This is a genomic window from Microbacterium limosum (assembly GCF_036324365.1).
Lineage (GTDB): Bacteria > Actinomycetota > Actinomycetes > Actinomycetales > Microbacteriaceae > Microbacterium > Microbacterium limosum.
On sequence record NZ_CP137080.1, the window covers coordinates 618,921 to 675,043 of the forward strand.

Sequence of the window (56,123 nt, forward strand, 5' to 3'; positions counted from 1 at the left end):
CGAGGACGACGGGGGAGCCGAGTCCCCCGGCGCCCACGACCGCGACGTGCGCGGCGGCGAGGCGCCGCTGACCGACATCGCCGAGGGCGAGCAGGCTCGTGTGTCGCGCGGTGCGCGCGCGCTCGGCGTCGCTGAGCGCGGCGACGGGCTCGACCAGCGGAGGCAGAGGCATCCCTCCAGGCTAGTCCGGCGCGCACGACGCGGCGCCGCTCGTGTTTCCGCGGATGCGGACGTAATCGCTCCTGAACCTCGCGGGCGCGGATATCATCGACGAGTGAGCGCGTTCAAGATCGCCGAGGCGGCCCGGCTGCTGGGTGTCAGTGACGACACGGTGCGTCGCTGGGTGGACGCGGGCGTGCTGCCCACGACGGGAAGCTCACCCGCGCAGATCCCGGGCGACGCCCTCGCGGCGCGCGCCGTGGAGCTCGCCCGCGCGGCCGCCGACCCGGCCGACCGGCTCTCGAGCGCCCGCAACCGGTTCGTCGGGCTCGTGACGCGCCTGCAGGTGGACGGCGTGATGGCGCAGGTCGACATCCAGGCGGGGCCGCATCGGGTGGTCTCGCTGATGTCCGCCGAGGCGGTGCGCGAGCTCGGTCTCGAGGTCGGTGCGCTCGCCACCGCCGTGGTCAAGGCCACGACGGTGATCGTGGAGACGCCGAAGTGAGCCCTCCGCGTGCCCTCGGCGTCGTCGCCGCGCTCGCCGGCGTGGGCGTCGCGCTCGCCGCATGCGGGTCGGCCGGGGAGCCCCGGGCGGGGGGAGCGGATGCCGCGGCATCCGGAGCGCAGGTCGAGCTGACGGTCTTCGCCGCCGCGTCGCTGCAGGGCTCGTTCGACGAGATCGCCCGGCTCTTCGAGGCCGAGAACCCGGGTATCGACGTCCGGCCGATCGTCTACGACGGATCGAGCACGCTCGCGGCGCAGATCGTCGAGGGAGCGCCGGCCGACGTGTTCGCGGCGGCCGACGAGGCCACGATGGCCGGCATCGGCGACCTCGCGACGACGACCGACGTCTTCGCGACGAACACCCTCGTCGTCGCCGTTCCGGAGGGGAATCCCGGCGACGTGCAGAGCATCGGCGACCTGGGCGACCCGCAGCGCACCGTCGTGCTCTGCGCGCCGGAGGTGCCCTGCGGCGCCGCGGCCGAACGGCTCCTGGCGGGTGCCGGCGTCCGGGTGGACGCGGCCAGCTACGAGCAGAACGTCGCCGCCGTGCTGACCAAGGTGGCCGCCGATGAGGCGGATGCCGGGCTCGTCTATGCGACGGACGTCTCGGGGCGGCCCGTCGAGAGCTTCGTCCCCGAGGGCGCCGCGGAGGTCGTGAACCGCTATCCCATCGCGCCCCTCGAAGGATCCGCCGACCCCGCTGCCGCAGAGGCGTTCGTCGCGTTCGTCGTGTCCGGGCCGGGGCGTGCCGTGCTCGAGGACCGCGGGTTCGGAGCGCCGTGACCGATCCGTCGCACCGCCCCGCCGGGGGGACCCTCCCCCCGGTCCTCGTCGTCCCCGCGCTCCTCGGCCTCGCGCTGCTCGTCGTGCCGCTGGGAGCGCTCGTCGGCCGCGTGGAGTGGTCGACCCTCTGGGCGGACGTGGCCGCGCCGGCCTCCGTCGACGCCCTCGTCCTGTCCCTCGTGACGGGGCTGATCGCCACCACCGTCTGCACGGTTCTGGGGGTGCCGCTCGCCCTCGTGATCGCCCGCGCCCGTCCGAGACTCGCCGGCGTGCTGCGGGTGCTCGTGACCGTGCCGCTGGTGCTGCCTCCCATGGTCGGCGGCGTGGCCCTGCTGTTCCTGTTCGGTCGCAGCAGCCCCGTGGGCGAGGCGCTGGCGCTGTGGGGCATCTCGCTGCCGTTCACGACGGCGGCCGTCGTCCTCGCCCAGGTCTTCGTCGCGCTGCCGTTCCTCGTCCTGGCGGTCGAGGGGTCGCTGCGGACGGCGGGGGTCGAGCACGAGCACACGGCCGCGACGCTCGGCGCGGGGCGGTGGCGCACCCTCTGGCGGGTCACGCTGCCGCTGGCCGCGCCCGGCCTGCTGGCGGGCGTCATCCTGTGCTTCGCGCGCGCGATCGGCGAGTTCGGTGCCACGGCGCTCTTCGCCGGCAATTCCCCGGGTCAGACCCAGACGATGCCGCTCGCGATCTACACGGCGTTCAACGGCGCGGGGGTCGGGCAGGGCACCGCCGTGGCCCTGTCGCTGCTGCTGCTGGTGACCTCGCTCGTCGTGCTCCTGCTCGTGCGGGGCTGGCGAGAGGGGGCGCCGCGATGACCGGCGCGACGCTCGATGCCGACGTCGTCGTGGCGCGCAGGGGCTTCCGGCTCGAGGTGCGTGTGACCGCGGGCGCGGGCGAGGTGATCGCCGTGATGGGACCGAGCGGCGCGGGCAAGTCGACGCTTCTCGCGGCGGTCGCGGGGCTTGCGCGGCTCACCGAGGGGCGGGTGCGGATCGGCGGGAAGGACGTGGCCCGCGCGCCGCGACCGCGAGGCCGCGGGCGCGGGATGCACATGCGGCCCGCGCAGCGCGGGGCGGTGCTGCTCGGTCAGGAACCGCGGCTGTTCCCCCACATGAGCGCACGCGAGAACGTCGCCTTCGGTCCGCGGGCGCAGGGCATCGGTCGCAGCGTCGCCCTCGGGGAGGCCGACGACTGGCTGTGGCGCGTGGGGATGCCGGGGGTGGGGGACAAGCGCCCGGCACAGCTCTCCGGCGGCCAGCAGCAGCGGGTCGCGATCGCACGGGCGCTCGCGACCGCACCGCAGGTCCTGCTCCTCGACGAGCCCCTCACCTCGCTGGATCCGGAGACGGCGGCCGACATCCGCGCGATGATGCACGAGCAGCTGATGCTCACCCGCTCGACGGCGGTCATCGTCACGCACGACGCCGTGGATGCCGCGGCTCTCGCCTCGAGGCTCCTCCTCGTCGAGGAGGGTCGGGTGACGCAGGAGGGAACCGTGCGCGAGGTCCTGCGCGCCCCGGCGACCCGCTTCGCATCGACGATCGCGGGACTCAACCGCGTCGTAGGCGTCGCCGACGGGCGCATGTGGCGAGCGGGTCGGGAGCCCGAGGTGCTGATCGAGGGGCCGGCGCCGTCCCCCGCCGTAGCCGACGGCGATGCCCTGGCCGCGGTGTTCCGCCCCGGCGCCGTGCGCCTCGAGCGGAGCCGGGAGGCGACGTGGACGGCGGCCGTGCGCGTGGCAGCCCGGGACTCGCCGAGACCCGGCGAATGGACGTCTCGGATCGTGCGGATCGAGCAGACGCCGGCCGGCGCGCGCGTGCACACCGCCGAGCCGCCCGTCGCCGTGGACGTGCCGGCCGATGTCGTCGCAGAGGAGGGGCTCGCCGCCGGGGTGCCCGTGCGTCTGCGCGTCGAGCCGGCCGACGTCCGTCTGCAGCCCGTGCCCACCGGGCGATCCGCTGCCGGTGCAGCGTCCTGATGGCCGGATCCGTCGGCTCAGGCCCCTCGGACGATGCGGCCGCCCTCGAGCCGGACGACGCGGTCGACGGAGCCCGCCGGCGGGGCGACGTGCGAGATGAGCACGACCGACCGATCGGGGCCGACCGCGCCGAGCAGGTCGGTGAGCAACCGGTCGGACGCCTGCGGATCGACGCCGGCCGTCGGCTCGTCCAGGACGAGGACGGGGAATCCCCGTAGGAGCGCCCTCGCCAGCGAGATGCGCTGCGCCTGCCCGCCGGAGACGAGGGCACCGCGCTCGCCGACGCGCGCATCGAGACCGCCCCGCTCAGCGAGCCAGGGGCCGAGGCCCACCCGCTCGAGGGCGGCGATCAGCTCGGCATCCGTGGCGCTCTCACGGGCGAACAGCAGGTTCTGGCGGATGTCCTCGTCGAAGAGCATCGGGTCCTGCTCGCAGAGCCCCACGGTGAGCCGCACGTCGTCGGAGGAGAGCTCCTGCACAGGGATGCCGCCGATCCGGTATTCCCCGCGCACGGCGAGGAAGCGCACGAGGACGTGCGCGAGGGTGGACTTGCCCGCGCCGCTGGAGCCGACCACGAGCAGGCGCTCGCCGGGTGCGACGTGGAGATCGACGTCGGACAGGGCGTCGTCCTCGGCACCCGGCCAGCGCGCCGACGCGCCGCGCAGGCGCAATCCCGCCTCGGTCCCCGTGCCCAGGGACGGCGCCGTGCCGGTGGCGGGGACCACGTCGCGGACGATCTCCTCCGGGATCCGAGTGGGCAGTGCCTCGGAGATCCGCGTCGCGCTCGCGTGCACCTGGCGCCACGCCGACGCCGCGAGCGGAACGGCGGCGAAGACCTCGAACACCGCGAGGGGGACGAGCACGACGACGGCCAGGGACGGCCCCGCGAGATCCTGGCCCTGCGTCGCGACGATCGCGAGGACGGATGCCGCTCCCGCCAGCAGCGACACGAGGGCCGCCGAGCCCGCCTGGGCGGCGGCGCGGCGCACGACGGCGCGCCGCAGGAGCGCATCGGTCTCGCGGATGCGGGCGCGGCTCTGCTCCTCGGCGCCGTAGGCGACGAGGACGTCGAGGCTGCCGAGGTGGTCGAGCACCTGGTCGGCGAGGCGGGCCCGGAGGGGCGACAGGGAGCGCTCGGAGCGTGCACCGACCGCCCACCCCCACAGCAGGGCCGCAGCGGCCGCCGCGACGAGGCACGCGAGAAGGGTCAGCGCCGCCGGCCACGAGACCATCCCGACGAAGACCACGGCGCCGAGGGCCACGAAGGCGGATGCCGCGAGGGGCTGCACGACGCGCAACGGGAGGTTCTGCAGGTCGTCGACGTCGTCGACGAGCGCGCCGAGCACGGAGCCCCGCCCGTGGCGCCCGAGGGCGTCGGGTGCCAGCGGGATGAGGCGGCGAACGAGGTCGGCACGCGTCCGGGCGAGCTGCCGCAGGGCGGCGTCGTGACCTGCGAGCCGCTCCGTGTAGCGGAACACCGCTCGCGTGAGTGCGAACAGCCGGACGCCCACGACGGCCACCGAGATCGCGAGCAGGATCGGCTGTTCGCTCGCTCGGACGATGAGCCACGCGCTGACCGCCAGCAGCGCGACGGCCGAGGCCTCGGACAGGAAGCCCGATGCCGCGGCCGGCCAGAACCGGCGGGGAGGGGGCATCGCCGCGCGCAACACCGATCCGGCGGTGACCGGCCCGGGCGCGGCGGCGGCTCCCGGGTGCACGGCGGGGTCGGCGCTCATGCGGCGACCTCCGCGTGGCGGAGCGAGACCACCCGGTCGGCGATGCGTCGGGCCGATGTGCGGTGCGAGACGAGCAGGACGATCGCCCCGGCATCCGCCACCGTCCGCAGATGCCGCCAGAGGCGGGCCTCCGTGTCGGCATCCAGCGCGGCGCTGGGCTCGTCGAGTGCGACGACGCGGGCGCGTCCGCTCAGGTGACGGTAGAGCGCGCGTGCGACCGCGACGCGCTGCGCCTGGCCGCCCGAGAGCCCGCTTCCCTGGGCGCCGAGCGCGAGGTCGGCCGGGATGCCGTCGGCGGCGGCGAGGCAGAGCGCGCGCGTGACGAGGGCGCGGTCGGGACGCGGGTCGCCGAGGGCCACGTTCTCCTCGACGGTTCCCGCGATCAGTCCCGGGCGCTGTCCGGCCCAGGCGAGCCAGTCGGCGGCCGCGAGGCCGCGCACGTCGTGGCCGGCCCACATCGCACGTCCCTCGAAGGCGGCGGCGCCGCGCAGTGCGGCGAGCGCGCTCGTCTTGCCGGCCCCGCTCGCGCCGTCGATCACCACGACCTCGCCGGTGCTCGCGGACAGGGCGACGGGCGGCAGGATCCGGTCGCCGCGGCGCACCCGCACGCCCTCGAGCACGAGGTTCGCCTCGGGACCTACGACCTCGACACGATCCGCCGTCGGCGCCGCCCCCCGCGAGTCGACCGCGTCGCGCGCGGCCGCCGCCTCGTCCAGGACGGCGAACACGTCGTCGGTCGCGGCGACGCCCTCGGCCGCCGCGTGGAACTGCACGCCGACCTGGCGCAGCGGCAGGTACGCCTCGGGCGCCAGGAGCAGCACGAAGAGGCCGACGCCGAGCACCAGCACCCCGTCGAGCAGCCGGAATCCGATCGACACGGCCACGATCGCGACCGCGATGCTCGCGAGGAACTCGAGCGCGAAGCCCGAGAGGAACGACACCCGCAGCACCTTCATCGTCTCGCCGCGGTAGCGCTCGGTCACGCGGTCGATGGATGCCGCGGCGCGGTGCTGCCGGCCGAAGACCTTGAGCGTGGACAGGCCGTGCACGGTGTCGGCGAAGCGGGAGGCGAGCTGGCGCAGCGTGTCCCACTGGCGCTTCTGCACGGCGCGCGTGGCGAGACCGATGAGGATCATGAAGATCGGGATGAGGGGCAGGGTGAGCAGCACCGTCAGCCCGCTGATCCAGTCGGCCCACCACATGACGGCGAGGATGACGGGGGTCGCGATCACGGTCTGCACCAGTTGGGGCAGGTAGCGGCCGAAGTATGCATCGAGCGCCTCCAGCCCGCGCCCCGCCGTCACGGCCAGCGCCGCCGAGCTGCGCCGCTCGAGCCAGGCGGGCCCGAGGCGGCCGACCGCGGCGACGAGTCCCTCCCGCAGCTGCGCCTGCGCCCTCGCGGCCGCGCGAGCGGCCGCCTGCTCCCGCAGCCAGATCAAAAGGGCCCGCACGAGCACAACGGCGGTGAGCGCGAGGAGCGTCGCCGCGAGGTCGGACCACGGGATGCCGTCGATCACCCCGGTGATCGCCCGGGTCAGCAGCGCCGCGAACGCGATGATGACGGCGGTCTGCGCGAGCGAGATGACCGCGAGGAGGGCGAAGAAGCCCCGCGCTGCCCGGGCGTAGCGCAGCAGGCGCGGGTCGACGGGGGGCGTGCGCCGCGGCCGCCGGGCCTCGCGCGGGGCGGGTGCGGGGGCATCCTTCGAATCAGTCACAGCACGTCGAGGCTATCGGCGCCCCGCATCAGTGCGCCTGCGCGGCGGCCTTCTCGATGTGCGACCGGGACACGCGCCGGCGGAACACCCAGTAGGTCCAGCCCTGGTAGGCCAGCACGAGGGGCAGGAAGATCAGCGCCGCCCACGACATGATCGTCAGCGTGTAGTCGGTGCTGGAGGCGTTCTCGATCGTCAGACTGAAGGCGGGATCGGTCGACGACGGCATGACGAACGGATACAGCGCGAACCACAGCGTGCCCACGGCCGCGACGACCGTGACGGCGGCGAAGCCGAAGGCCCAGCCCTCGCGGTTCCGCAGGTTCGCGCCGACGGAGAGGATGAGGGCGAGCGCCGCGACGATCGCGAGGACCATGACGGGCAGCCCCGGGTGTGCGAGGACGGTCCAGAGCAGGAACACGGCGGCGACGGCGATGGTGAGGAACCCGGAGCGCGCGGCCAGGCGGCGGGCGTCGTCGTGCACCTGTCCGTCGGTCTTGAGGGCGACGAAGCTCACCCCGTACGTGAAGAAGAGCAGCAGCGTCGTCAGGCCGCCCAGGAGAGCGTAGGGGTTCAGAAGCGTCAGGAGCGTTCCCGTGAACTCGAAGTCCTGATCGATCGGCACACCCTGCACGATGTTCGCGAACGCGACGCCCCACAGCAGGGCGGGCACCGCGGAGCCGACGACGATCATCGTGTCGAAGCCCTTCTTCCACTGCAGGCTGTCGCGCTGGTGCCGGTACTCGAACGACACGCCACGGGCGATGAGCGCGAGCAGGATGAGGAGGAGGGGGAGGTAGAAGCCGCTGAACAGCGTCGCGTACCACTCCGGGAACGCGGCGAAGAGGGACGCGCCGGCGACGATCAGCCACGTCTCGTTCAGGTCCCACACGGGGCCGATCGTGTTGATGATCTGGCGGCGTCCGACGTCGTCCTTGCCGAGGAAGGGCAGCGACATCCCGACGCCGAAGTCGAATCCGTCGAGCACGAAGTACCCGATGAAGAGGAATCCGATGATCCAGAACCAGAGGTAGGCGAGATCCATGGCTGCTTCCTAGTAGACCGTCGAGGTGAGTCGGGTGCTGTCGTCGGCGTCGCCCCCGGGCGCGTTCGGATCGGGCAGCGGGTCGGGACCCTTCTGCGCCGCCTTGAGGATCAGGCCGAACTCCACGACGGCGAGGGCCGCGTAGATGAGCGTGAACGCCACGAGGGAGATGAGCACCGTCCATCCCGGAACGCCCGGCGAGACGCCGTCCTCGGTCAGCATCAGGCTGAAGACGATCCAGGGCTGGCGGCCCATCTCGGTGAACACCCACCCCACGAGGCTGCCGAGCAGGGGCAGCGGCGCCGCCCAGATTGCGACCTTCCACATCCATCCGGCGACGGGACGGGTCGCCCTCTTGCGGGTCACCCACAGACCCGCGACGGCCACGAGAGCGGCGGCGCCGCCGAGGCCGATCATCCAGCGGAAGGACCAGTAGGTGACCCAGATGATCGGCATGTAGCTCACGCCCTCGCCGAACTGCTGCTCGTAGAGCGCCTGGAGGTCGTTGAGCCCCTCGACGCAGCCGTCGAACGAGTGGGTGGAGAGCAGGGACAGCAGATACGGCACGCGCAGCGACCAGATCTCCTCCGTCCCGTCGGGGGTGCCGAGGGAGAAGATCGAGAAGGATGCATCGGCGCCGCATGCGCTGTCCCACATCGCCTCTGCCGCCGCCATCTTCATCGGCTGCGTCGCCACCATCACGAGGCTCAGCTGGTCGCCCGAGACGGCGACCCCGGCGAAGGAGACGATCATGAACCACAGGCCGAACCGCAGCGACGAGCGCATGGTCTCGAGGTGCTGGCCGCGGGAGAGGTGCCACGCGGAGACCGCGATCACGACGGCGGCCGCGAACATCCAGGCGGCGAAGATGGTGTGGGGGAACGCCGCCAGCACGACGGGGTTGGTGAGCACCGCCCAGAAGTCGATCAGCTCGGCACGGCCGTCGTCCGCCGCCATCTGATAGCCCACGGGGTTCTGCATGAAGGCGTTGGCGGCCAGGATGAAGTACGCCGACAGAGTCGACCCCAGCACGACCATCCAGATCGAGGCCAGGTGCAGGATGCGGGGGAGCCGGTCCCATCCGAAGATCCACAGCCCGATGAAGGTCGCCTCGAAGAAGAACGCCATCAGTCCCTCGAAGGCCAGCGGCGCTCCGAAGACGTCGCCCACGAACCGCGAGTAGGCCGACCAGTTCATGCCGAACTGGAACTCCTGCACGATGCCCGTCACGACACCCATCGCGAAGTTGATGAGGAAGATCTTGCCGAACAGGCGGGTAAGGTGCAGCCACTTCACGTCGCCCGTGCGGTGCCACACCGTCTGGAAGATCGCGACGACGAGCGCGAGACCGAGCGTCAACGGCACGAAGAGGTAGTGGTACAGGGTGGTCAGCCCGAACTGCCAGCGGGCCAGCAACAGCGGGTCGAGGAGGTCCACGGGCGTTCTCCGATTCGCTCAGGCGGGGCGGTTGAGAGCATCGTAACCTGTGGTCAGACCACATCGGAGCCGGGTCTCTCGATGACGAGATTCCTCCCTCTGCGCCGCTCTCGCGCGCGCACCGGCCGTGAAAAAGCGCGCGACCGGCCCGGTCGCGGCGGGCCCGCGGCTAGGCTCGATGCCATGCCCGCCGGAGTGAACGAAGGATCCGCATGAGTGCGGTTCCGGTCACGATCGGGGTGCGGGTGCCCGCTCACGGTCCGGTGGATGCCGCGGCATCCGGTCCTCTCGTCGACACGCACGGGCGCGTGCACCGGGATCTGCGTATCTCGCTCACCGACCGTTGCTCGCTGCGGTGCACGTACTGCATGCCGGAGCAGGGCAACGAGTGGCTCGCCCGCACGAGCATCCTCACGCTCGACGAGATCGAGCGCGCGGCGCGCGTCGCGGCCGCCGCGGGCGTCTCGACCTTCCGCCTCACGGGTGGCGAACCCCTGCTCCGGCGGGACATCGTCGACGTGGTGCAGCGTCTCGCCGCGATCGAGGGACCGGACGGCCCCGTTCAGATCGCGATGACGACGAACGGCATCCGGCTGGGCGAGGTGCTGCCCGATCTCATCGCGGCAGGTCTTCACCGCCTCAACATCAGCATCGACACGCTGCGGGCCGACCGGTTCCACGAGCTCACCCGCCGAGACCGCCTGGGGGATGTGCTCGAGGGCATCGCGGCGGCCGCGGCATCCGGCCTGCGCCCCCTCAAGCTCAACGCGGTGGCGATGCGCGGGGTCAACGACGACGAGCTGGTGGACCTCGTGGCGTTCGCCGTCTCGCACGGGGCTCAGATGAGGTTCATCGAGCAGATGCCGCTGGATGCCGGCCACACGTGGGACCGCACGCAGATGGTCACGAGGGAGGAGATCCTCGATGCGCTCGCTGCGCGGTGGACGCTCGTGCCGATCCCGGGCAGGGCGGGTGCGCCGGCCGAGCGCTGGGCGCTCGACGGCGGACCGCACTCGGTCGGCGTCATCGCGTCGGTGACGGCTCCCTTCTGCGGCGACTGCGACCGGCTGCGGCTGACGGCGGACGGCCAGCTGCGCAACTGCCTGTTCTCGACGACCGAATACGACCTCGTGCCCGCCCTCCGCTCCGGCGGCGACGACGCCGAGATCGAGACGATCCTGCGCGCGTGCGTGCGGGGGAAGCTGCCGGGCCACGCGATCAACGACCCCTCGTTTCTCCAGCCCGCTCGGGGCATGAACGCGATCGGAGGCTGAATCATGGGACGCATCACCGCCCGGCGACCCGTCACGCGGATATCCCTCGACGGGGCGAGCGTGCGCCGCTCGGACACCCTCGCCGTCGAGGAGCCTCTCGAGATCCGCGTCGCGGGCACCTCGCTCGCCATCACGATGCGCACGCCGGGGCACGATGTCGAACTCGCCGCCGGGTTCCTCGTCTCGGAGGGCGTGATCGCCCGCGGATCCGATTTCCGTTCCGCGATCCACTGCGGCGGCCCCGGCACGGGTGGGCCCCTCGCGGGCAACACCGAGAACACCTACAACGTGCTGGATGTCTCGCTCGCGCCGGGAGTTGCGCCGCCCGACCCCGATCTCGCGCGCAACTTCTACACGACCTCCTCGTGCGGGCTGTGCGGCAAGGCGTCGATCGAGGCCGTCGAGACGGTCTCGAGCTACGACGTGTCGGTCGACGAGGCGGCGGTCGAGGCGGAGGCGCTCGCGGGGTACCCCGATCTGCTCCGAGCCCAGCAGGCCGTGTTCGACAAGACGGGCGGACTGCACGCGGCCGCCCTCTTCGACGCCGCGACGGGTGAGCTCCTCGTGCTGCGCGAGGACGTCGGACGCCATAACGCCGTCGACAAGGTCGTCGGATGGGCGATCCTGCACGACCGGCTGCCGCTGACCGGGACGGTTCTCATGGTGTCGGGCCGGGCGAGTTTCGAGCTCGTCCAGAAAGCGATCATGGCGGGCATCCCGATCCTCTCCGCCGTCTCGGCGCCCTCCTCGCTGGCCGTGGAGCTCGCCGCGGCGTCCGGGATGACACTCGTCGGATTCCTTCGCGGTCGCACGATGAACGTCTACTCCCGGCCCGACCGCGTGCTCGTGCCCGAGGCGGCCGTGGGCTGAGCGGGCGGTTATGCGACCCGCACCTGCGTGTCAACCCCGGGCGCCGGCGCTCGCTGCCTGCCTAGCCTGGCGGGGACCGCGAGAGAAAGGCAGCCCACCATGGCACGCATCATCGAAACCATCGACGTCGACGTTCCCGTATCGTCCGCGTACAACCAGTGGACGCAGTTCGAGGACTTCCCTCGCTTCCTGAGCTTCGTCGAGTCGATCACCCAGACCGACGACACGCACACCCGGTGGGTCGTGACGGTCGGCGGCGCGCAGCGCGAGTTCGACGCGGAGATCACCGAGCAGCACCCCGACGAGCGGGTCGCCTGGAACAGCATCGGCGGCGATGAGAATCACGCGGGCGTCGTGACGTTCCACAAGCTGTCGGATGCGGAGACCCGCGTCACCGTGCAGATCGACTGGGAGCCCTCGGGCCTGCTCGAGAAGGCGGGCGCGGCATTCGGTGTCGACGACCATGCCGTGAAGAAGGACCTGGCGAACTTCAAGGAGTTCATCGAGTCGCACCCGCGCGAGACGGGCGCCTGGCGCGGCGACGTCCAGAGCTGAGCGGAGGGTCAGCGGGTCGTGAGCTGGACGACGCAGTCCTCCGGATTGCACGATGGGCGCATGCCGTCCACCAGCAGCGGCCCGCCGGCCTCCGTCAGGACCCCCTGCATGATCCCCAGGTGCACCGAGCACAGCGTGTCGCGATGATCCGCCTGCGCCGTCGCGTGCGGGCACGGAGAGAGATCGATCGTGAGGACCGACTCGTCGATGAGGGGATCGAACCCCGATTCGCCCAAGTGGTCGATGATCGCGTCGAGCTGATGGGTCGCGTCGGTTCCGAGATCTTCGGCACTGACCCCTGTCCACGGCATCACGCGTCGCATCAGGTCGCCGCGAGCGGCGGCCTCGCGAGCCTTCCGCCGGGCGATCGGGCTCGACGATTCCCCCTGTCCCGTGGCTGCGCTGTACAGAACACGCGGCCGGCCCCGGGTCGTCCGGTGCTCCGTCTCCCGCACGATGTGCCCGGCATCCAGCAATCGCGCGAGATGCTCGCGGACAGTGTTCGGGTGCAGCCCCGTCGCTTCGGCGAGTTCGGCGACCGTTCGTCGGGGATGCGACTGGATGAGGTGCAGCACCTCGACCCTGCTGAAGCTGGAGATGGCGCTGTATCCGCCGCGTGTGCCGGCCATGCGCTCATTATCCACCCGGGCGCCCCGCATTCACCCGGCCGACAGCCGGGTCGAGCACGCTCAGCGCCGCTGCGGGAAGTGGACGGGGATCGCCAAGGCGAGCGAGACGAGGATGATTCCGCCGGCGAAGACGAGGGCCTCGAGACCCGCGACGTTGAAGGCCAGCCCGGTGAGCAGCATGCCTGCGACGAAGAGGATGAGGGCAATGACGAACATCGGGGCTCCTTACGGTGGGACGTACCAAGCCTACCGATTTCGCGCGGACCCTCCGATAAGCAAAGGTAGTAAGGCAAGCTAACTAGTCGCACGTGATGACGATGGAGGATCGAGGGCGAGCGATGGCGACGGATGCAGCAGTTCTGGACGCGGCCCGATCGGTCGAGCGCCTGCGGTTGGCGGAATCGCAGCTTGCGCGTCGCCGCCAGAGGGCGTGCGGTCCGAGCGAGAATGCGCGCGCGGCGATGCGTCTGATCCTCGAGCGATCGGACGCCGGCCTCGACCTCACCCCGGGCGAGATCGCCGACCACCTATCGATCTCACCGGCATCCGTGAGCGGCATCCTCGATCGCCTGCACGCGGGCGGATTGATCACCTTCTCGCCGAACGAAAAAGATCGCCGAAGCAAACTCGTCATCCCGGTCGACCGGAGCGTCGACATCGAGCACATCGATCCCCTGACCGCGCGCATCCGCGACATGTCGGCAGGGCTCTCCAGCGACGACGTGCGGCTGATCGCGGAGTTCATCGAGGGCATCGCCGATGCCGTCGACGGCGAGTGCCGCTGACGGGATCAGGCCTCGTCGGGCTCCGGTCCGAGCGCGAGCCCGTTGGGGCTGCTCGCGTCGTCCATCAGGGTGTCGATCCATGCGCGGTTGATCGCGGGGGCGCGACTGCCGAAGAAGTGCAGGGTCAGCGGAACCGCCGGGTGGATCCACACGCTGCGCGGGCCGGTTCCGTCGCCACCGCCGATGTGGAGGAAGAAGGGTTCCGAGCGGCGGAGCTTGTTGGAGAAGACGATGCGCAGGTGCGCGAGCGCCCTGTCCTCGACCTCGAACGATTGAGACTGAGCTCCATAAACTAAACGACCCACGGAAAAGAGCCTATCCCGCTCCGCGGCTAACTAGTGACGCAGCCGCGCCTCACTACTTCGCCTACGCTGCAGGAACGGCCTTCAGGGGGGCGGACGCCGCGGCATCCTCCTCGTGCCAGGTCATGCTGATTCCGGCCGAAGAATTCGCGGAATGAGCGAGGCGCTTCAGATATTCGGGATCGAGGGCCTCGGGCTCCGGATTGTCGAAGACGAAGCGAAGCGGGATGGACGGCTGCATCCACAGCGTGCTGCGGCCGGCGGGTTCGTCTTCGCCATGACGCCACGACAGCGTGAAGCTCTCCCCCCGGCGCAACTTGGTGGCGGTGACCACCTTCACGTGCGCGAGGACGCGGTCAGGGATGTCGATCGCCTGATCGAACGTTCCGTAATACAACTGGCCCATGAGATCTCTCCTGCCCGATTGGTTGAGATCGAAATGCGCGATCGCGCCGACCAGCATCCAGATTACTAGTTTGACTAGATATCGCAACTTCTAGATTATTACCCGCGTGGTGTGGGGGGCCCGCGGCGGCGCTGCGTACCGCTACCGGCGACAATCCGCAACCCGCGGGACACGGCGTGGCGCGGCGAATATTTTCTTAGCCATGGTGTTCATGCTCGATGGAGGTCCGCGCGACGGACAGCTCGTCGACGACCTGCCCGTCGGGTACGAGCGTGCATCCCAGGGGAGGCGATCTCAGGTGGAGGTCGTGGAGGGCCTCGTGGCCGAACGCGCGGGGTGGATCCCCCGGGACATGAGGGCGGTGTTCGGTCCCGACCTCTACGCGCTGCGTGACCGCACGTATCCTTTCCTGAAGGGCTCGGGGGCCTCCGACAGCCGATGAAGACGCCTACCATGGGCTGATGTCGGAGAGAGAGGCGTCATGCCGCAGGTGAGGGTCGCGGGCGTCGCGCTCGACCAGACCGGTCAGCACGTACTGCTCATCAAGCCGGTGGACGAGCTGCCGGGCGCCGGTTCGGTGCTGCCGATCTGGATCGGCGAGCTGGAGGCGACCTCGATCCTCGTGGCGGTGCAGGGCGCGGTCGCTCCCCGCCCCCTCGCCCACGATCTGATGCGCTCGATCGTCGACGCGACGGCATCCCGCATCGAACGGGTGGAGATCACCCGGCTCGAAGAAGGCACCTACTACGCCGAGATCACCCTCGAGACGACGGCGGGTCTTCGCGTCGTCGATGCGCGCCCGTCGGACGCCGTCGCGCTCGCCTCCCGCGTCGGGTGCCCGCTCTGGGTCTCGGACGCGGTGATGGAGGAGGCGGGGGTGCCCGACCTCACGGCGGACGAGGGCAGCACCGAGGAGAGCATCGACGAGTTCAAGCGCTTCCTCAACGACGTCGATCCCGAGGATTTCCGCGGCTGACGCCCGGTCGGGCGGCACGCGCCGCCGGGGCGGGTCAGACCCGCGCGCCGCGCCACCCCAGCGCCGGCGCGACGTGCGTGGCGAACGACTCCACGATGCGGAGGTTGAACTCCACCCCGAGCTGGCTCGGGATCGTGAGCATGAGGGTGTCGGCGCTTCGGACCGCGGCGTCATCCAGCAGCTGCTCGACGAGGACGTCGGGTTCGGCGGCGTAGGTCTTGCCGAACGTCGAGCGCATGCCGTCGATGACGCCGATCTGGTCGCCGCCCTGGGTGCCGCCGAAGTACATCGCATCCTCGGCCGTCGTGATCGGGAAGATGCTGCGACTGACCGACACGCGGGGGGTGCCGGGGTGGCCGGCCTCGCGCCACGCGGCCCGGAAGGCGTCGATCTGCTGCGCCTGCAGCTCGTCGAAGGGCGTGCCGTCGGCCTCGGTGAGGAGGGTGGAGGACATCAGGTTCACTCCGATCCGTCCGGCCCACTCCGCGGTGTCGCGATTGCCGGCGCCCCACCACACGCGCGAGCGCAGGCCGGGGGAATGGGGCTCGATCATCTGCTGACCGGTGCCGCCACCGAAGGGGCTGTGGGGGTCGCGCTCGGCGAGGCCTTCGCCCTCGATGGCGCGGAGGAAGAGGTCGAAATGGGCGCGGGCGATGTCGGCTCCCCGCGGGTCCTGGCCGCCGGTGTAGCCGAACGCCTCGTATCCGCGCACGACGCTCTCGGGCGAGCCCCGGCTGACGCCGAGCGCGAGCCTGCCCCCGCTGATGAGGTCGACGGCGGCGGCCTCTTCCGCGAGGTAGAGTGGGTTCTCGTAGCGCATGTCGATGACGCCCGTACCCATCTCGATGCGCCGGGTGCGGGCGGCTATGGCTGCCAGGAGCGGCATCGGCGAGGACTGCTGCCGGGCGAAGTGATGCACGCGGAAGTAGATGCCGTCCGCGCCCAGGTCATCCATCCCCTGCGCGAGGTCGATCGCCTGCAGCATCGAGTCGCCCGCGGTCAGGATGCGGCCGCCGCCGAGCGGGCCGTAGTGGCCGAACGAGAGGGTTCCGAAGCGTTCCATGTCGGCGACAACGCTACGCCGTCCCGTTCCATTCCGGTGAATGAACTCGGGATGCCGGGGGCGGCGTGGGGGATTGGCGGAGGATAGGGGATTCGAACCCCTGAGGGCTTGCACCCAACACGCTTTCCAAGCGTGCGCCATAGGCCACTAGGCGAATCCTCCAGGGCCCACGAGGGCCGCGGACCATCCTACCCTGCCGAGCGGCCGGCCCCTCGCGCCCTCGGCGACGCGGTGAACAGCGAGGCCGGCGCGAACGTCGCCGCGAAGCGTCCGCGGCTGTCCCCGCTTCCCCGGAGCGCGGCGCGGATCTCCTCCACCGCCGCGGCGAGGTCTTCCGCCTCGGCACGGCCTCCCGCGGCGTAGCTCGCTCGCTCGATCGCAGCGACGATCTTCGACACGGGTGCCTCCGGCGCGCCGGCGTCTCGAAGTCGCACGCCGAAGGCGCGCGGGGTCTCACCCGTGCCCGGGCGTACCCCGAGGTCGGTGGCGGAATCCGACACCTCCGCCCAGGCCGCCGCGGCGTCCCCCTCCGCCGCGGCCCGCAGCCGGCCCCGCCTACGGACCACGCGGAAGAGGGCTGGGGTGATGAGCAGGGCAGCGATGGCGGCCACCAGGCCCACCACCGGCGTCGTGTTGACGCGGGTGGCCGCGGCATCCGGTGCCGCCGTCTCATCGAGGGCCCCGGGGTCCTGCGCGTCCGGCGCCTCGCCCTCCTGTGGTGCGTTCTCGGGCAGGGGGCCCGTGTCGGTGCCTGCGGGGCCCCCGCTCGTGCTGGCCGCCGCGAACCCCGTCGGCACGCCCAGGCTGTTGGTCGGCTCGAACGGCACCCAGCCGATGCCCTCGAAGTGCACCTCGGGCCACGCGTGCAGCTGGGAGCTCACGACCGTGTGCACGGTCTGGTCGTCGACACGCTCGTCCGTGGCGGCGCCGGGGAGGTAGCCGACGACGATCCGGGCAGGCATCTCGAGCGACCTCGCCATGATCGTGAAGGCGGACGCGAAGTGGACGCAGTAGCCGCTGCGCTCCTCGAGGAAGTCGGTGACCGCTTCCAGCCCGGAGCCGTCGAACCCGTCGGCGACGGGGGCGCTGAGAGAGTATTCGAAGCTCGTACCGCGGAACCAGCGCTGCAGTGCGACGAGTGTGTCGTAGTCGTTGCCCGCATCGCCGGCGACCTCGATGGCCAGCTGGCGCACCTGTGCGACGAGGTCGTCGTCCCCGGGAAGCGCGAGCGTGCGCCGCGAGCCCTCGATCGACGCCTCGCTGCCGCGGATCTGCTCGAGCGTGGGGCGGGGCACCTCGTACGTCACCTCGTAGTCCTGGCCCTGCGGCGACGAGGATCGCGAGATCACGGTGCGGTTGTAGTCGTAGACCGACCACTGGCCGTCGAGCCCCTCGACCTCGGTCGCGGCCCCGGGGACCGGCAGCCACGGGCTCACGAAGTTCAGGATGTCGATCGTCGCCGTGTACTCGTCGACCTCCACGTCTGCGCGGGTCGTCACGGGCTGCAGTCCCTGATCGAGCGGGCGGCGCGAGCCGCGATCGGCCTCCCAGTGCGCGCCGTCGAACGTCGAGAGGGTGACCGCGCGCAGATACGGGGGCGCCGGCGCGTCGCTGCGCAGGGTCAGCACGTCGACCTCCTGCGGCCGCCGCAGGTCCTGGCCGAGCTCGAGCGAGGGGTCGATCGAGTTGCCGCGAACGGCGACGACGGTCGACCCGGCGCCCGTCGGTGCGGGCAGCGCCGGCGTCACCACAAGAGCGGCGAGGATCGCGACCGTCGCGATGGCGGATGGCGCAGCGGCCGACCCTCGGGGCCGCTCCGGTGCGTCCGGCACGGCCCGCTCGCGCACCCTTGGTCGCTCGCGCGTCGCCGTCTCCACCGCCAGCAGCGCGAGGGCGCTGCCGGCGAAAGCGGCGAAGCCGAGCGGGTCGATCGCGGAGGGAGCGGCGATCGAGGGGATCAGGTAGACCGCGACGAGTCCGACGATCGCGAGCATCGGCATCCGCGCGGTCACGGCGACGTGATCCATCGCGATGACGAGCAGGCCCGCCGCGCCGACGATCATCATGGCGAGGGGCTGTCCGACGTCGAGAGGCGCCGCGCCGTCCCGGATCTGGCCGAGCGCCGCGTCGACCGACACGGGCACCATGCGCAGCGTCTCCAGGCTCGGGATGACCCCGAGGATGGCGGTGCCCCCGGAGAAGAGCGCCGTCATCGCGACTGTCCACAGGCCGACCTCGACGAGCGCGACCCCGTAGGCCGGGGCGCGCAGGCGGCGTGCGACGTGGCCGCCGGACAGCACGAGGATCGCGATCCCCGCGACCCCGCCGACCCAGCCGCCCGGTTCCACGACGCGGAGCAGGGGCAGGAGCGACGTGCACACCCCGAGGAAGACGGTCACGACGAGCGCCGCCGACGGGGTCGGGCGCGCGGCGGGATCAGGCCACGACATGACGGTTCCCGTGGTCGGCGAGCCCGGTCCACACCTCGGCGAGGTCGGTGTCCGGGCCGATGGCGGCCGTGTGCCACCCCGCGTCGCGTGCGCGATCGAGCGCTCCGGCCTGCGGATGGGCCGAGAGCAGCACCGGGAGGGTCGAATGGTGCGCCGCGGGAGCGAGGGCGACGGCATCCGCGTCGTCGAGGTATCCCGTGATGACGGCGACCGGCCCCGTGGTGTCGCCGGTGAACAAGCTCGCGACACCCGTGAGCGTGTCGTCGCGGCGGGTGGTGAGGGTCGCGAAGCGCACGAGCATCGCCTCGATCTCCGCCGCGGCATCGGCGCCGGGCACAGGCTCGCACAGGGGGCGGCCGTCGCTGTCGCACACGTGCACGACGCAGCCGTCGTGGGCGAGGCGCAGCACGATCGACACGCACGCCGAGAGGGCGGCTTCGAAGGCCTCGGCCTCGCCGGGGGCGGAGCGCGCCGCGGCATCCCAGCGACGCGCGCTGAGATCGATGAGCACGGTGGCGGCGGGGGTGGAGTCCTGCTCCTCCTGTCGCACCATGAGCTGATCGCGGTGCGCGGTGGCACGCCAGTGGATCCTCCGCATGGAGTCGCCCGGTGCGTAGGGGCGGGCGATGAGGTTGTCGGTGCCCTGGCCCAGCCTGTCGGACGCACTCTGCTGCACCCCGCCGGACTCCGACACCGAGAGCGGTATCGCCGGCAGGGGAATCGTGGCGGGCACGGCGATGAGGCGCGTCGGCTCGCCGCCCGTGTGGCTGCGCCGGGTCAGGCCGAACGGGTCGCTGATCTGCACGGCGAAGGGGCCGAGGGAGTGGATGCCGCGACGCTGCGCCGTCGCCTCATAGCGCACGACCGACTCGCGTCCCGCGCCCGTGCGCGCGGCGGCGAGGTCGAGCGCGCCCTTCGACTCCCCGGTCACGGCGGCGGGGAGGCGATCGCTCCACCGCGCGGCCGTCACGGGCATCGCCGCGCGGAGCGTCGTGTCTATGCGCACGTGGGCGCTCTGGCCGACGGGGACGACATTGGGGTGCAGCGAGCGGACGGCTCGATCGAGGCGGGATCCGAGGCGAAGGGCGATCATGCCGATCAAGAGCACCGCGAGGAGGAGGCAGCCGACGTACAACAGCTCGACCGTGCCGAGCTCGCCCGCGAGCGCGAAGCAGGCGATGGCGAGCACGAGCGCGCCCGACCCCCGCGGGGTGAGGGGCCAGCGGCGTCTCATGAGCGCGGGGCGACCGGCACTCTGACGTGCGCGGCGAGGCGGTCGAGGACGGCGGAGACCGTGTCCGTGCCCCCGCGGGAGCGCGCTCCGGACACGGTCCTGGTGGGGATGAGCCGGTGCGCCAGCACGGGGCGAAGGAGGGCGATCACGTCGTCGGGGATCACGAACGCCCGCCCCTCCAGCGCCGCCCATACCTTCGCGGCGCGCACGAGCTGCAGCGTCGCGCGGGGGCTGGCCCCGAGCCGGAGGTCGGGGTGAGAGCGGGTGGCCTGGGCGAGGGCGACGGCGTATTCCTCGACGGCGGGCGACACATGCACGGCGCGGGCGAACGCGATCAGCCGGGCGACCTCGTCCATGCTCACGATGGGGCGGATGTCGGCGAGGGGGTTCACGGCGTCGCGCTGGCGCAGCATGAGGGCTTCGGCGGCCGGATCGGGGTAGCCCATCGAGATCCGCATCATGAAGCGGTCGCGCTGGGCCTCGGGCAGCGCGTACGTGCCCTCCATCTCGAGCGGGTTCTGGGTCGCGACCACGAGGAAGGGCCGGGGGAGCGGATGCGAGTGCCCGTCCACCGTCACCTGCTGCTCCTCCATCGCCTCGAGCAGGGCGGACTGCGTCTTGGGGGAGGAACGATTGATCTCGTCGGCGATCACGATGTGCGCGAAGACCGCGCCCGGCGTGAACTCGAACTCGCGGTGGACGGGGTTGAACACGGAGACGCCGGTGACATCGCTCGGGAGCAGGTCGGGAGTGAACTGGATGCGCCGGACCGTCGCATCGACGCTGGCGGCCAGGGCCTTCGCGAGCATCGTCTTGCCGACGCCCGGAACGTCCTCGATCAGCAGGTGGCCCTCGGCGAGGATCGCGACGAGAGCGATGCGGACGGCATCGGGCTTGCCGTCGATGACGCCCGAGACAGACGAGAGGATGCCGCTGGTCGCCTCAAGGAAGCGGTCCGCGTCCATGGCGGCCTGCGTCGCGTGACCGCCGGGGGCGTCCGACGCGCCCGCCACCGCTTCGTGCGTCGAAGCCTGGATGGTGCGTTCGTGCATGAGGCCCCCTGTCTCGACGGCCGGAGCTCGGGTCACCCTCGACGCCGTTATGCAATCGTAACCGCCGGGCGGCGTCCGGGGGCCGGGCCACTCGACTGGGGCGTGAGAGCCGCTCGGGGTAGAGTAGGAGCAGCTCTCCGCGTGACGGCATCCAGGCCAACTCCCCCAGGACGGAAACGTAGCAAGGGTAACCGGGCTCTGCCGGGTGCGCGGAGAGTCTTACTTTTCCCCGGCGCGGCGGCGGGTGGGCGGGAGATTCGCGGGCGATGGGGCCCGCGGCGCGGCATCCGTCGACCTAGATATCCCGGGGTCGTAGGTTGTCAAGCGGCGAGGGTGTGGCGGTGTGCCCAGGCGATGGTTTCGTCGTAGCGGGTGGGGTGGTGGAGGCAGCCGTCGAGGATCCCGACGAGCCGGTTCGAGAGGGCTCGTAGCGCAGCGTGGTGGGTGTTTCCCGCGGCGCGGTGGGCGTCGTAGAACGTTCGAGCGCCGGGTGACGTGCTGAGTGCGCAGAACGCCTGTTGGTGCATGGTGTCTGCGAGGCGTCTGTTGCGGGCGTAGCGGGCGAGCACGACCCGTCGGGTGCCGGACGCGCGGGTGATGGGGCTGGTGCCGGCGTAGTTCCGGCGCGCTTTCGCGTCGGCGAAGCGGTCGGGGTCGTCTCCGAACTCGGCGAGCACCCTCGCGCCGAGGACCTTCCCCAGGCCGGGTTGGCTGGTGATGATCTCAGCGTCCGGGTGCCGGCCAAAACACGACTCGACCTCGGCTTCCAGCGCAGCGACCTGACCGGTCATCGCGGTCAGCACTGTCGCGATCGCGGTGACCCCGGCGCCGTAGGCGGCCGCGACTGGTCCGGACAGTTCGAGCTGCTCGGACCGGAGAGCGGTGAGGATCTCGATCGCGCGGTGTTCGAGGTTGCGTCGCCGTCCCGCCCGGCGCAGCACTGAGACCAGCCGGGTCCGGGTCAGTGACCGTCCGGCGGCCGGGGTCGGCGCGGCGGCGAGGACGGCGAGGGCGTCTCGTCCGGCGAGGTCGTCGCTGAACGCGGTCAACGCGGCAGGGTAGAACTCTCGCAGCATCGACCGCAGCTGATTGGCCTGCCGCTGCTTCGACCAGATCATCGTCTGATGGGTCCGCGCCAGCACCTTCACGGCCTCGGCGAGGTCGCTGTCGCCGGTCGCGGGCCGGTGATGATCACGGTCGGTGCGGACGATCTCCGCGAGCACGTGCGCATCCCCGGGGTCGCTCTTCGCGCCCGACGTCGAGTGCCGCTGACGGTACCGGGCCGACTGCTGCGGGTTGATCGGATACACCGAGTACCCGGCCGCGATCAGAGCCTGCACCCACCCGCCCCGATCCGTCTCGATCCCCACGAACACCACGCTCGGATCGTCGGCGTCGTCGAGATGATCCGCGATCAGCGCGTGCAACCGCGCCAACCCCGTCACCCCCTCCGGCAGTCGACGCCGAACCAGCACTGCGCCCTGCTCGTCCTGCAGTTCGATGTCGTGGTGGGCTTCCGCCCAGTCATCACCGAGGAACAACATCGTCCCCGCTCCCTTCGCGAACCTGATCATTGCTCGTCCCGGAGAAAGCTCGCAGCGTCCTAATGGTTCAGTGCTCGAAGCACGTCATCCCAGCAGCCATCACGGCCTCCTCACCAACCAGCGAGGGCACGATCTAGGCCTAGACCTCATGACGGCGTCAGGCTGGAGGAGTGCTCACTCGCTGGTGGACTCGGACACCACACTGGCCCCCCGGGCCACGCGATGCACCCCCATTAGGCTGGACGATGTGGCGCAGAGCATCTTCATCACATCCGCGGAGGGCCATTCCGGAAAGTCCTCCATCGCCCTCGGGGTGCTCGACACCCTGAGTCACGCGACCGCCCGGGTAGGCGTGTTCCGCGCGATCGCCCGGTCGACGAACGAGCGCGACTACGTGCTCGAGATGCTGCTCGCCCACGATGGCGTCGACCTCGCCTACGAGGACTGCCTGGGCGTCACCTACGACGATGTGCGGGCCGACCCCGAGGCAGCGCTCGCGACGATCGTGGAGCGCTACAAGGCGGTGGAGGCGCAATGCGACGCCGTCGTCATCCTCGGCAGCGACTACACCGACGTCGGCAGCCCGGCCGAGCTCGCGTACAACGCGCGCATCGCAGCGAACCTCGGCGCGCCCGTCCTGCTCGTCCTGGGCGGACGCGCAGGGCAGGGGCTGTCGGAGCAGCTCGGCTCGTCGACGCCGCGCACGCCGGCCGAGATGGGGCAGATCGCCGACCTCGCGCTCACCGAGCTCGCGCACGGCCGCGCCGAGCTCTTCGCCGTCGTCGCCAACCGCGCCGATCCCCAGGCGCTCGAGGAGACGATCGCCGCCATCCGCTCCTCCGTCGCGGCCCACCGCCGCGGCTCCGTTCCGGTCTGGGCGGTTCCGGAAGACCTCTTCCTCGTCGCCCCGTCGATGCGCGGCATCATGCGCGCCGTCGGAGGCGCCCTGCTCAAGGGCGACCCGGAGTTCCTCACCCGCGAGGCCCTTGGCGTGGTGGTCGCGGCGATGAGCGTGCGCAACGTGCTCCCTCGCCTGACGGAGGGCGCGGTCGTGGTGATCCCGGCCGACCGCACCGAGGTGCTCCTGGCGGTCCTTCTCGCGAATGCGTCGGGAAACTTCCCGTCGGTCTCCGGCATCGTCCTCAACGGCGGGTTCGAGATCCCCGACCCGATCCTCAAGCTCGTCGACGGGCTCGGCTCGACCGTACCGATCATCACCACCGACCTCGGCACGTATGAGACGGCCGTGCGGATCATGAACACGCGGGGGCGTCTCGCCGCCGACTCGCAGCGCCGCTACGACACCGCCCTTGCCCTGTTCGAGACCCACGTCGACACCGGCGAGCTGCAGAACGCGCTGGGCGTCGCGCGGGCCACCGTCGTCACGCCGCTCATGTTCGGCTACCAGCTCATCGAGCGCGCGCGGCGCGAGCGCAAGCACATCGTGCTCCCCGAAGGGGACGACGACCGCGTCCTCCGCGCGGCGGCGACCGTGCTCAAGCGCGGCATCGCCGACGTCACGATCCTCGGCGAGCCCTTCGAGGTGCACAACCGGGCGATCGAGCTCGGACTGGACATCCGCGCGGCTCAGATCGTGAGCCCCTTCGACGCCGTCCTCGTGCACCGGTTCGCCGACGAGTACGCCCGCCTGCGGGCGCACAAGGGGATGACCCCCATGCGCGCCGCCGACACCGTCACGGACGTGTCGTACTTCGGCACGATGATGGTGCACATGGGGCTTGCCGACGGCATGGTCTCGGGTGCCGCGCACACGACCGCGCACACGATCCGGCCGGCCTTCGAGATCATCAAGACCAAGGAGGGCGTCTCGGTCGTCTCGAGCGTCTTCCTCATGGCGCTCGCCGACCGCGTCCTCGTCTACGGGGACTGCGCGGTCGTGCCCGATCCGACCGCCGAGCAGCTCGCCGACATCGCCGTCTCGTCGGCGGCCACCGCGCAGCAGTTCGGCATCGAGCCCCGCGTGGCCATGCTGTCGTACTCCACCGGCGAGTCGGGGGCGGGCGCCGACGTGGAGAAGGTCCGGGAGGCGACGGCGCTCGTGCGCACGCGCGCCCCCGAGCTGCTCGTGGAGGGTCCGATCCAGTACGACGCCGCCGCCGATGCCGCGGTGGCCGCGGCGAAGATGCCGGGATCGGATGTCGCGGGTCGCGCCACGGTCTTCGTCTTCCCCGACCTCAACACCGGCAACAACACCTACAAGGCCGTCCAGCGCTCTGCGGGCGCCGTCGCGATCGGGCCCGTGCTGCAGGGGCTGAACAAGCCCATCAACGACCTCTCCCGGGGGGCGCTCGTCGACGACATCGTCAACACGATCGCGATCACCGCGATCCAGGCGCAGGACGCTCGCTGAGCCTCGCTCCGGGCGCCGGAGGGGCGCCGTTCCGGGGGACGCGCGTGCACATGTGGACGCTCAACCCCGTCGTGTCGAACATGCACCTGCCCGCGATCGGCGTCATGGCCGACGACCTGGGCGCGAGCGTCCTCGGCATCCAGCTCACCTTCACCGCCTTCTTCGCCGGCGTCGCCGTCGGCCAGCTGGTGGTCGGTGCTCTCTCCGACAGCCTCGGGCGGCGACGCGTTCTCCTCATCGCCTTCGGGGTCATGACCGCCGCGAGCGTCTTCGTCGATCGCGCCGAACCTCCATCTCATGGTCTTCGGTCGTGTGCTTCAGGGGTTGGGCACGGCGGCAGGCGTCGTCGTGGTGCGAGCGATCGTCGCCGATGTCGGCGTCGGTCCGCAGATCCCGAGGGCCTACAGCCTGCTCATCGGCACCCTCGCGGTGGGTCCACTGCTCGCGTCGCTGTCGGGCACGGTCCTGCTCCAGGCATCCGGATGGCACGCCATCCTCGTCGGCACCGTCGTGGCGAGCGCCGGGTACCTCGTCCTCTCGCTCCTCGCGATCCCCGAGAGCCTTCCGCCGGAGCGCCGGGCGCCGTTCAGGCTGTTCGCGATGGTCTCCGCCTACGGCCGGCTGCTGCGCGACCCCGTCTACGTCGCATTCGTCCTGACGATGGCGTTCGTCTTCGCGGGCCTGACCATCTCCCCGCGCCCCGTCACCCTCACGGGGTTGACGGTCGGACTTCTCGACAACACCAAGCCCAACTCGACGCTGCTGCTCGATGAGATCGCCGCCGACCTCGCGCGCGACTACGGGATCGGCGAGGTCAAGCACTACGTGAAGGACTACTTCGGAACGCCGGTCAAGGACGAGCTGTTCCGGCAGATCGTCTCCGAGGTCGACATCGTCATCACGGCGGTCGGCGACTGCGGTTCGTGCAGCGCCGCGACCGTCGCCGACGGCATCATGTTCGAGCGCGCCGGCATCCCGGCCGTGAGCATCACCTCCAACTCGTTCGCGATGTCGGGCCAGGCGATGGCGAGCGTGCAGGGCTTCCCCGGCTTCCAGTTCGTCATGGTGCAGCACCCCGTCGCGAGCCTGGATGCCGAGCACATCCGCGGCCGCGCGGACCAGGCGGTCCCCGAGGCGCTGCGCATCCTGGGCGTCACAGAGACGGTCTGATCCGCGGCAGGATCGACCGGCGCGACGCCGGGCGGCGTCGCCTCCGCGCCCGGCGCCCGGCGCCCGCCGAGCGCGTGTGCTTGAGTAGGACCATGGGTGCCGTCCTCGTCGTCAACAGCGGCTCGTCGTCGTTCAAGTACCAGCTCATCGACGCCGAGACCGAGCGGCGCCTCGCATCGGGCCTCGTCGAGCGCATCGGCGAGGAGATGGGACACGCGTCCCACACCGTCACCGGGGGCGGGGCGGACGAGGTCGGAGCGCGCGCCCTCTACGAGGCCACGTACGAGCGCGACCTGCCGATCCCCGATCACACCGCGGGGTTCCGCGTCATGCTCGAGGCGTTCGCGCAGGACGGCCCGTCGCTCGAAGCGCATCCGCCCGTCGCCGTCGGCCACCGCGTCGTGCACGGCGGGGCGCGCTTCTTCGAGCCGACCCTCATCACCGCCCTGGTCGAGATCAACATCGACGAGCTCTCGGTGCTCGCGCCCTTGCACAATCCGGCGAACCTGCAGGGCATCCGAGCCGCCAGGGCGGCGTTCCCCGACATCCCGCACGTCGCGGTGTTCGACACCGCGTTCCATCAGACGCTGTCGCCGGCGGCGTACACGTACGCCATCGACAAAGAGCTCGCGGACGCGCATCGCGTGCGGCGCTACGGGTTCCACGGCACATCGCACAAGTTCGTCAGCGAGCAGGCGGCGGCCTACCTCGGACGTGACCTCGCGGGGCTGCGACAGATCGTCTTCCATCTCGGCAACGGCGCGTCGGTGACGGCGATCAAGGACGGCCGCTCGGTGGAGACTTCGATGGGGCTGACTCCGCTTGAGGGCCTCGTGATGGGCACGCGCTCGGGCGACCTCGATCCGGCGGTGCTCCTTCATCTCGCGCGCCGAGCCGATCTGTCCATCGCCGACCTCGACGCCCTGCTGAACAAGCGCGGCGGACTGCAGGGCCTGGCCGGGGTGAGTGACATGCGCGACATCGTGGCGGGTGTCGAGTCCGGCGAGGATGCCGCGACCCTCGCCTTCGACGTCTACATCCACCGGCTGCGGGCGTACGCGGGTGCCTACATCGCCCAGCTCGGCGGGGTGGACGTGATCTCCTTCACGGCGGGCGTCGGAGAGAACGCGCCACGGGTGCGCGCCGAAGCGCTCGCGACGCTCGGCTTCGCCGGCATCGGCGTCGACCCCCGCCGTAACGCGGAGCGGGTCCGCGGCATCCGCCCCATCTCGCCCGAGGGCGCGCCCGTCACGGTCCTCGTCGTGCCCACGGACGAGGAGCTCGAGATCGCGCGGCAGACGCTTCTCGTGACGGGATGAGTCCCTGCCGCCACGGCGCGCGACACGTCCGCACGGGCGCACTACGCTTGCACCGAGGCGCAACGGGGAACCGCCCCGACTCACCGTGAATCGCCGCTCCCTGGAGACCCTGTGACCGCCGACGCCCTGCCCGACCTCGCGGCCTACGACGCCGTGCTCTTCGATCTCGACGGCGTTCTCACGCCCACCGCCGAGGTGCACATGCACGCGTGGAGGACGATGTTCGAGGACCTCTTCGCGGCATGGCAGATCACACCCCCGTACACCGATCGTGACTACTTCGACCATCTCGACGGGAAGAAGCGCTACGACGGCGTCGCGAGCCTGCTGCGCAGCCGCGACATCGAGGTGCCCTGGGGCGACCCGGCCGACCCTCCGACGGCGGACACCGTCTGCGGCATCGGCAACCGCAAGAACGAGGTGTTCTCGCGCGTCCTGCGCGCCGAGGGCATCGCCCCTTATCCGGGGTCGGTCGCGCTGCTCGACTACCTGGCCGAACGGGGCACCCCCGTCGCCGTCGTCTCCAGCTCCAAGAACGCCGCCGAGGTGCTCGCCGTCGCGGGCCTGGCGTCGCGCTTCGACGTCGTCATGGACGGTGTGATCGCCGAACGCGACGGGCTCGCGTCCAAGCCGGCGCCCGATGTCTTCCTCGAGGCGGCGCGGATGCTGGGGGTCGACCCCGGCCGTTCGGCGGCCGTCGAGGATGCCATCTCCGGAGTGGAGTCCGCTGCCGCGGGCGGGTTGGCCCTCGTCGTCGGCGTCGATCGCGGCACGGGCGCCGACGAGCTGCGTGCCGCCGGCGCGCACGTCGTGGTGCACGACCTCGCCGAGCTCGTGCCGTGACCTCGGCATCCGTCTCTCCCGTCTCTTCTGTCTGACTCCGCCCCCCGAAGGAGACCGCCGACATGATCGATCGCGATCGCTTCCCCATCGACCCGTGGCGTCTGGTCGAGACGTCGTACTCCGAAGAGGACACGGGGGTCACCGAGACGCTCTTCGCCCTCGGCAACGGATACGTGGGCATGCGCGGCAACCACCCCGAGGGACGCCGGGCGTACGAGCACGGAACCTTCATCAACGGCCTCCACGAGACGTGGCCGATCCGTCACGCGGAGCAGGCCTACGGCTTCGCCGAGGTGGGCCAGACGATCGTCAACGCGCCCGATGCGAAAGTCATGCGGGTCTACATCGACGACGAGCCGCTGTCGCTCGACGTCGCCGACGTGAGGGAGTACCGTCGCGAGCTCGACATGAGGGAGGGCGTGCTGCGGCGCCACATCCTCTGGTGCACGCCGTCGGGCAAGCAGGTGGAGATCGACTTCGAGCGCCTCATCTCCTTCGAGGAGAAGCACCTCGCCGTCATGAAGCTCACGGTCACCGTGCTCAACTCCGACGCCCCCGTGGCGATCAACTGCCAGCTCATCAACCGGCAGGACGGCGAGGACGTCTACGGCGGCACTCCGAACGCGCCGCGCAAGGCGGGCTTCGACCCCCGCAAGGCCGAGCGCATCGCCGCCGAGCGCACGCTGCTGCCCCAGGAGTACTGGCAGGACGGCATCCGCTCCACGCTGAGCTACCAGGTCAACGCCTCGGGCATGACGGTCGCCGTCGTCGCCGATCACTTCATCGAGACCGACAACGAGCACGAACTGCGCACGCTCATCGAGCCCGACATCGCCAAGAACGTCTTCCGCGTTCAGGCCAAGGCGGGGGTGCCCACCACCGTGACGAAGATGGTGGCCTACCACTCCTCTCGCGGGGTGCCCGCGCGGGAGCTGGTCGACCGCTGCCGGCGCACGCTCGATCGGGCGGCGACCGAAGGGGTCGCGCACATCTACGAACGCCAGCGGAGCTGGATGGACGCGTTCTGGGAGCGCTCCGACGTGGTCATCGGCGGTCACGACGACCTGCAGCAGGCCACGCGCTGGTGCCTCTTCCAGCTGGCCCAGGCGGCGGCGCGCGCGGACGGGCGGGGCGTCCCGGCGAAGGGGGTCACGGGGTCGGGCTACAGCGGCCACTACTTCTGGGACACCGAGATCTACGTCCTGCCCTTCCTGGCCTATACGAGCCCGTTGTGGGGGCGCAACGCGCTGCGCACGCGGACGCTGATGCTCCCCGCCGCGCGCCGGCGGGCCTTCCAGCTCAACGAGGCCGGAGCCCTCTTCCCCTGGCGCACGATCAACGGCGAGGAGGCGTCCGCCTACTACGCGGCGGGCACCGCGCAGTACCACATCAACGCCGACATCACGTATGCGCTGGCGAAGTACGTGCGCGCCACCGGCGACGTCGACTTCCTCCATCGCGAGGGCGTCGACATCGCGGTGGAGACGGCCCGGCTGTGGGCCACCCTCGGGTTCTGGCGGGAGGGCGACGAGCGTGCGACCTTCCACATCCACGGAGTCACCGGACCGGACGAGTACACGACCGTCGTCAACGACAACTTGTTCACCAACGTGATGGCTCGCTTCAACCTCCGCTTCGCCGCGCGGACGGTGCGGGAGATGCAGGATGACGATCCCGACGCATACCGCCTCATGGTCGACCGGCTGGGTCTCGACCCCGCCGAGGCCGAAGGGTGGGACATGGCCGCGGAGGCGATGCACATTCCCTTCAGCGAGGCGCTCGGCATCCACCCACAGGACTCGCTTTTCCTCGAGCGGGAGGTCTGGGACCTCGAGCACACCCCGGTCGAGCAGCGTCCGCTGCTGCTGCACTTCCACCCGCTCGTGATCTACCGCTTCCAGGTGCTCAAGCAGGCCGACGTCGTGCTCGCGCTGTTCCTCCAGGGCAACCACTTCACGCCCGAGGAGAAGCTCGCCGACTTCCAGTACTACGACCCGCTGACAACGGGCGACTCGACGCTCTCCGCGGTCGTGCAGTCGATCCTCGCGGCCGAGGTGGGGTATCAGGACCTGGCGCTGGACTACTTCGCGCAGTCGATCTTCGTCGACCTCGCCGACCTGCACCACAACGCCTCCGACGGGGTGCATGTGGCCTCGGCGGGCGGTGTCTGGACAGCCCTCGTCTCGGGATTCGGGGGGATGCGCGACCACTTCGGCGAACTGAGCTTCGACCCGCGTCTGCCGGCTTCCTGGCCGTCGCTGTCGTACTCGCTGCGGTGGCACGACGCCAAACTGGGCATCGTCATCACCGCCGACGCGTTCCGCCTGCGCGCCGACGACGCGGGGCCGGTGACGTTCTCGGTGCGCGGGGAGCAGTACACGGTCGAGGCGGGCGGCGAGCTCGTCATCCCACTGAGCGATCAGGGGCCGGTGCTGGCGGGAAAACCCACGCTGAAGCAGTTCGAGGACGTCCGCCGCGACGACGGCACGCTGCTGTCGGCATCCGTTCCGACGGTCACGACGAGCCTGCCGCCTGTCACGGAGGCGATCCCGGTCGTCGGCGGCGCGCCCGGCTCGGCGGACGATGCGGGGTACGGGGTGGACAGCTGAACCCGCCCGAGAGGAAGTCGGAGCCACGCCGTAGGCTGGGGGAGTGACCGCCGCCCTCTACCGCCGTTATCGTCCCGAGACGTTCGGGCAGATGATCGGGCAGTCGCAGGTCACCGAGCCGCTCATGACGGCGCTGCGCAACGACCGGGTCGGCCACGCGTACCTCTTCTCGGGCCCGCGCGGCTGCGGGAAGACCACGTCGGCACGCATCCTCGCGCGGTGCCTGAACTGCGCCCAGGGACCGACCGACACGCCGTGCGGCACCTGCCCCAGCTGCGTCGAGCTCTCCCGCGCGGGCGGGGGCTCGCTCGACGTCGTCGAGATCGACGCGGCCAGCCACAACGGCGTCGACGACGCGCGGGATCTGCGCGAGCGCGCGATCTTCGCCCCCGCGCGGGACCGCTTCAAGATCTTCATCCTCGACGAGGCGCACATGGTCACGCAGCAGGGCTTCAACGCCCTGCTCAAGCTCGTGGAGGAGCCGCCCGACCACGTCAAGTTCATCTTCGCGACCACCGAGCCCGAGAAGGTGCTCGGAACGATCCGCTCGCGCACGCACCACTACCCCTTCCGGCTCGTGCCGCCCGGGCCGATGCTCGAGTACGTGCAGCAGCTGTGCGGCGAGGAGGGCGTGCAGGTCGAGTCCGGGGTGCTTCCGCTCGTCGTCCGCGCCGGCGGCGGTTCGCCACGAGACACGCTGTCGCTGCTCGACCAGCTCATCGCCGGTTCCGACCAGGGTCGCGTCGTGTACGAGCGGGCGGTGGCGCTGCTCGGGTACACCCACACCGAGCTTCTCGACGAGGTCGTCGACGCCCTCTCCGCGGGCGACGCGGCAGCGGCGTTCGGCGCGGTCGACAGGGTCGTGCAGACGGGTCAGGATCCGCGCCGCTTCGTCGACGATCTGCTCGAGCGGCTGCGCGATCTCATCGTCGTCGAGGCCACAGGAGCCGGCGCGTCCGCCGTGCTCCGCGGCATCCCGGCCGACGAGCTCGATCGCATGGGTCGCCAGGCGACCAACTTCGGGGGGACGCGGCTGTCCCGCGTCGCCGACCTCGTCAGTGCCACGCTCGATGACATGTCCGGCGCGACGTCGCCGCGCCTGCACCTCGAGCTCATGATCGCGCGCGTGCTGGCGGCGGATGCCGCGGCCGGCGCCGCACCGGCATCCCCCGCACCGGCCGAGCCGCGCGCGGACACCGTGCGCGGCTCGGCGCCCGCAAAGCCTTCCGCGCGCCCCGTCGCGGAGCCCCCCGTGGTCCGGCCGGTGCCGTCGCACTCCGTGCGTCCAGAGGCGCCCGCCGCGCGCGAGCCCGCGCCTGTCGAGCCAGCGTCCGGCGAGCCCGCATCCACCGAGCCCGCTCCCGCCGATCCTCCCGCGAATGCGGCGCTCCCCGAGAACGTCGGGCCGGCCACCCCGCCCGCACCGGTCACGCACGCGCGCGTCAGGGATTCGTGGCCCGAGATCCTCGGAGTGCTCGAGACCATCAGCCGATCGTCCTGGCTGATCGCGAGCAACGCCCGCGTCGTCGCCTATGACGACGAAGTGCTCACGCTGGCGTTCCAGAGTCAGGGCGACGTCGCGAAGTTCCGTGAGCTGAAGGCGGGATCGGGCGCGAGCGAAGACCTCCGCCAGGCGATCGACCGCGTGCTCGGCGTGCGGGTGAAATTCCTCGCGCGGGGCGAGGGCCCGTCGTCCCCTCCGCCACCCGCAGACGATTCGCCGCCGGACGACGAGCCGCCGTACGACGAGGAGCCCCCGCGCGATCGACCGTCCGGCGAACGGGCTCCCCGCCAGGCGCCGCCCGCCGCGCCGCCGCCGCGCGCGTCGCGTCCGCCCCAGGGGAGCGCGGCACCCGCGGCCCCGGTGACGGAGTGGGCGGTCGCGACCATCCCCGCAGGCGAAGGGCCCGCGCCAGACCCCTCCGCGGGCTACGCGCCGTTCCCCGTCGACGACGACCCGGAGGAGGCGGTCGCGGCGGCCGCCTTCGTCGCGACCATCCCCGCGGTCCGCGAGGGCGAGGTGCTCGCCGACGACGATGCGGCGCCGGTCGACGACGACCCCGTCGACGACGTGGACACCCTCGGCCCCGCCGGCGCGGGCGGAAGCGCACCGGTGGTCGCAGCCCCGACGCAGGCGCCCACCGCGGCGATGCGGGCGGTGGCGCCCGACGCGCGCCCGCATCGGCCGGCGTCCGCGCTGCGCAGCGACGGCATCGACCGCTACGGCGAAGCCGTCGTCCGTCAGATCCTCGGCGCACGATTCGTGCGTGAAGAGCGCTACGAGCCCCCCGCGAGGTTCAGCTGATGTACGACGGCATCGTCCAAGACCTGATCGACGAGTTCGGCAGGCTTCCCGGCATCGGGCCGAAGTCGGCGCAGCGCATCACCTTCCACATCCTCCAGACGCCCGCTTTCGACGTGTCCCGCCTCTCGCAGCTGCTGGCGGAGGTGCGAGAGAAGGTGCGGTTCTGCGAGATCTGCGGCAACGTCTCTGAGCAGGACCGCTGCAGCATCTGCCGCGACCCGCGGCGCAACCCTCAGGTCATCTGTGTCGTCGAAGACGCGAAGGATGTCGCGGCCATCGAGCGCACCCGCGAGTTCCGGGGTCTGTATCACGTGCTGGGCGGGGCGATCAGCCCGATCGACGGCGTCGGGCCCGACGATCTCCGTGTCGCCGAGCTGATGACGCGTCTCGCGGACGGGACGGTGCAGGAGGTCATCATCGCCACCAACCCGAACCTCGAGGGCGAGGCGACCGCGACCTATCTCAGCCGCCTGCTGCTCAGCCTGCAGATCCGCGTCACGCGTCTCGCCTCGGGGCTGCCGGTCGGCGGCGACCTCGAGTACGCCGACGAGGTCACCCTGGGGCGCGCCTTCGAGGGTCGACGGACCCTGTAGCGGGTACCGTGTTCTGGAGGATCGCACGCGCCGCGTGAGCGTCGAACATCATCGCGATCAGGGCCGATGCGAGCACCGCGGCCCCGTAGGCGACCAAGGTGATCTCGGGGAACATGGCCAGGGCGGAAGCGGTGATCGCGAGCACGAGCGTCGCGATCCCGGCGCCCAGGCGCGCGGTCAGGGAACGCGACGCCACGATCTTCGCGATGTTGACGCTCGCCGCCACGATCACGAGGCCGGCCAGAGCTGCGGTCGCTCCGAGTATGCCGAGATTGAACTCGTTCCAGCCGAGATCTCCCACCATCATGCGCCGACGTTCGCGATCGATCGCTGCAGAGTCATGACCGCACCTCCCGACCGCGCCAACTCTCCGCGGGATGCGGACGCGGCGGTGTCCGACGGCGTGGCGGTGTCCGTCGGTGCGGGGCGGGGGCGGGCTCGGAAACCCTCAGGGTGTAATCGGCGATGGTCGCGTTGCCGTACTGGTCCTCGGCCTGGACGCTGAACGCGAGCGACGATGAGCGTGTCCGCGGAGGTGGTGGCGCTCTCGGCCCCGGGCGACACCACCGTGGTGCTCACGGCTCCCGAGCGCAGGCTCGACGGCACGGTGGCGCTGATGAGGGTGTCCGACATGATCGTGAACGTCGTCGCCGCCTCCGAGCCGAACAAGACGTCCGTGACGGCGCCGAAATTCTCTCCCGTGATGGTGACGGTGGGCGCACTGCCCTGCACGACGGTCGCGGGGGCCACGCCCGCCACGATCGGGCGCGGTACGTAGGTGAATGGGACCACGGCCGCCGGTCGTCCGTCGATGTTCACCGTCGCGTCGGCCAGGCCGCTCCCCTCGATCGCGAGCGACGCGCCTCCCGTGGATCCGGTGCCGCCGCCGCCTCCGCGGCCAGCAGACGGACCCTCGACCCCGCCCGCGCCGCCCCCGCCGCGCACGTTCCGGACGCAGTTCTGGCCCTGGCTGCCGACGAGGATGTTGAGGGTCGTGCCGGGCGCGACCGACAGTGTGCCTGTCAGCTGGGCGCCCGCGCCGCGGTTGTCCGCCGCTCCGCCCTCGCCCCTGCCAGGTGCACATAGATCTCGGTGACGCCATCGGGCACAGTCCCGCTCTGCACGGCTCCCGTGTCGGTGAAGGACTCAGACGTGTCCGCCGGCGCTGCGAACGCCGATGCGGGGACGAAGAGTGCGGCCATGGCTACAGCCCGGGCGGGGCGGAACCTATCGGCGCAGCCGAGCGCGGGCGCGCACGACGCCGCCGAGGGAGGCGCGCACGGGCTGACCGAGGTAGATGCCCAGCGACGCCCCGACGGCGAGGCTCACACCGATGACCCCGGCGCCCGCGAGCGTACCGAAGCCCGCGATCATGATCTGCGGGTCTTCGCCCGACTCGACGATTCCGAGCAGGCCGCGGAAGACGGCCGCACCGGGCACCATCGGCAGGATCGCCGCGGTTGTGATGGCGACCGCCGGCACGTGGAGCCGGTACGCGGCGATCACCCCGACGAAGCTTCCCGCGAACGCCCCGATGCCACTGGCGGCGGCGACTTCCAAACCCGCGCCGGACGCCGCGAGGAATCCGATCCAGGCGACCACGCTCAGGACGGTGCTCACGACGACGATGCGCAGCCCCGCGCCGTTGAAGACGGCGACGGCGACCGCGATGAGCGCAGCTCCCGCGAACTGCAGCGGCACGGGCCCGAGCGGCAGGGCCTCGCTCGGCGGCTCCATCGCGAGCCCGACCACGCGCGCCGTCTGGAGACCGGCGAGGATGCCGAGCACGACGCCCAGCGTCTGGGTCGTCAGTTCGAGGATCCGCCCCGTCGCGGTCAGCGCGAAGCCGTCGATAGCGTCCTGCGCGGCACCCACGACGGTGAGTCCCGCGAGCATCAGGACGACGCCGGAGGCGACGATGACGGAGGGTCTGACGCTGTCGCCGCCCGGGATCGAGGTCATCGCGAGCAGTGGCGTCAGCGCCGCGACGAGGGTGAGCACGAGTGCGCCCGCGATCTGGCTGAAGAAGAAGGGCACCTTCGCGCGAGCGAGCAGGGCCTGCGTGACGGCGGCGGCACCCGCCGCGACGAAAGCGACGGCGACGGCGAGGGGGCCGGCGCCGAACATCACGGCGACGCCCACCGCCAGCATCGCCTGGGCGACGATGACGATGCCCGGTCCGTAGCGGAACGGCGAGCGCCGGATCTCCCGCAGGCGCGTGCGTGCCCGTGCGAGATCGAGCCCCTGGCCGACATCCGCGACGAGGGACTGAAGGCGGCGCAGCTTGTCGTGGTCGGGGGCCGTCTGCCGCACGACGCGCAGGAGCGTGATCGGGCGGGGGGCACCGCCGCGGTGGTGCGATGCGGTGATCGAGTTGTAGGTGACGTCGACGTGCACCGGGTCGAGCCCGTAGGCCGCGCTCACCCGGACGATCGTCGCGGTCACGTCGCTGGCGGAGGCGCCCGTCGCGAGCATCGTCTGCCCGATGCGCACGGCGATATCGAGGATGCCGACGGCCATCCCGTCGTCGATCACCGGGATCGCCTCGGTCAGGGTGTCGGCGGGCACCTCTGCTCGGACGAGCCCGCCGAGCGAGGACAAGAGGCGACGACGGCGCTGGTGCATGACCCCTCGATCGTAATCGCGGATGGCCCTTCCGTAAGATGGGACGTCGGGTGCGGCATCCGAGCGCCCTTCACCCCCGGGAGTTTCATCGTGGCTCTGATCGTGCAGAAGTACGGCGGTTCGTCGGTCGCCGACGCCGAGAGCATCAAGCGGGTGGCCAAGCGCATCGTCGACACCCGCCGCGGCGGCAACGACGTCGTCGTAGCCGTGAGCGCGATGGGCGACACGACCGACGAGCTGCTCGACCTCGCCGGGCAGGTCGCCCCCATCCCCGCACCCCGGGAGCTGGACATGCTGCTCTCGAGCGGCGAACGCATCTCGATGGCCCTCCTCGCGATGGCCATCCACTCGATGGGCTTCGAGGCGCGCTCGTTCACGGGCAGCCAGGCGGGGATGATCACCGACTCCACCCACGGCGCCGCCCGCATCGTCGACGTCACCCCCGTGCGCCTGCGCGAGGCGCTCGACGAGGGGGCGATCGTGATCGTCGCGGGCTTCCAGGGCTTCAACCGCGACACCCGCGACATCACGACGCTCGGCCGTGGCGGGTCCGACACGACGGCCGTCGCGCTCGCGGCGGCTTTGAACGCCGACGTCTGCGAGATCTACAGCGACGTCGACGGCATCTTCACCGCCGACCCCCGCATCGTCCCGAAGGCGCACAAGCTCGACACCGTCTCCAGCGAGGAAATGCTCGAGCTTGCCGCCAACGGGGCGAAGGTCCTCTACATCCGCGCCGTCGAGTACGCCCGCCGTCACGACGTGCTGATCCACGCGCGGTCCACGTTCAGCTCGGGCGAGGGCACCCTCGTCCTCGACGAGAAGCGCCGCGCGGCGCTCGCACAGCAGGGAGACGGCATGGAAGAGCCCATCGTCACGGGTGTCGCCACGGATGTGGGACAGGCCAAGATCACCGTCATCGGCGTGCCCGATGTCCCGGGCAAGGCGGCCGAGATCTTCAACATCGTCGCGAAGTCGGGCGCGAATGTCGACATGATCGTCCAGAACGTCTCCGCCGCCGCGACGGGGCGCACCGATATCTCCTTCACGCTTCCCAAGGGGGATGCCGCCACCGCGCTCAAGGCGCTCGCCGGCGAGCAGACCTCGGTGGGCTTCGAGAGTCTCGTACACGACGACCAGATCGGAAAGCTCTCGGTCGTCGGCGCCGGCATGCGCACCCACTCGGGCGTCTCGGCGACGCTCTTCGAGGCGCTCAGCGTGACGGGCGTCAACATCGAGATGATCTCGACCTCCGAGATCCGCATCTCGGTCGTCGTGCGAGCGAGCGACCTTGCCGAAGCGGCGCGGGTCGTCCACACGGCGTACGGCCTCGACGGCGACACCGACGCGACCGTCTACGCCGGGACGGGTCGCTGACACGACCGAGCAGGCCCAGCCCGCCGCAGGAGCTCGGCCGAGAACAGGACGGTCACGGCCGGGCCCTCCTGTCCTCGTCGCATCGCCTGTCTTCGCATGGTCGGTAGAATCGACCGGATCCCCACTCAGAAAGCACCGTCATGACCCGTATCGCAGATTCCGGACTCTCCGTCGCCGTCGTGGGCGCCACCGGCCAGGTGGGCACCGTGATGCGAGAGATCCTGATCGAGCGCTCGTTCCCGATCGGTGAGCTCCGGCTGTTCGCCACCGCGCGCTCGGCCGGCACGAGCGTCGAGTTCGGCGGCCACACGGTCGTGATCGAGGATGTCGCGACGGCGGACCCGGCCGGGATCGACATCGCGCTCTTCTCCGCCGGCGCGACCGGATCGCGCGCCCACGCGCCCCGCTTCGCAGAGGCGGGCGCCGTCGTGATCGACAACTCGAGCGCGTGGCGGATGGATCCCGAGGTGCCGCTCGTCGTGAGCGAGGTCAACCCGCACGCGATCGCTCAGGCCGTCAAGGGAATCATCGCCAACCCCAACTGCACGACCATGGCGGCGATGCCGGTGCTGAAGCCGCTCGACGCCGAAGCGGGCCTGCAGCGCCTCATCGTCAGCACCTACCAGGCGGTCAGCGGATCGGGGCTCGCCGGAGCGAACGAGCTCCTCGGCCAGGTGGAGAGCGTGCTCGCGCAGGGCGACACGCTGCGTCTCGTGCACGACGGGTCGGCGGTCGACTTCCCGGCGCCGGAGAAGTACGTCGCGCCGATCGCCTTCGACGTCATCCCGTTCGCGGGCAATCTCGTCGACGACGGCGACAACGAGACCGACGAGGAGAAGAAGCTCCGCAACGAGAGCCGCAAGATCCTCGAACTACCCGACCTGAGGGTCGCCGGCACCTGCGTGCGCGTTCCGGTGTTCACCGGCCACTCGCTCTCGATCCACGCCGAGTTCGCGGACGACATCTCCCCGCAGCGCGCGCGCGAGATCCTCGCGGACGCGCCGGGTGTCGCGCTGGAGGATGTTCCGACGCCGCTTCGGGCGGCCGGCAGCGACCCGAGCTTCGTCGGGCGGATCCGGGCCGACCAGTCGGCTCCGGAGGGCAAGGGCCTCGTGCTCTTCCTCAGCAACGACAATCTGCGCAAGGGGGCGGCGCTGAACGCCGTGCAGATCGCGGAGCTGGTCGCCGCTTCGCTGGGCGCCTCCGCCGCCGCCTGAACACGCGGACGGGCCCCGCCCGCCACCGAAGGAGAATGAACTGGTGACCGAAACAGTCGATGTCGTGCTGATCGGTGGCGGAATCATGAGCGCCACGCTGGGCACGCTCATCTCCGAGCTGCAGCCCGACTGGAAGATCACCGTCTTCGAGCGTCTCGACGACGTCGCGATGGAGAGCTCAAACGCGTGGAACAACGCCGGGACGGGCCATGCCGCCCTGTGCGAGCTCAACTACATGCCGGAGGCGCCCGATGGAACCGTCGACCCCGCCAAGGCGATCGCGATCAACGAGCAGTTCCAGCAGAGCCGCCAACTGTGGGCGTCGCTGGTGGAGCGAGGGGTGCTCGACGCTCCGTCGACCTTCATCAACGCGACGCCTCACATGACGTTCGTGCGCGGGGAGAAGGATGTCTCCTACCTCCGCAAGAGGTACGAGGCGCTCAAGGACGAGCCCCTGTTCGCCGGCATCGAGTACAGCGAGGACTCCCGCGTCATCCACCAATGGGCGCCCCTGCTGATGAAGAAGCGCCGGAAGAGCGACGAGCCGTTCGCCGCGACGCGGGTCCCCGCCGGCACCGATGTGGACTTCGGCGCCCTCACTCATCAGCTGTTCGACAACCTGCGTGAGCGCGGCGCGAGGGTGTTCACCAACCGCGAGGTCAAGAAGCTGAAGAGGCAGGCCGACGGCTCGTGGCTCGTCACGTTCCGCGATTTGATCGGCCATACGCCCGGCCGCATCAACGCACGGTTCGTCTTCGTCGGGGCCGGCGGGTGGGCGCTCAAGCTCCTCCAGCGCTCGGGCATCCCGGAGATCTCCGGTTACGGGGTCTTCCCGATCGGCGGCCAGTGGCTGAAGACCTCGAACCCGGCCCTCGTCGCTCAGCACCGGGCCAAGGTCTACTCTCAGGCATCCGTCGGTGCGCCGCCGATGTCCGTGCCTCACCTCGACACGCGCGTCGTCAACGGCGAGGCATCGTTGCTGTTCGGCCCGTTCGCGACTTTCAGCCCCAAGTTCCTGAAGAACGGGTCGATGCTCGACATCGTCACGCAGGTGCGGCCGGGCAACATCCTGCCGATGCTGAAGGTCGCGGTCGACAACCCCTCTCTCATCAGGTACCTCGTCGGTGAGCTCCTGAAGTCCCACAAGGACAAGGTCGAGAGCCTGCGCGAGTTCGTGCCCACCGCGCGCGACGAGGACTGGGAGCTCCTCGACGCGGGACAGCGGGCGCAGGTCATGAAGAAGGACCCCGAGAAGGTGGGCGTCCTGCAGTTCGGGACCGAGGTCGTCGCGGCCGAGGACGGCTCGATCGCGGGGCTGCTCGGCGCCTCTCCGGGCGCATCGACCGCGGTGTCCATCATGCTCGGGCTGCTGCAGACCTGCTTCCCCGACCGAATCGAGGAATGGGCACCGCGACTGCGGGAGCTGATCCCGAGCTACGGTCGCACGCTCAATCCGGACGAGGCCGCAGCGCGCACGGCGATCGAGGAGACCGCACGCGCCCTCGCCATCTCCCGGTAGGTCCCCGGCGTCATGGCGAAGCTCTACTTCCGCTACGGCGCGATGAACTCGGGCAAGTCGACGGCGCTGCTGCAGGCCGCGTACAACTACGAGGAGCGCGGGCAGAGCGTGCTGCTGGCCAAGCCCGAGATCGACACGAAGGGCGCGGCCCAGATCGAGTCCCGCCTCGGCGTGACCCGGCCGGTGGACTTCCTCATCGGAGCGCGCGACGATGCCCGGGCTCTCTTCGCGGTCGAGCGCGAGCGTGTGCGCCACGCCGGCGACGGCGCGCTCATCCCGGATGCCCGGCCCAGGGACGTGGCCTGCCTGCTGGTCGATGAGGCGCAGTTCCTCACCCCGGCGCAGGTGGACGACCTGTTCCGCATCGCGGTCGAGGACGGCATTCCGGTGCTGGCATACGGCATCCGCACCGACTTCCTGACCGCGGCGTTTCCGGGATCGCGCCGTCTGCTCGAGATCGCCCATTCGCTCGAGGAGCTGAAGACCATCTGCCGCTGCGGGCGCAAGGCGGTCTTCAACGGTCGGGTCGTGGGCGGTCGGTTCGTCTTCGACGGCGACCAGGTGGCCATCGATGCCGCGGGCGCGGCAGTGCGCGACGACCACTTCGTGACGTATGAGTCGCTCTGTGGCACGTGTTACCTGCAGGAGTCCGGCGGCGTGCTGGGCGAGGGGCGCGAGACCCACGATCAGTAGGCTGGGCGCATGCGAGTACTCCTTGCCGGCGGGGCCGGCTACATCGGCACGCACACCGCGGTCTCCCTGCTGGATGCCGGACACGACGTCGTGCTGCTCGACGACCTGTCCGGGACGCACGCCGTCGCGGCGGAGCGCGTCGAGACCATCACCGGCCGGGCCGCGCCGCTCGTCGTCGGCGATGCCGCCGACGACGCCGTCGTGACCACCGCGTTCGACGAGCACGGTCCCTTCGACGCCATCATCCACTTCGCCGCGTTCAAGGCCGTGGGGGAGTCGACGCAGAAGCCGTTGGAGTACTACGCGAACAACCTGGACTCGACGTTCGCCCTCCTCCGCGTGGGACTCGAGCGCGGCATCCGCTCTTTCGTGTTCTCGAGCAGCGCCACGGTGTATTCCGATCCCGCGGACCTGCCCTTCACCGAGGAGTCGAGCACAAGCGTGGATCTTTCCAACCCCTACGGAAAGACCAAACGAATGAACGAGGTGATCCTGGCTGACATCGCTCGGGTTCACCCAGAACTCAATGTCACGGTGCTGCGGTACTTCAACCCCGTCGGGGCGCACCCGAGCGGCCTGATCGGCGAGGATCCCGCAGGAACCCCGAACAACCTCATGCCGTACGTCTCACGCGTGGCGATCGGGACACTGGACCGAGTCGGAATCTTCGGAAGCGACTATGACACTCCTGACGGCACAGGATTGCGCGACTACATCCACGTCGTCGACCTCGCCGAGGGACATGTCGCGGCGCTCGAGAAAGCCGAGCCGGGGTACGTCGTCTACAACCTCGGAACCGGGCTCCCCGTCAGTGTGCTGGAACTCGTCGCGGCATTCGAGAGGGCTATCGGGCGTGACCTTCCGAAGCAGATGATGAACCGCCGTCCCGGGGATGTCGCCGCGAGCTATTGCGACCCGGCGAAGGCGCGACGAGACCTGGGGTGGGTCACGAAAAGAGGCATCGACGATGCCTGCCGGGACTACTGGCACTGGCAGCAGTCGAACCCGTCAGGATACGCGGGAGCCTGACCGCTCGCTGCGCGGGCTTGCGTGGTCTGACCACACGACCCTATCGTGGTCGGACCACAGAGCAGCGCGGAGGAGCATGCAGGAGAAATCGCCGGGCGCACCCAAGGCCTGGCAGGTCGTGCTCGAGCACATCGAGAGCGGTCTGATCGACGGACGCTTCGCGCCCGGCGATCGCCTCCCCGCCGAGCGCGAGCTCGCCGCGAGCCTCGGGGTGGGCAGATCCAGCGTCCGCGAGGCGATGCGGGTGCTGGAGGTGCTGGGGCTGGTCCGCACGGGCACGGGGTCGGGCCCCGCCGCGGGGGCGATCATCGTCGCCACCCCGCAGGGCGGCATGGCCGCACTCCTGCGGCTGCAGGTGGCCGCTCACGGATTCCCGCTGCACGACGTCGTGAAGACCCGCCTGATGCTGGAGACGGGCATCGTCGAGACCCTCGCGTCGCTCCCCGAGGCGCCCCTGGGCCCCGCGCGCGACGTCCTCGACGCGATGGAGCGGGACGATCTGAGCGCGGGGGAGTTCCTCGCCCTCGACGCCCAGTTCCATCTGTGCCTGGCGGAGGCATCGGGCAACGTCGTCGTCGCTGCCATGATGGCGGGCCTGCGCAGCTCGATCGAGTCGTACGTCCGCGCGGGCGCGGGACGCATCGCCGACTGGGAGGCGACCGCCGCGCAGCTGCGCGCAGAGCACCGAGGCGTCTTGGAGGCGATCGAGCGCGGCGACGAAGACGGCGCGCATCTGCGCATCCGGGAACACATCACCGGGTATTACGCGGGGGCGGGCCTGGCCCGCGTCTGAAACGCACCACACCTCGAGGGGGACACTCATGGTCACGCGGCAGCTGCCCAACCCGTCCGAACTGCGGGAGCTGATGCGCTTCAAGAAGCCCGATTTCAACGGGCGCAGGCGGCGTCTGGACTCTGCCCTGACGATCGCCGACCTGCGGAGGATCGCCCGGCGCCGCACGCCGAAGGCCGCCTTCGACTACACCGACGGCGCGGCAGAGGGGGAGCTCTCCCTGAACCGGGCCCGGCTCGCGTTCGAGGACATCGAATTCCATCCGTCGATCCTGCGGCCCGCGGTCGAGGTCGACACCTCCACGACCATCCTGGGCGAGCCCAGCGCGATGCCGTTCGGGATCGCCCCGACCGGCTTCACGCGCCTCATGCAGACCGAGGGGGAGGTGGCGGGCGCCTCGGCGGCGGGGGCGGCGGGTATCCCGTTCACCCTTTCGACGCTCGGAACCACATCGATCGAGGACGTCCGTGCGGCGAACCCCGCCGGACGCAACTGGTTCCAGCTCTACGTTATGCGTGACCGCGACATCTCCTACGGCCTGGCGAAGCGCGCCGCGGCAGCGGGCTTCGACACGCTCATGTTCACCGTCGACACCCCCGTGGCGGGCGCGCGGCTGCGCGACAAGCGCAACGGATTCTCGATCCCGCCGCGGTTGACGGTCGGGACCGTCGTCGACGCCATCCCGCGCCCCTGGTGGTGGTTCGATTTCCTCACGACGCCCAAGCTCGAGTTCGCGTCGCTGTCGTCCACGGGCGGCACGGTGGGGGAGCTGCTGGATGCCGCGATGGACCCCACGATCAGCTACGACGACCTCGAGGTGGTCCGCGGGCTATGGCCCGGGAGGATCGTCGTCAAGGGCGTGCAGAACATCGAGGACGCCGCGCGGCTGGTCGACCTGGGCGTCGACGGAATCGTCCTGTCCAACCACGGCGGGCGTCAGCTCGACCGCGCACCGATCCCGTTCCATCTGCTGCCCCATGTCGTGCGCGAGGTCGGGCGCGATGCCACCGTCATGATCGACACCGGGATCATGAATGGCGCCGACATCGTCGCCTCGGTCGCCCTCGGGGCGAAGTTCACCCTGGTCGGTCGCGCATACCTCTACGGCCTGATGGCCGGTGGTCGCGAGGGGGTCGACCGCACGATCGCCATCCTGCGGGGCGAGATCGAGCGGACGATGCGGCTTCTGGGGGTCTCGGCCCTCGAGGAGCTCGAGCCGCGCCACGTGACGCAGCTGACGAGGCTCGTGCCGGTCTCCCCGGAGGTGGCGGGTGTGACCGCCGACTGATCAGCGGGCGGGGAGCGAGGGGATGAGCTCGTCGAGGTACCGAGCGGTCTCCTGCCAGCCCTCCACGGCCTGGCACGGCACACCCAGAGCGAGCACCGGATAGTCGTTGCCGCCCTCGTCGAGACGGTCGCCGATGAAGAGCATGTCGGAGAGCGGGATGCCGGTGTGCTCGGCAAGCCGCGTCATCCCGTACGCCTTGTCGATACCGCGGTGCGTGATGTCGACCGATGTCGACCCTCCTGAGCGCACTTCGAGATCGGGGATGCGCGCGGCCACGGCATCGCGCAGCGACGCCTTCTTCGTACCCGCCGGATCCCAGGCCATCTTGGCGTCGAGCGGTGCATGCTGGCCGAGGGCCGAGAACGTGATCTGCGACCCCCGGTCCTCGAGGATGTCGCCCCAGGTCTCGCTCTCCCAGAACCCGAGCCGGCGCGCCTCCTCCTCGACGGCGGTCAGAGCACGGTCCTTCTCGTCCTGCGTGAGCGAGTGCGCATACACCGTGTCGAGCTCGCCGGACTCGGCGAAGCGGTAGTACTGGGTGCCGCATGTGGGCATGAGGTGTACTCGCGCGAGGGTGGATGCCGAGGCATCCGGCAGCCGCTCGACGACCTGCGAGCGGAACTGCTGGATCTGGCCGCCGGAGATGATGGCGACGTCGACGCGCTCGGCGAGGGCGAGCAGCAGGCGGCCGATGCGCTCCGGAATGGGGCTCTTCGAGGGAGCCAAGGTGTCGTCCAGGTCGAAGGCGACGAGTCGGGGCGCGATGGTCACGGTCTTCTTTCTCCATCGATGAGGGGATTCCGGTGGATATGGAAATGGGCCGACCTGCCGGTCGACCCAATTCCCGCTGTCGGGGTGACAGGATTTGAACCTGCGGCCTCGTCGTCCCGAACGACGCGCGCTACCAAGCTGCGCCACACCCCGTGGCAACCCTCCGAGTCTACCCGAACTCTTCCCTCGTGCCGAACCGGCCCGGCTCCGGCGCGCGGGGTGTCAGACGACGTCGGTGCGCGGGAGCAGGGTCAGGAGGGTGGTCTCGGGCGGGCAGGCGAATCGTACGGGCGCGTAGATCGAATGCCCCAGCCCCGCGCTGACATGAAGCGGCACGCGCCGGCCGCCGCGCTGCCATGTCGACAGACCGCGCACCTGGTCGAGCGGCAGATCGCAGTTCGCGACGAGCGCTCCGAGGCCGGGTACGCGCACCTGACCGCCGTGTGTGTGCCCCGCGAAGATCGCGTCGGCTCCGGCGTCGGTGAAGGCGTCCAGCACACGGCGATACGGCGCGTGCGTCACGCCGATCGTCAGGGCGGCGGGGGCGGACGGCTCCCGGCCGGGCGCCGCGAGCCCCGATGCCAGCTGGGGCACCAGGTCGAGCCTGTCGAGATCGTGGTGGGCGTCGTCCACCCCGAACGCGTCGATGCGTACGCCGGCGACCTCGAGGCGGGCCGAGGCGTTGTTCAGCCCGCTCCAGCCGAGGGTCTCGGTGAAGAACCGGTCCATCGTGTCGGTGTCGAGCTCGTCGACCTCGATACGGCGCCTGGAGGGGCCGAGGAAGTAGCGCATCGGGTTGCGCGGCTGCGGGGCGAAGAGATCGTTCGACCCGTGCACGTAGACACCCGGGATACCGCGGAAGCCGGCGAATGCGGCTCGGATGCCGCGCAGTGCATCCGGGTGTCCCAGGTTGTCGCCGGTGTTGACGATCAGGTCAGGACGCAGCGAAGCGAGATGCGCGATCCACGCCTGCTTGCGGCTCTGCCACGGCGCCATGTGCACATCGGAGAGGTGCAGCACCCGCAGCGGAGTGGCGCCGGGAGGCAGCACCGCGAGCGTCGCACGCCGGACCGTGTAGAGATGGCGCTCGACGCCGATGCCCCATACGGCGGCGGACGCCGCGAGGGCCCCCAGCGCGACGAGCGCGCGGGGGCCCTTGGGCCTACGTGGCGACATCAGCAATCGCGGCGTTCGACGCTCAGCGTCACCGCGGTGTTGCGATTGGTCGAGGTCCCCTCGTCGGGCGAGACGCCCGTGACGCGGCCGTTCTCCGGTGCGTCCTCGTTCTCGGTGCACTGGGCGCTGACGTTGCCGAACCCTGCCGAGCGGAGGGAGGATGCCGCGGCCTCCTGAGTCTGCCCCACGAGGCCTCCCGGAATGCTCGCGCCCTCGCCGTTGCTCGGGTAGATGGTCACGACCGTGGCGCCCGACACGCGACCCGCGCCCGGGTCCTGACGGACGATCGTGCCGGCGGACTCCGAGGCGTCGACGGCGTCGCCGACGTTCACGCTGAACCCTGCGGCCTGCAGAGTGGCACGGGCCTGATCGACGCTCTGGCCCACGACGCTCGGCAGGTCGATGAACACCTGGCGCGTGAGGTTCTGATCGGGGCGCGGGAAGTCGTCGCCGCCGTACTTGGCGTTCGCGGCGCGCTGCATGACGGGCCAGATCGAGTGGCGGATGGTCCACAGGGCGCGTCCGTTGGCCGAGTTGCGGTCGAGCCGGACCTCGCCCTTCACGTTGCCGACCCACACGACCGTGGCGACCTTCGAGCTCGCGCCATCCATCCACGTGTGGATCTGCTCGTGGATCCCCGTCTTGCCGAAGACGGGGACGCCGTCGTAGGTCCGCGACGACCCGGCCGAGCCGCCGTTGATGACGCCTTCGAGCGTGAAGGCGGCGGTCGCCGCCACCGATTCGTCGAGGACCCGGTTGCAGGTGGTCTCGGGGAGGGGAAGCTCGTTGCCGTCGGCGTCGATCACGCGGTCGATCGCCTTCGGCTCGCAGTAGATGCCCTTGTTCGCGATGGTCGCGTAGGCGGCCGCCATGTCGATCGGCGCGATGGCCTTGGAACCGAGGATGTCGTAGACGAAGTTCGTCTCGGTCACCGACCCGCCGTTGGCGAGCTCGACACCCATCCGCTCGGCGATCTTGTTGGTGTCGCAGACGCTGACCTTCTCGCTCATCGCCAGGAACCCGGTGTTGAGCGAGTCGGCGGTGAAGCGCATCGGGGTGCCGTTGTAGCCTCCGACGCCCTGGAAGTTCTTGATCTGGTTGGAGGTGATGCGCTGGGTTCCGCCGTCGCAGTCGGCCATGACGGTGAAGTTGCGCTGGCGTCCGTTCAGGACCTCGTTGACGGAGTGGCCGTGCTCGAGCCAGTTGAGGAGGGTGAACACCTTGTAGGTCGATCCCGGCAGGAAGCCGTTGGAGCCGCCGTTGATGTACGGGGTGTTGAAGTTCACCGACGTGAAGGCCGGGTCGCTCGCCGCCTTGTCGGCGTCCTGCGTGTAAGGGCGGTTCTGCACCATCGACAGCACTCGGCCGGTGGACACCTCGAGCTGAACTCCGGAGGAGCCGAGGTCGAGGTTCGGGTGCGTGGCCGGGACGATCGAGATCGCGTCCTCGGCAGCCTTCTGCAGGTCGAGATCGATCGTCGTATAGATCTTGAGCCCGCCCCGCCGCAAGGCTGCCTGACGCTCCTCGGGTGTCTCGCCGAAGGCCTCGTCGGTCTCGACGATCGTGCGGACGTAGTCGCAGAAGAACGCAGAACCTCCCGCTGACTCGCAGCCCTGCGTGGAGGGGACGATGTTCGGTGCGATCGGCTCGGCGTACGCCGCGTCGTACTGCTCCTGGCTGATCTTGCCGTCGGCCAGCATCCGTCCGAGCACGTAGTTGCGACGATCGAGTGTCAGCTGGTAGCCGTTGGCGGCGCCGTTGGACTCGCTCTCGGGGCGGTCGATGCGGAACGTGTTGGGGTTCTGCACCATTCCCGCGAGCGTGGCCGCCTGGCCGAGCGAGAGGTTTGCGGCGGATGTTCCGAAGTAGTACTGCGCGGCCGCCTCGACGCCGTAGTTCGTTCCGCCGAAGTTGGCGATGTTGAGGTAGCCGAGCAGGATCTCGTTCTTCGAGTAGCGCTGCTCCATCGCGATCGCGTAGCGCATCTCCTGCAACTTGCGCTCGATGCCGTCCATGCCGGAGGCCGTGGTCGCCTCGACCCAGCACGCCTGGAGGTCCTCGGCCGTCGGCGCGTCCCGCTCGCAGCGCTGGACGAGCACGTTCTTGACGTACTGCTGGCTGATGGAGGAGCCGCCCTGCGTCGCGCCGCCCTGCACGTTGCTGATGACGGCGCGCGAGGTGCCGATGAGGTCGACCCCGCCGTGGTCGTAGTAGCGCGGGTCCTCGCTCGAGAGGATCGCGTCGTACACCACGGGGTTGATCTGCTCGTAGGTCACCGGGAGGCGGTTCTGGTCGTAGAATCGCGCGAGCTGCACCTCGGTGCCGTCGCTCGCGGTCGCGTAGATCTCGGTCGGCAGCATGAGCTCGTCGATCTCGAGATAGCTCGGCATGTTGTCGAACATCGTGATGGCGCTCGAGGCCGCGGCGCCGGACACGGCGATCGCCGGCGTGACGGTTGCGGTCACCAGAACACCCGCGACAGCGGAGAGGCCCACGAGGCCGGCGAGACCGCCGAGCACACCCGTAGCCGTCTTTTTCGTACCAGGCATAGGGTGAATGCTAAGGGAGTTCCCTGAGGGAAGCCCCAACACGGCCGCATGAAGGCCCTGACCCGAGCCCTGATCCGAGGAGATCGATGACCACCTGGGAGTACCTGACGACCCCGCTGCTGATCCACAACACGGCGGCGATCCTGAACAACTGGGGGAAGCAGGGGTGGGAGCTCGTCCAGGTGGTCCCGGGCCCCGAGGGAGGGCTCGTGGCCTACTTCAAGCGCCCCTCGGGCGGCGACCAGGGCCGGGGCAACGCCGGGCTCGCCGCGGCCGCCGAGGCATCCCGCCAGTTCGAAGGGCAGTGATCATGACCGTCTCCGCGCGCCTGGCCGAGCTCGGCATCGAACTGCCCGCCGTCGTCCCGCCCGTCGCGGCGTACGTGCCGGCGAAGGCTCACGGCGACCTCGTCTACACCGCCGGTCAGCTGCCCATCGTCGCGGGCTCGCTGCCGGCGACGGGCAAGGTCGGCGACGGCCCGGGCCTCGTCGCTCCGACGGATGCCGCGGCCTACGCGCGCCAGTGCGCCCTGAACGCGATCGCCGCCGCCGCAGCGGCCGTGGGCGGCCCCGACCGGCTCACCGGCGTTCTCAAGGTCACGGGCTTCGTCGCGTCCCCGCCCGACTTCACCGGTCAACCGGGCGTCGTCAACGGCGCGAGCGAGCTGCTCGGCGAGGTCTTCGGCGAGGCGGGACGCCACGCCCGCTCGGCGGTCGGCGTGCCCGTGCTGCCCCTGGATTCGCCCGTCGAGGTCGAGGTCGTCTTCACCTGGGAGTGATCACCGCACCTGCGCGCTGATGACGCTCATCACCGCGGTGTCCGCCAGCGTCGTCGTGTCGCCGACCTCGCGGCCCTCGGCCACGTCGCGCAGCAGCCGCCGCATGATCTTGCCGGATCGCGTCTTGGGCAGCTCGCCGACGATGTAGACGTCGCGGGGGCGGGCGATGGGTCCGATCTGCTCGCTCACCCACGCGCGCAGCGCCTGCGCGAGCCCGTCGGGGGAGTGCTTGTCGAGGTAGCTCTGCTTGATGATGACGAAGGCGACCACCGCCTGGCCCGTCGTCTCGTCCGACGCCCCCACCACGGCCGCCTCCGCCGTCGCCTCGTGAGCGACGAGGGCCGACTCGATCTCGGCCGTCGAGAGCCGGTGGCCCGACACGTTCATGACGTCGTCGACCCGGCCGAGGAGCCAGATGTCGCCGTCCTCGTCGCGCCGCGCGCCGTCGCCGGCGAAGTAGAAGCCCTTGTCCGAGAACTTCTCCCAGTAGGTCTCGACGAAACGCTCCGGGTCGCCCCAGATCCCGCGCAGCATGCTGGGCCACGGCTCGGTGACGACGAGCAGCCCGCCCGCGTCGTTTCCGACGTGGGCTCCCGCGTCATCCACGACATCCACGGTGATTCCGGGAAGCGGCACCTGTGCGCTGCCGGGCTTCGTCTCGGTCACGCCGGGGAGCGCCGAGATCATGATCGCGCCGGTCTCGGTCTGCCACCACGTGTCAACGATCGGAGTGCTGCCGCCCCCGATGACCTCGCGGTACCAGACCCACGCCTCCGGATTGATGGGCTCCCCGACGGACCCCAGCAGGCGCAGGCTCGACAGGTCGAAGCCCTGGGGCACCTGCCGCCCGATCTTCATGAACGACCGGATCGCCGTCGGCGCCGTGTAGAAGATCGTCACGCCGTACTTCTGGATGATCTCCCACCAGCGGCCGGGATGCGGGGTGTCAGGTGTGCCCTCGTAGAGCACCTGCGTCGCGCCGTTGGCGAGCGGGCCGTACGTCACATACGTGTGCCCCGTGATCCAGCCGACGTCCGCCGTGCACCAGTACACGTCGGTCTCGGGGTGCAGGTCGAACACATTCCGGTGCGTGTATGCGGCCTGCGTGAGGTATCCACCGGAGGTGTGCTGGATGCCCTTGGGCTTCCCGGTGGTGCCGGAGGTGTAGAGGATGAAGAGCGGGTTCTCGGCGTCGAAGGCCTGCGCGGTGTGCTCGGCGGATGCCGCGGGCACGGCCTCGTGCCACCAGATGTCGCGGCCGGGGGTCCACTCCACCTCATTTTGGCCGCGGCGTACCACGAGCACGTGCTCGACCGTCGCCTGCGGCCCCTGGCCGCCGCGGTCGGCGAGTGCCATGTCGACGGCGGGCTTGAGGGGAGAGACCTTGCCCTTGCGGTATCCGCCGTCGGCCGTGATGACGACCTTGGCGCCCGCGTCGTCGATGCGCGCACGGAGGCTGTCGGCGGAGAAGCCGCCGAAGACGACGGAGTGGATCGCGCCCAGGCGCGCGACGGCGAGCATCGCGGCGATCGCCTCGGGGATCATCGGCAGGTAGACGGCCACGCGATCCCCGGCATCCACGCCCAGCTCGGTGAGCACGTTGGCGACTCGCTTGACCTCGTCCGTCAGCTCCGCGTAGGTCACGGCGCGGGAGTCGCCGGGCTCGCCCTCCCACAGCAGCGCGACGCGGTCGCCGTTGCCCGCCTCGACGTGCCGGTCGAGGCAGTTGTACGCGACATTGAGGCGACCGTCGGCGAACCAGCGCGCGAACGGCGGGTTGGACCAGTCGAGCACCTCGGAGAAGGGTTCCGCCCACGTCAGCAGGTCCTTCGCCTGCCGGCCCCAGAACGCCTCCCGATCGGCGGCCGCAGCGTCGTACAGATCGGCCTGCGCGACGGCGCCGCGCGCGAACTCCTCGGGGGGAGCGAAGCGGCGGTTCTCGGACAGCAGGTGGTCGATCTGGCTCGTCATGTCGGGTGCGCTCCCTTGTGCGTGTCGACGTTGCGGGCGGCGGTGCCACGCCCCCGGCGGGCGTCGCCGGGTACGCACGAGAATCTACGGGAGCGCGGGCTCGGGGACTACCTCCGAAAGTCGGTGTCAGCTATCCGGACCCTCCTGTCCGATATACCGCTGCGACATGTCTGTCGGTGCTTTTGTCGGTGTATTCCCATTGCGTATGCTCAGGGGCGGCCGAACATTCGATCCTGGCATTGCGGCACCCCGCACCCCCCCTGCAAGGGGTCGCCGCGAGGCGGCATCCCATTCCCCCCATGGGATGCCGCCTTCTTCTCGTCCGGCGGTGCGCGGGTCCCGGCGCCGGCGTGCTGCCGCTCCTTCACAGCGTCGCGGCCGCGGGATCGTCCACCGTCGGCGGGCGGGTGAGTCGGGAGACGGTGGCGAGCACGTAGCGTCGCGGCATGCCGAACCCGTTCGTCGCCTACCCGAGTGCGGGCTCCGTGTCGGCCGTGCGACCCGGCGAAGCAGCCGCCGCGCCAGCCGACGCGAACGCGGGGCCCGGCCTCGCCTCTGCGGGGACGTCCGTGTCCGTGCCGTCCGCGCCCGAGCTCGCGCCGATCGCCGGACACCTCGCCGACCCCGCCGTGACCGACCTCTTCATCAACGGGGCGGCGGGTCTGTGGTGCGACCGGGGAGACGGCGCCGTCCGCGACCCGCTATGGAGCGCCGACGAGGCCACCGTGCGCGACTTGGCCGTCGCGCTCATCGGCCTGGGCGGTCGCCACCTGGACGAAGCCAGCCCCGCCGTCGATGTTCGGCTGGAGGGCGGCATGCGCGTCCACGCGGTACTGCCACCCGTTTCCACGGGCGGTACCACGCTGTCGGTTCGTATCCCGCGGGTCCGTCGCCCCACCCTCGACGACCTCGTCGCTCGCGGCACCTTCGAGGATCCCCGTGCGGCGGACTGGCTGAAGAGCATCGTCTCCGCGCGGGTGAACGTGCTCGTGACGGGGGGCGCGGGAAGCGGCAAGACCACTCTCCTGGCGGCGATGCTCTCCGCCGCCCCGCCGACCGAGCGGATCGTGACGATCGAGGACGTCGCGGAGCTGACGATCGCGCACCCTCATCACATCGCCCTCGAGGCGCGACAGGCGAATCTGGAGGGCGCGGGCGGCATAGGGCTGGCGCGGCTCGTGCGGGAGGCGTTGCGGATGCGCCCCGATCGGCTCGTTCTCGGCGAATGCCGAGGCGAAGAGGTGCGAGAGCTTCTCGCCGCGCTCAACACCGGACACGACGGCGGTGCGGGCACCGTGCACGCCAGCCGCATCGCCGAGGTTCCGGCGCGCCTGGAAGCTCTCGGAGCGCTGGCGGGCCTGAACGATGCGGCGCTCGCCCGGCAGGCGGTGGGCGCGATCCATTTCGTCCTTCACACGGAGCGGGACGCGCGGGGGACGCGGCGCCTGACCGGCGCCGGCGTCCTGCGCCTCGACGGCGGGCGTCTGGAGGTGAGCGAGTGCGCACCCTGGGCGTGATGCGCGGTCGTCGGCGTGGGGCGGACGCGGGTGAGGACGCGCCGGCCGACGCGGTGCACGCACTGGCGGTGCTGTTGCGCGCAGGTCTGCACCCGGGCTCGGCGTGGGCGTACCTCGCCGAGCAATCGCCCATCGTGGCCCCGATCGCCGCTGCCATCGCCTCTGGGCGACCGATACCCGCCGCCATCGAGGATGCCGGTGGGGACTGGGCGGACGTGGGCCGGGCGTGGCGGGTCGCCGCTCAGGTGGGCGCTCCGCTCGCCGAGACGCTGCAGGGGTTCGCGGAGGGCCTGCGCGACGCCGCAGACGCGCGGGACGACGTGCGGGTCGCGCTCGCCGAACCGACCGGTACCGCGCGGCTGATGCTCTGGTTGCCGGCCGCGGGGGCCGCCCTGGGCGCGGCACTGGGATTCGATGTCGTCGGCGCCGTTCTCGGCGACGTGCGAGGGGCGCTCTGCGTGATCGCCGGCATCGCCCTGATCGTCGCCGCGCGTGTGTGGACCGCGCGTCTGGTCGCCCGGGCTCAGCCTCCCGCCGAGACGCCCGGACTCGAGGCATCCCTCTTCGCGATCGCTCTCACGGGCGGTGTATCCCTGGACCGAGCCGCCCATATCGCGAGTGGGGGCGCCGTCCCCGATCGGGTGCGCGCGATCCTCGAGCTCTCGCGCCGTGCGGGAGTGCCCGCCGTCGAGCTCCTGCGGGCGGAGGCCAGCAGGGCACGGCATCGGGCACGTGTCGCCGGCCGCACCGCAGCCGCGCAGCTCGCCACGCGGCTGCTCCTGCCGCTCGGCGTGTGCACTCTGCCGTCGTTCCTTCTGCTCGCGGTCGCGCCACTCGTGCTGTCCGTCCTCGATTCCGCGGTCCTTCCCGCGCTCTGACCCCGCCACACACTCGCCCACCCACCGGAACCATCGAAGAGAGGACCAGTCATGACCGACCCCTTCACCCCTCGTGCGCAGCGCAGGCTTCGCCGCCGATTGCTCGACGACGATTCGGGTGCCGCGACCGCCGAATACGCGATCGCGACAATGGCCGCGGTGGCCTTCGCCGGGCTGCTCGTCGTCATCATGCGCAGCGATGAGGTGCGCGGCATCCTCACCGACCTGGTGCGACGCGCCCTCACCGTCGGATGAGCGCGGTGGTGCGGCGGCGGGATGACGGCGGGTCCGTCTCGGCCGAGTTCGCCGTCGCACTGCCCGCGATCGTGGTCATGGTTCTGCTGTCGGCGGGTGCCCTGACCGGTGCGGCTGCGGCGGTGCGGGCACAGGACGCCGCTGCGGACGCCGCCCGCCTCGTCGCGCGCGGCGAGGACGTGGGTGCGGCGACGTCCGTCGTGGTGCGCAGCGCCGGGCCGGCGCGCGTGCAGGTGCACCGCCGCGGCGAGCTGGTGTGCGCCGACGTGACGATCGACATCCGCGTCGCCGGGGTCGCCTTCCCCGTCACCGGCCGCTCGTGTGCGCTGGAGGGGGGTCTCTGATGCCCGGCACGCTGCTCGCGGCCGGAATCGTGGCGACGACGACCCTGCTCGCGGCAGGTCTGGCCGCCGCGGGCGGCGCATCGATCGCCTCGCAGCGGGCCGCCGGGGCCGCCGACGCCGCCGCGCTCGCCGCGGCGGACGCGGCCTCGGGGGCGGTCACGGGAGAGCCCTGCACCCGGGCCGCGGAGCTGGCGGCCGCGGCCGGCGCGCATATAGTGAGGTGCGAGATCGAGGGGCTCTACGCCGTCGTCGACGTGTCCGTCCCCTACGCCGGACTCGCCGCGACGGCGCGAGCCCGAGCAGGACCTGCGCCCGGCTCACAGTGACCGGTGTGTATGGTGTGCAACGACGAAAGGACGCCGTTGGCCACCAGCAAGAAGCTCGTCATCGTTGAGTCTCCGACGAAGATGAAGTCGATCCAGTCGTACCTGGGGGATGACTACGAGGTGCTCTCGTCGGTCGGACACATCCGTGACCTCGCCGACAAGAAGGACATCCCCGCCGACCTGAAGAAGACCTCGGTCGGTCGCTACTCGATCGACATCGAGAACGACTTCGAGCCCTATTACGTCGAGTCCGAGCGCGGTCGCAAGACCGTGGCCGAACTCAAGCGCGCCCTCAAGCAGGCCGACGAACTCCTGCTCGCCACTGATGAAGACCGCGAGGGCGAAGCCATCGCATGGCACCTGCTCGAGACGCTCAAGCCGAAGGTCCCCGTCAAGCGCATGGTGTTCCACGAGATCACCGAGGACGCCATCCGCGCCGCCGTCGAGCGCACCCGCGAGCTCGACCACGACCTCGTCGACGCGCAGGAGACCCGCCGCATCCTCGACCGCCTGTACGGATGGGACGTCTCTCCCGTGCTCTGGCGCAAGGTGGGGACGGGCCGCGACGGAGCGGCCCTCTCCGCCGGCCGCGTGCAGTCCGCGGCGACGCGTCTCGTCGTCGATCGCGAGCGCGAGCGCATCGCCTTCGTGTCGGCGTCGTACTGGGACATCGAAGCGATGGCGAGCCGGGATGCCGAGGCGTTCCGCGTCAAGCTCGTTCGCCTCGACGGGGCGACCATCGCCCGCGGTGCGGACTTCGACGAGGCCGGCGCCCTCAAGCGGGCCGTGGTCGTGCTCGACGAGGCGCAGGCGGGCGAACTCGCCGCCGCGGTCGCGGGCGTCGGCGCGGCATCCGTCACCAAGGTCGAGGCCAAGCCGGGCACACGCAGCCCCTACGCTCCCTTCACGACGTCGACGATGCAGCAGGAGGCCGGCCGCAAGCTCTCGATGAGCGCCAAGCACGCCATGAGCGTCGCGCAGCGCCTCTACGAGAAGGGCTACATCACCTACATGCGCACCGACTCGCAGTCGCTGTCGACTCAGGCGATCGAGGCGGCGCGCACGCAGGCCGTGGAGCTCTACGGCAAGGATGCGGTGCCGCTGAAGCCGCGCGTGTACAAGAGCAAGAGCAAGAACGCGCAGGAGGCGCACGAGGCGATCCGTCCCTCGGGCGAGACCTTCCGCACTCCCTCGTCCGTGGCGAGCGGGCTCGACCGCGACGAGCTGCGGCTCTACGACCTGATCTGGAAGCGCACCGTCGCGAGCCAGATGGCCGACGCGAAGTACGAGACCACCACCGTGACCCTCGAGGTCGA

Annotated in this window: 53 protein-coding genes, 2 tRNA genes, 1 other RNA gene and 1 pseudogene (2 of these 57 cut by a window edge); 34 read left to right on the forward strand and 23 right to left on the reverse strand. The window is 70.8% G+C overall.

The window, feature by feature from the left end; all coding sequences use genetic code 11:
• Positions 1-172 carry the start of a ThiF family adenylyltransferase gene (locus tag RYJ27_RS03030; protein WP_330171284.1) on the reverse strand. 968 nt of this gene lie to the left of the window's left edge, so 172 of the gene's 1,140 nt are visible here — the first part of the coding sequence; it begins with the start codon at positions 170-172; the stop codon falls past the left edge of the window.
• A 102-nt stretch (positions 173-274) separates the two neighbouring features.
• On the opposite strand from RYJ27_RS03030, the gene RYJ27_RS03035 reads away from it, so the two are divergent.
• From RYJ27_RS03035 to RYJ27_RS03050, 4 genes are read left to right on the forward strand one after another with little or no spacing between them, the layout of a single operon-like run.
• Complete coding sequence (locus tag RYJ27_RS03035) at positions 275-664, forward strand: TOBE domain-containing protein (RefSeq protein WP_330171285.1); 390 nt, start codon at positions 275-277, stop codon at positions 662-664.
• The gene (gene modA / locus RYJ27_RS03040; protein ID WP_330171286.1) at positions 661-1,446 is read left to right on the forward strand and encodes a molybdate ABC transporter substrate-binding protein; all 786 of its coding nucleotides are present in this window, start codon (positions 661-663) and stop codon (positions 1,444-1,446) included. Before RYJ27_RS03035 ends, modA begins: the two co-directional genes overlap by 4 nt.
• Entirely contained in the window at positions 1,443-2,258 is an 816-nt protein-coding gene (locus RYJ27_RS03045) for an ABC transporter permease (RefSeq protein ID WP_330171287.1), read from the forward strand. Before modA ends, RYJ27_RS03045 begins: the two co-directional genes overlap by 4 nt.
• Complete coding sequence (locus tag RYJ27_RS03050; protein WP_330171288.1) at positions 2,255-3,421, forward strand: ABC transporter ATP-binding protein; 1,167 nt, start codon at positions 2,255-2,257, stop codon at positions 3,419-3,421. Before RYJ27_RS03045 ends, RYJ27_RS03050 begins: the two co-directional genes overlap by 4 nt.
• Before the next feature lie 17 nt (positions 3,422-3,438).
• Here RYJ27_RS03050 and cydC read toward each other — a convergent pair whose 3' ends face one another.
• The 4 genes from cydC to RYJ27_RS03070 are packed head-to-tail and all read right to left on the reverse strand — an operon-like array spanning position 3,439 to position 9,351.
• On the reverse strand, positions 3,439-5,157 hold the full coding sequence (gene cydC / locus RYJ27_RS03055; RefSeq protein ID WP_330171289.1) for a thiol reductant ABC exporter subunit CydC: 1,719 nt from the start codon (positions 5,155-5,157) through the stop codon (positions 3,439-3,441).
• Positions 5,154-6,872 carry a thiol reductant ABC exporter subunit CydD gene (gene cydD / locus RYJ27_RS03060; protein ID WP_330171290.1) on the reverse strand — a complete coding sequence of 573 codons (1,719 nt, stop codon included), beginning with the start codon at positions 6,870-6,872 and terminating at the stop codon, positions 5,154-5,156. Before cydD ends, cydC begins: the two co-directional genes overlap by 4 nt.
• Before the next feature lie 28 nt (positions 6,873-6,900).
• A complete protein-coding gene (gene cydB, locus RYJ27_RS03065) occupies positions 6,901-7,914 on the reverse strand; it encodes a cytochrome d ubiquinol oxidase subunit II (protein ID WP_330171291.1) in 1,014 nt (337 codons plus the stop codon).
• A 9-nt stretch (positions 7,915-7,923) separates the two neighbouring features.
• Positions 7,924-9,351: a cytochrome ubiquinol oxidase subunit I gene (locus RYJ27_RS03070; RefSeq protein WP_330171292.1), complete on the reverse strand. Its 1,428-nt coding sequence runs from the start codon at positions 9,349-9,351 to the stop codon at positions 7,924-7,926.
• Positions 9,352-9,563: 212 nt separating this feature from the next.
• Between RYJ27_RS03070 and moaA the strand changes: the two genes are divergently transcribed.
• The 3 genes from moaA to RYJ27_RS03085 all read left to right on the forward strand — a co-directional run bounded on the left by moaA (position 9,564) and on the right by RYJ27_RS03085 (position 12,050).
• Positions 9,564-10,625 carry a GTP 3',8-cyclase MoaA gene (moaA, locus tag RYJ27_RS03075; protein ID WP_330171293.1) on the forward strand — a complete coding sequence of 354 codons (1,062 nt, stop codon included), beginning with the start codon at positions 9,564-9,566 and terminating at the stop codon, positions 10,623-10,625.
• Between the two features lie 3 nt (positions 10,626-10,628).
• On the forward strand, positions 10,629-11,495 hold the full coding sequence (gene fdhD / locus RYJ27_RS03080) for a formate dehydrogenase accessory sulfurtransferase FdhD (RefSeq protein WP_330171294.1): 867 nt from the start codon (positions 10,629-10,631) through the stop codon (positions 11,493-11,495).
• A 99-nt stretch (positions 11,496-11,594) separates the two neighbouring features.
• Positions 11,595-12,050, forward strand: a complete 456-nt coding sequence (locus RYJ27_RS03085) for an SRPBCC family protein (protein ID WP_330171295.1) — start codon at positions 11,595-11,597, stop codon at positions 12,048-12,050.
• An 8-nt stretch (positions 12,051-12,058) separates the two neighbouring features.
• Here RYJ27_RS03085 and RYJ27_RS03090 read toward each other — a convergent pair whose 3' ends face one another.
• The gene (locus tag RYJ27_RS03090) at positions 12,059-12,679 is read right to left on the reverse strand and encodes a helix-turn-helix transcriptional regulator (RefSeq protein ID WP_330171296.1); all 621 of its coding nucleotides are present in this window, start codon (positions 12,677-12,679) and stop codon (positions 12,059-12,061) included.
• A gap of 60 nt (positions 12,680-12,739) precedes the next feature.
• The gene (locus RYJ27_RS03095; protein ID WP_330171297.1) at positions 12,740-12,895 is read right to left on the reverse strand and encodes a hypothetical protein; all 156 of its coding nucleotides are present in this window, start codon (positions 12,893-12,895) and stop codon (positions 12,740-12,742) included.
• 245 nt (positions 12,896-13,140) lie between these two features.
• On the opposite strand from RYJ27_RS03095, the gene RYJ27_RS03100 reads away from it, so the two are divergent.
• Positions 13,141-13,464: a MarR family winged helix-turn-helix transcriptional regulator gene (locus RYJ27_RS03100; protein WP_330171298.1), complete on the forward strand. Its 324-nt coding sequence runs from the start codon at positions 13,141-13,143 to the stop codon at positions 13,462-13,464.
• A 5-nt stretch (positions 13,465-13,469) separates the two neighbouring features.
• Here the strand turns inward: RYJ27_RS03100 and RYJ27_RS03105 are convergent, their stop codons facing one another.
• Entirely contained in the window at positions 13,470-13,769 is a 300-nt protein-coding gene (locus RYJ27_RS03105; RefSeq protein WP_330171299.1) for a DUF7882 family protein, read from the reverse strand.
• 61 nt (positions 13,770-13,830) lie between these two features.
• The gene (locus RYJ27_RS03110) at positions 13,831-14,172 is read right to left on the reverse strand and encodes a DUF7882 family protein (RefSeq protein WP_330171971.1); all 342 of its coding nucleotides are present in this window, start codon (positions 14,170-14,172) and stop codon (positions 13,831-13,833) included.
• A 211-nt stretch (positions 14,173-14,383) separates the two neighbouring features.
• Here RYJ27_RS03110 and RYJ27_RS03115 point away from each other — a divergent pair, with 211 nt between their 5' ends.
• Both RYJ27_RS03115 and RYJ27_RS03120 read left to right on the forward strand, forming a co-directional pair.
• Complete coding sequence (locus RYJ27_RS03115; protein WP_330171300.1) at positions 14,384-14,614, forward strand: hypothetical protein; 231 nt, start codon at positions 14,384-14,386, stop codon at positions 14,612-14,614.
• Between the two features lie 39 nt (positions 14,615-14,653).
• On the forward strand, positions 14,654-15,148 hold the full coding sequence (locus RYJ27_RS03120; RefSeq protein ID WP_330171301.1) for a bifunctional nuclease family protein: 495 nt from the start codon (positions 14,654-14,656) through the stop codon (positions 15,146-15,148).
• Between the two features lie 34 nt (positions 15,149-15,182).
• Here RYJ27_RS03120 and RYJ27_RS03125 read toward each other — a convergent pair whose 3' ends face one another.
• The 5 genes from RYJ27_RS03125 to RYJ27_RS03145 all read right to left on the reverse strand — a co-directional run bounded on the left by RYJ27_RS03125 (position 15,183) and on the right by RYJ27_RS03145 (position 20,860).
• Positions 15,183-16,211: an LLM class flavin-dependent oxidoreductase gene (locus RYJ27_RS03125; RefSeq protein WP_330171302.1), complete on the reverse strand. Its 1,029-nt coding sequence runs from the start codon at positions 16,209-16,211 to the stop codon at positions 15,183-15,185.
• 74 nt (positions 16,212-16,285) lie between these two features.
• Positions 16,286-16,373: transfer RNA gene (locus tag RYJ27_RS03130), tRNA-Ser, on the reverse strand.
• A 26-nt stretch (positions 16,374-16,399) separates the two neighbouring features.
• Complete coding sequence (locus tag RYJ27_RS03135) at positions 16,400-18,661, reverse strand: transglutaminase TgpA family protein (RefSeq protein ID WP_330171303.1); 2,262 nt, start codon at positions 18,659-18,661, stop codon at positions 16,400-16,402.
• Complete coding sequence (locus tag RYJ27_RS03140; RefSeq protein WP_330171304.1) at positions 18,648-19,895, reverse strand: DUF58 domain-containing protein; 1,248 nt, start codon at positions 19,893-19,895, stop codon at positions 18,648-18,650. Before RYJ27_RS03140 ends, RYJ27_RS03135 begins: the two co-directional genes overlap by 14 nt.
• Positions 19,892-20,860 (reverse strand): AAA family ATPase, encoded by a 969-nt coding sequence (locus RYJ27_RS03145; protein WP_330171972.1) that lies wholly within the window; start codon positions 20,858-20,860, stop codon positions 19,892-19,894. The genes RYJ27_RS03140 and RYJ27_RS03145 overlap by 4 nt, the downstream gene beginning before the upstream one ends.
• A gap of 215 nt (positions 20,861-21,075) precedes the next feature.
• Between RYJ27_RS03145 and ffs the strand changes: the two genes are divergently transcribed.
• Positions 21,076-21,172: signal recognition particle sRNA small type (gene ffs / locus RYJ27_RS03150), an RNA gene on the forward strand.
• Between the two features lie 95 nt (positions 21,173-21,267).
• Here the strand turns inward: ffs and RYJ27_RS03155 are convergent.
• Positions 21,268-22,491, reverse strand: a complete 1,224-nt coding sequence (locus tag RYJ27_RS03155) for an IS110 family RNA-guided transposase (RefSeq protein ID WP_330171973.1) — start codon at positions 22,489-22,491, stop codon at positions 21,268-21,270.
• Positions 22,492-22,738: 247 nt separating this feature from the next.
• Between RYJ27_RS03155 and pta the strand changes: the two genes are divergently transcribed.
• From pta to recR, 8 genes and pseudogenes are all read left to right on the forward strand, one after another.
• Complete coding sequence (gene pta / locus RYJ27_RS03160) at positions 22,739-24,862, forward strand: phosphate acetyltransferase (protein ID WP_330171305.1); 2,124 nt, start codon at positions 22,739-22,741, stop codon at positions 24,860-24,862.
• Positions 24,863-24,942: 80 nt separating this feature from the next.
• Positions 24,943-25,116, forward strand: a pseudogene (locus RYJ27_RS13495) (MFS transporter); the annotation flags it as partial.
• Between the two features lie 22 nt (positions 25,117-25,138).
• Positions 25,139-26,032, forward strand: coding sequence for a UGSC family (seleno)protein (locus tag RYJ27_RS03165; RefSeq protein WP_330171974.1), 894 nt, complete (start codon positions 25,139-25,141; stop codon positions 26,030-26,032).
• A gap of 92 nt (positions 26,033-26,124) precedes the next feature.
• Entirely contained in the window at positions 26,125-27,351 is a 1,227-nt protein-coding gene (locus tag RYJ27_RS03170) for an acetate/propionate family kinase (protein ID WP_330171306.1), read from the forward strand.
• Positions 27,352-27,462: 111 nt separating this feature from the next.
• Complete coding sequence (locus RYJ27_RS03175; protein ID WP_330171307.1) at positions 27,463-28,194, forward strand: HAD family hydrolase; 732 nt, start codon at positions 27,463-27,465, stop codon at positions 28,192-28,194.
• A gap of 62 nt (positions 28,195-28,256) precedes the next feature.
• Positions 28,257-30,803, forward strand: a complete 2,547-nt coding sequence (locus RYJ27_RS03180; RefSeq protein WP_330171308.1) for a glycoside hydrolase family 65 protein — start codon at positions 28,257-28,259, stop codon at positions 30,801-30,803.
• 43 nt (positions 30,804-30,846) lie between these two features.
• Positions 30,847-33,108: a DNA polymerase III subunit gamma and tau gene (locus RYJ27_RS03185; protein ID WP_330171309.1), complete on the forward strand. Its 2,262-nt coding sequence runs from the start codon at positions 30,847-30,849 to the stop codon at positions 33,106-33,108.
• Positions 33,108-33,701 (forward strand): recombination mediator RecR, encoded by a 594-nt coding sequence (gene recR / locus RYJ27_RS03190; RefSeq protein WP_330171310.1) that lies wholly within the window; start codon positions 33,108-33,110, stop codon positions 33,699-33,701. Before RYJ27_RS03185 ends, recR begins: the two co-directional genes overlap by 1 nt.
• Here recR and RYJ27_RS03195 read toward each other — a convergent pair.
• The 3 genes from RYJ27_RS03195 to RYJ27_RS03205 all read right to left on the reverse strand — a co-directional run bounded on the left by RYJ27_RS03195 (position 33,661) and on the right by RYJ27_RS03205 (position 36,326).
• Positions 33,661-34,008, reverse strand: a complete 348-nt coding sequence (locus RYJ27_RS03195) for a hypothetical protein (RefSeq protein ID WP_330171311.1) — start codon at positions 34,006-34,008, stop codon at positions 33,661-33,663. The genes recR and RYJ27_RS03195 overlap by 41 nt on opposite strands.
• Positions 34,005-34,646, reverse strand: coding sequence for an IPT/TIG domain-containing protein (locus tag RYJ27_RS13500; protein WP_422732861.1), 642 nt, complete (start codon positions 34,644-34,646; stop codon positions 34,005-34,007). Before RYJ27_RS13500 ends, RYJ27_RS03195 begins: the two co-directional genes overlap by 4 nt.
• 282 nt (positions 34,647-34,928) lie before the next feature.
• Complete coding sequence (locus tag RYJ27_RS03205) at positions 34,929-36,326, reverse strand: threonine/serine exporter family protein (protein WP_330171313.1); 1,398 nt, start codon at positions 36,324-36,326, stop codon at positions 34,929-34,931.
• Between the two features lie 90 nt (positions 36,327-36,416).
• On the opposite strand from RYJ27_RS03205, the gene RYJ27_RS03210 reads away from it, so the two are divergent.
• The 7 genes from RYJ27_RS03210 (at position 36,417) to RYJ27_RS03240 (ending at position 44,242) form a co-directional block, all read left to right on the forward strand.
• On the forward strand, positions 36,417-37,703 hold the full coding sequence (locus tag RYJ27_RS03210) for an aspartate kinase (RefSeq protein ID WP_330171314.1): 1,287 nt from the start codon (positions 36,417-36,419) through the stop codon (positions 37,701-37,703).
• A gap of 140 nt (positions 37,704-37,843) precedes the next feature.
• Complete coding sequence (locus RYJ27_RS03215; protein WP_330171315.1) at positions 37,844-38,920, forward strand: aspartate-semialdehyde dehydrogenase; 1,077 nt, start codon at positions 37,844-37,846, stop codon at positions 38,918-38,920.
• Between the two features lie 43 nt (positions 38,921-38,963).
• The gene (locus RYJ27_RS03220) at positions 38,964-40,439 is read left to right on the forward strand and encodes a malate:quinone oxidoreductase (RefSeq protein WP_330171316.1); all 1,476 of its coding nucleotides are present in this window, start codon (positions 38,964-38,966) and stop codon (positions 40,437-40,439) included.
• Positions 40,440-40,451: 12 nt separating this feature from the next.
• Positions 40,452-41,132: a thymidine kinase gene (locus RYJ27_RS03225; protein WP_330171317.1), complete on the forward strand. Its 681-nt coding sequence runs from the start codon at positions 40,452-40,454 to the stop codon at positions 41,130-41,132.
• Positions 41,133-41,141: 9 nt separating this feature from the next.
• On the forward strand, positions 41,142-42,161 hold the full coding sequence (galE, locus tag RYJ27_RS03230; RefSeq protein WP_330171318.1) for a UDP-glucose 4-epimerase GalE: 1,020 nt from the start codon (positions 41,142-41,144) through the stop codon (positions 42,159-42,161).
• Between the two features lie 76 nt (positions 42,162-42,237).
• Complete coding sequence (locus tag RYJ27_RS03235; RefSeq protein WP_330171319.1) at positions 42,238-42,954, forward strand: FadR/GntR family transcriptional regulator; 717 nt, start codon at positions 42,238-42,240, stop codon at positions 42,952-42,954.
• A gap of 28 nt (positions 42,955-42,982) precedes the next feature.
• Positions 42,983-44,242, forward strand: coding sequence for an alpha-hydroxy acid oxidase (locus tag RYJ27_RS03240; protein WP_330171320.1), 1,260 nt, complete (start codon positions 42,983-42,985; stop codon positions 44,240-44,242).
• Here the strand turns inward: RYJ27_RS03240 and RYJ27_RS03245 are convergent, their stop codons facing one another.
• The 4 genes from RYJ27_RS03245 to RYJ27_RS03260 all read right to left on the reverse strand — a co-directional run bounded on the left by RYJ27_RS03245 (position 44,243) and on the right by RYJ27_RS03260 (position 48,738).
• Complete coding sequence (locus RYJ27_RS03245) at positions 44,243-45,013, reverse strand: HAD-IIB family hydrolase (RefSeq protein WP_330171321.1); 771 nt, start codon at positions 45,011-45,013, stop codon at positions 44,243-44,245.
• 79 nt (positions 45,014-45,092) lie between these two features.
• Positions 45,093-45,166: transfer RNA gene (locus RYJ27_RS03250), tRNA-Pro, on the reverse strand.
• Positions 45,167-45,235: 69 nt separating this feature from the next.
• Complete coding sequence (locus RYJ27_RS03255) at positions 45,236-46,189, reverse strand: metallophosphoesterase (RefSeq protein WP_330171322.1); 954 nt, start codon at positions 46,187-46,189, stop codon at positions 45,236-45,238.
• Positions 46,189-48,738, reverse strand: a complete 2,550-nt coding sequence (locus RYJ27_RS03260) for a transglycosylase domain-containing protein (RefSeq protein ID WP_330171323.1) — start codon at positions 48,736-48,738, stop codon at positions 46,189-46,191. Before RYJ27_RS03260 ends, RYJ27_RS03255 begins: the two co-directional genes overlap by 1 nt.
• Before the next feature lie 86 nt (positions 48,739-48,824).
• On the opposite strand from RYJ27_RS03260, the gene RYJ27_RS03265 reads away from it, so the two are divergent.
• On the forward strand, positions 48,825-49,046 hold the full coding sequence (locus RYJ27_RS03265) for a Sp36 family protein (RefSeq protein WP_330171324.1): 222 nt from the start codon (positions 48,825-48,827) through the stop codon (positions 49,044-49,046).
• A 2-nt stretch (positions 49,047-49,048) separates the two neighbouring features.
• Entirely contained in the window at positions 49,049-49,516 is a 468-nt protein-coding gene (locus RYJ27_RS03270; RefSeq protein WP_330171325.1) for a RidA family protein, read from the forward strand.
• On the opposite strand, the gene acs is transcribed toward RYJ27_RS03270, so the two are convergent.
• Entirely contained in the window at positions 49,517-51,487 is a 1,971-nt protein-coding gene (gene acs, locus RYJ27_RS03275) for an acetate--CoA ligase (protein WP_330171326.1), read from the reverse strand.
• A gap of 446 nt (positions 51,488-51,933) precedes the next feature.
• Between acs and RYJ27_RS03280 the strand changes: the two genes are divergently transcribed.
• The 6 genes in view from RYJ27_RS03280 to topA are tightly spaced (at most 51 nt apart) and all read left to right on the forward strand, a layout consistent with a single transcriptional unit that may run on beyond the window.
• The gene (locus RYJ27_RS03280; protein ID WP_330171327.1) at positions 51,934-53,004 is read left to right on the forward strand and encodes a TadA family conjugal transfer-associated ATPase; all 1,071 of its coding nucleotides are present in this window, start codon (positions 51,934-51,936) and stop codon (positions 53,002-53,004) included.
• Positions 53,004-53,882: a type II secretion system F family protein gene (locus RYJ27_RS03285; protein ID WP_330171328.1), complete on the forward strand. Its 879-nt coding sequence runs from the start codon at positions 53,004-53,006 to the stop codon at positions 53,880-53,882. Before RYJ27_RS03280 ends, RYJ27_RS03285 begins: the two co-directional genes overlap by 1 nt.
• 51 nt (positions 53,883-53,933) lie before the next feature.
• Positions 53,934-54,137, forward strand: a complete 204-nt coding sequence (locus RYJ27_RS03290; RefSeq protein ID WP_330171329.1) for a DUF4244 domain-containing protein — start codon at positions 53,934-53,936, stop codon at positions 54,135-54,137.
• Entirely contained in the window at positions 54,134-54,481 is a 348-nt protein-coding gene (locus RYJ27_RS03295; RefSeq protein ID WP_330171330.1) for a TadE family type IV pilus minor pilin, read from the forward strand. The genes RYJ27_RS03290 and RYJ27_RS03295 overlap by 4 nt, the downstream gene beginning before the upstream one ends.
• Positions 54,481-54,807 carry an Rv3654c family TadE-like protein gene (locus RYJ27_RS03300; RefSeq protein WP_330171331.1) on the forward strand — a complete coding sequence of 109 codons (327 nt, stop codon included), beginning with the start codon at positions 54,481-54,483 and terminating at the stop codon, positions 54,805-54,807. The genes RYJ27_RS03295 and RYJ27_RS03300 overlap by 1 nt, the downstream gene beginning before the upstream one ends.
• Positions 54,808-54,843: 36 nt before the next feature.
• Positions 54,844-56,123, forward strand: the beginning of a protein-coding gene (gene topA, locus RYJ27_RS03305) for a type I DNA topoisomerase (protein ID WP_330171332.1). 1,429 nt of this gene lie beyond the right edge of the window; only the first 1,280 of its 2,709 coding nucleotides appear in the window; its start codon is at positions 54,844-54,846; its stop codon lies off the right edge, out of view.

What these genes read in the sequence shown, in the direction of transcription:
- RYJ27_RS03050 (WP_330171288.1), top strand. Translation starts at nt 2,255, where the DNA reads ATGACCGGCGCGACGCTCGATGCCGACGTCGTCGTGGCGCGCAGGGGC.
- cydC (WP_330171289.1), bottom strand. Translation starts at nt 5,157, where the DNA reads ATGAGCGCCGACCCCGCCGTGCACCCGGGAGCCGCCGCCGCGCCCGGG.
- cydB (WP_330171291.1), bottom strand. Translation starts at nt 7,914, where the DNA reads ATGGATCTCGCCTACCTCTGGTTCTGGATCATCGGATTCCTCTTCATC.
- moaA (WP_330171293.1), top strand. Translation starts at nt 9,564, where the DNA reads ATGAGTGCGGTTCCGGTCACGATCGGGGTGCGGGTGCCCGCTCACGGT.
- fdhD (WP_330171294.1), top strand. Translation starts at nt 10,629, where the DNA reads ATGGGACGCATCACCGCCCGGCGACCCGTCACGCGGATATCCCTCGAC.
- RYJ27_RS03085 (WP_330171295.1), top strand. Translation starts at nt 11,595, where the DNA reads ATGGCACGCATCATCGAAACCATCGACGTCGACGTTCCCGTATCGTCC.
- RYJ27_RS03090 (WP_330171296.1), bottom strand. Translation starts at nt 12,679, where the DNA reads ATGGCCGGCACACGCGGCGGATACAGCGCCATCTCCAGCTTCAGCAGG.
- RYJ27_RS03095 (WP_330171297.1), bottom strand. Translation starts at nt 12,895, where the DNA reads ATGTTCGTCATTGCCCTCATCCTCTTCGTCGCAGGCATGCTGCTCACC.
- RYJ27_RS03100 (WP_330171298.1), top strand. Translation starts at nt 13,141, where the DNA reads ATGCGTCTGATCCTCGAGCGATCGGACGCCGGCCTCGACCTCACCCCG.
- RYJ27_RS03110 (WP_330171971.1), bottom strand. Translation starts at nt 14,172, where the DNA reads ATGGGCCAGTTGTATTACGGAACGTTCGATCAGGCGATCGACATCCCT.
- RYJ27_RS03115 (WP_330171300.1), top strand. Translation starts at nt 14,384, where the DNA reads ATGCTCGATGGAGGTCCGCGCGACGGACAGCTCGTCGACGACCTGCCC.
- RYJ27_RS03120 (WP_330171301.1), top strand. Translation starts at nt 14,654, where the DNA reads ATGCCGCAGGTGAGGGTCGCGGGCGTCGCGCTCGACCAGACCGGTCAG.
- RYJ27_RS03125 (WP_330171302.1), bottom strand. Translation starts at nt 16,211, where the DNA reads ATGGAACGCTTCGGAACCCTCTCGTTCGGCCACTACGGCCCGCTCGGC.
- RYJ27_RS03135 (WP_330171303.1), bottom strand. Translation starts at nt 18,661, where the DNA reads ATGTCGTGGCCTGATCCCGCCGCGCGCCCGACCCCGTCGGCGGCGCTC.
- RYJ27_RS03140 (WP_330171304.1), bottom strand. Translation starts at nt 19,895, where the DNA reads ATGAGACGCCGCTGGCCCCTCACCCCGCGGGGGTCGGGCGCGCTCGTG.
- RYJ27_RS03145 (WP_330171972.1), bottom strand. Translation starts at nt 20,860, where the DNA reads ATGGACGCGGACCGCTTCCTTGAGGCGACCAGCGGCATCCTCTCGTCT.
- RYJ27_RS03155 (WP_330171973.1), bottom strand. Translation starts at nt 22,491, where the DNA reads ATGTTGTTCCTCGGTGATGACTGGGCGGAAGCCCACCACGACATCGAA.
- RYJ27_RS03170 (WP_330171306.1), top strand. Translation starts at nt 26,125, where the DNA reads ATGGGTGCCGTCCTCGTCGTCAACAGCGGCTCGTCGTCGTTCAAGTAC.
- RYJ27_RS03180 (WP_330171308.1), top strand. Translation starts at nt 28,257, where the DNA reads ATGATCGATCGCGATCGCTTCCCCATCGACCCGTGGCGTCTGGTCGAG.
- recR (WP_330171310.1), top strand. Translation starts at nt 33,108, where the DNA reads ATGTACGACGGCATCGTCCAAGACCTGATCGACGAGTTCGGCAGGCTT.
- RYJ27_RS03195 (WP_330171311.1), bottom strand. Translation starts at nt 34,008, where the DNA reads ATGATGGTGGGAGATCTCGGCTGGAACGAGTTCAATCTCGGCATACTC.
- RYJ27_RS03205 (WP_330171313.1), bottom strand. Translation starts at nt 36,326, where the DNA reads ATGCACCAGCGCCGTCGTCGCCTCTTGTCCTCGCTCGGCGGGCTCGTC.
- RYJ27_RS03215 (WP_330171315.1), top strand. Translation starts at nt 37,844, where the DNA reads ATGACCCGTATCGCAGATTCCGGACTCTCCGTCGCCGTCGTGGGCGCC.
- RYJ27_RS03225 (WP_330171317.1), top strand. Translation starts at nt 40,452, where the DNA reads ATGGCGAAGCTCTACTTCCGCTACGGCGCGATGAACTCGGGCAAGTCG.
- galE (WP_330171318.1), top strand. Translation starts at nt 41,142, where the DNA reads ATGCGAGTACTCCTTGCCGGCGGGGCCGGCTACATCGGCACGCACACC.
- RYJ27_RS03235 (WP_330171319.1), top strand. Translation starts at nt 42,238, where the DNA reads ATGCAGGAGAAATCGCCGGGCGCACCCAAGGCCTGGCAGGTCGTGCTC.
- RYJ27_RS03240 (WP_330171320.1), top strand. Translation starts at nt 42,983, where the DNA reads ATGGTCACGCGGCAGCTGCCCAACCCGTCCGAACTGCGGGAGCTGATG.
- RYJ27_RS03255 (WP_330171322.1), bottom strand. Translation starts at nt 46,189, where the DNA reads ATGTCGCCACGTAGGCCCAAGGGCCCCCGCGCGCTCGTCGCGCTGGGG.
- RYJ27_RS03260 (WP_330171323.1), bottom strand. Translation starts at nt 48,738, where the DNA reads ATGCCTGGTACGAAAAAGACGGCTACGGGTGTGCTCGGCGGTCTCGCC.
- RYJ27_RS03265 (WP_330171324.1), top strand. Translation starts at nt 48,825, where the DNA reads ATGACCACCTGGGAGTACCTGACGACCCCGCTGCTGATCCACAACACG.
- RYJ27_RS03270 (WP_330171325.1), top strand. Translation starts at nt 49,049, where the DNA reads ATGACCGTCTCCGCGCGCCTGGCCGAGCTCGGCATCGAACTGCCCGCC.
- acs (WP_330171326.1), bottom strand. Translation starts at nt 51,487, where the DNA reads ATGACGAGCCAGATCGACCACCTGCTGTCCGAGAACCGCCGCTTCGCT.
- RYJ27_RS03280 (WP_330171327.1), top strand. Translation starts at nt 51,934, where the DNA reads ATGCCGAACCCGTTCGTCGCCTACCCGAGTGCGGGCTCCGTGTCGGCC.
- RYJ27_RS03285 (WP_330171328.1), top strand. Translation starts at nt 53,004, where the DNA reads ATGCGCGGTCGTCGGCGTGGGGCGGACGCGGGTGAGGACGCGCCGGCC.
- RYJ27_RS03290 (WP_330171329.1), top strand. Translation starts at nt 53,934, where the DNA reads ATGACCGACCCCTTCACCCCTCGTGCGCAGCGCAGGCTTCGCCGCCGA.
- RYJ27_RS03295 (WP_330171330.1), top strand. Translation starts at nt 54,134, where the DNA reads ATGAGCGCGGTGGTGCGGCGGCGGGATGACGGCGGGTCCGTCTCGGCC.
- RYJ27_RS03300 (WP_330171331.1), top strand. Translation starts at nt 54,481, where the DNA reads ATGCCCGGCACGCTGCTCGCGGCCGGAATCGTGGCGACGACGACCCTG.